At 67.1% G+C, this 56299-nt stretch carries 54 protein-coding genes (2 of these 54 only partly in view); 29 read left to right on the top strand and 25 right to left on the bottom strand.

Translation table 11 applies throughout. The annotated features are described in order from the left end of the window. Nucleotides 1-277: the start of a glycoside hydrolase family 17 protein gene (locus tag ACR9Y6_RS17155; RefSeq protein WP_481282380.1), read on the bottom strand. 1376 nt of this gene lie to the left of the window's left edge; the window shows 277 of its 1653 coding nt (coding positions 1-277); the start codon lies at nt 275-277; its stop codon lies beyond the left edge, outside the window. A gap of 145 nt (nt 278-422) precedes the next feature. On the opposite strand from ACR9Y6_RS17155, the gene ACR9Y6_RS17150 reads away from it, so the two are divergent. The 3 genes from ACR9Y6_RS17150 to ACR9Y6_RS17140 are packed head-to-tail and all read left to right on the top strand — an operon-like array spanning nt 423 to nt 4698. Beyond that, the gene (locus ACR9Y6_RS17150) at nt 423-2525 is read left to right on the top strand and encodes a transglycosylase SLT domain-containing protein (RefSeq protein WP_481282379.1); all 2103 of its coding nucleotides are present in this window, start codon (nt 423-425) and stop codon (nt 2523-2525) included. Continuing rightward, nucleotides 2522-3460, top strand: a complete 939-nt coding sequence (locus tag ACR9Y6_RS17145) for a complex I NDUFA9 subunit family protein (protein WP_481282378.1) — start codon at nt 2522-2524, stop codon at nt 3458-3460. Before ACR9Y6_RS17150 ends, ACR9Y6_RS17145 begins: the two co-directional genes overlap by 4 nt. 8 nt (nt 3461-3468) lie before the next feature. Further along, the gene (locus ACR9Y6_RS17140; protein WP_481282377.1) at nt 3469-4698 is read left to right on the top strand and encodes a multifunctional CCA addition/repair protein; all 1230 of its coding nucleotides are present in this window, start codon (nt 3469-3471) and stop codon (nt 4696-4698) included. Between the two features lie 168 nt (nt 4699-4866). On the opposite strand, the gene ACR9Y6_RS17135 is transcribed toward ACR9Y6_RS17140, so the two are convergent. After that, nucleotides 4867-6060 carry a class I SAM-dependent methyltransferase gene (locus ACR9Y6_RS17135; protein ID WP_481282376.1) on the bottom strand — a complete coding sequence of 398 codons (1194 nt, stop codon included), beginning with the start codon at nt 6058-6060 and terminating at the stop codon, nt 4867-4869. Between the two features lie 76 nt (nt 6061-6136). Further along, nucleotides 6137-8248, bottom strand: coding sequence for a TonB-dependent receptor (locus ACR9Y6_RS17130; RefSeq protein ID WP_481282375.1), 2112 nt, complete (start codon nt 8246-8248; stop codon nt 6137-6139). A 173-nt stretch (nt 8249-8421) separates the two neighbouring features. On the opposite strand from ACR9Y6_RS17130, the gene ACR9Y6_RS17125 reads away from it, so the two are divergent. Then, the gene (locus ACR9Y6_RS17125; protein ID WP_481282374.1) at nt 8422-9081 is read left to right on the top strand and encodes a hypothetical protein; all 660 of its coding nucleotides are present in this window, start codon (nt 8422-8424) and stop codon (nt 9079-9081) included. 64 nt (nt 9082-9145) lie between these two features. Continuing rightward, nucleotides 9146-9883, top strand: a complete 738-nt coding sequence (locus ACR9Y6_RS17120) for a pteridine reductase (protein WP_481282373.1) — start codon at nt 9146-9148, stop codon at nt 9881-9883. Between the two features lie 3 nt (nt 9884-9886). Here the strand turns inward: ACR9Y6_RS17120 and ACR9Y6_RS17115 are convergent, their stop codons facing one another. From ACR9Y6_RS17115 to tsaD, 4 genes are all read right to left on the bottom strand, one after another. Then, nucleotides 9887-10741 carry a DUF6159 family protein gene (locus ACR9Y6_RS17115; protein WP_481282372.1) on the bottom strand — a complete coding sequence of 285 codons (855 nt, stop codon included), beginning with the start codon at nt 10739-10741 and terminating at the stop codon, nt 9887-9889. 379 nt (nt 10742-11120) lie between these two features. Continuing rightward, nucleotides 11121-11630, bottom strand: a complete 510-nt coding sequence (folK, locus tag ACR9Y6_RS17110; protein ID WP_481282371.1) for a 2-amino-4-hydroxy-6-hydroxymethyldihydropteridine diphosphokinase — start codon at nt 11628-11630, stop codon at nt 11121-11123. 24 nt (nt 11631-11654) lie between these two features. Next, complete coding sequence (gene folB, locus ACR9Y6_RS17105) at nt 11655-12014, bottom strand: dihydroneopterin aldolase (protein WP_306849135.1); 360 nt, start codon at nt 12012-12014, stop codon at nt 11655-11657. 60 nt (nt 12015-12074) lie between these two features. Next, on the bottom strand, nt 12075-13118 hold the full coding sequence (tsaD, locus tag ACR9Y6_RS17100; RefSeq protein WP_481282370.1) for a tRNA (adenosine(37)-N6)-threonylcarbamoyltransferase complex transferase subunit TsaD: 1044 nt from the start codon (nt 13116-13118) through the stop codon (nt 12075-12077). A gap of 65 nt (nt 13119-13183) precedes the next feature. On the opposite strand from tsaD, the gene rpsU reads away from it, so the two are divergent. The 5 genes from rpsU (at nt 13184) to ACR9Y6_RS17075 (ending at nt 16929) form a co-directional block, all read left to right on the top strand. Beyond that, nucleotides 13184-13399: a 30S ribosomal protein S21 gene (rpsU, locus tag ACR9Y6_RS17095; RefSeq protein WP_029213735.1), complete on the top strand. Its 216-nt coding sequence runs from the start codon at nt 13184-13186 to the stop codon at nt 13397-13399. A gap of 133 nt (nt 13400-13532) precedes the next feature. Continuing rightward, nucleotides 13533-13976, top strand: a complete 444-nt coding sequence (locus ACR9Y6_RS17090; RefSeq protein WP_481282369.1) for a GatB/YqeY domain-containing protein — start codon at nt 13533-13535, stop codon at nt 13974-13976. 276 nt (nt 13977-14252) lie between these two features. Further along, nucleotides 14253-14426 (top strand): DUF1328 domain-containing protein, encoded by a 174-nt coding sequence (locus tag ACR9Y6_RS17085; protein WP_072322409.1) that lies wholly within the window; start codon nt 14253-14255, stop codon nt 14424-14426. Nucleotides 14427-14477: 51 nt separating this feature from the next. Continuing rightward, entirely contained in the window at nt 14478-16223 is a 1746-nt protein-coding gene (gene dnaG, locus ACR9Y6_RS17080) for a DNA primase (protein ID WP_481282368.1), read from the top strand. A 91-nt stretch (nt 16224-16314) separates the two neighbouring features. Beyond that, nucleotides 16315-16929: a DedA family protein gene (locus tag ACR9Y6_RS17075; protein ID WP_481282367.1), complete on the top strand. Its 615-nt coding sequence runs from the start codon at nt 16315-16317 to the stop codon at nt 16927-16929. Nucleotides 16930-17147: 218 nt separating this feature from the next. On the opposite strand, the gene ACR9Y6_RS17070 is transcribed toward ACR9Y6_RS17075, so the two are convergent. Beyond that, nucleotides 17148-18023: a LysR substrate-binding domain-containing protein gene (locus ACR9Y6_RS17070; protein ID WP_481282366.1), complete on the bottom strand. Its 876-nt coding sequence runs from the start codon at nt 18021-18023 to the stop codon at nt 17148-17150. A gap of 104 nt (nt 18024-18127) precedes the next feature. Between ACR9Y6_RS17070 and ACR9Y6_RS17065 the strand changes: the two genes are divergently transcribed. From ACR9Y6_RS17065 to dgoD, 8 genes are read left to right on the top strand one after another with little or no spacing between them, the layout of a single operon-like run. Beyond that, a complete protein-coding gene (locus ACR9Y6_RS17065; protein WP_481282365.1) occupies nt 18128-19126 on the top strand; it encodes a 2-dehydro-3-deoxygalactonokinase in 999 nt (332 codons plus the stop codon). A 40-nt stretch (nt 19127-19166) separates the two neighbouring features. After that, on the top strand, nt 19167-20159 hold the full coding sequence (locus ACR9Y6_RS17060; RefSeq protein WP_481282364.1) for an arabinose ABC transporter substrate-binding protein: 993 nt from the start codon (nt 19167-19169) through the stop codon (nt 20157-20159). Between the two features lie 2 nt (nt 20160-20161). Then, nucleotides 20162-21688 carry an L-arabinose ABC transporter ATP-binding protein AraG gene (gene araG / locus ACR9Y6_RS17055; RefSeq protein ID WP_481282363.1) on the top strand — a complete coding sequence of 509 codons (1527 nt, stop codon included), beginning with the start codon at nt 20162-20164 and terminating at the stop codon, nt 21686-21688. Between the two features lie 3 nt (nt 21689-21691). After that, the gene (gene araH, locus ACR9Y6_RS17050; protein WP_481282362.1) at nt 21692-22693 is read left to right on the top strand and encodes an L-arabinose ABC transporter permease AraH; all 1002 of its coding nucleotides are present in this window, start codon (nt 21692-21694) and stop codon (nt 22691-22693) included. After that, a complete protein-coding gene (locus tag ACR9Y6_RS17045) occupies nt 22693-23586 on the top strand; it encodes an SMP-30/gluconolactonase/LRE family protein (RefSeq protein ID WP_481282361.1) in 894 nt (297 codons plus the stop codon). The genes araH and ACR9Y6_RS17045 overlap by 1 nt, the downstream gene beginning before the upstream one ends. Next, nucleotides 23583-24392 carry an SDR family oxidoreductase gene (locus ACR9Y6_RS17040; protein WP_481282360.1) on the top strand — a complete coding sequence of 270 codons (810 nt, stop codon included), beginning with the start codon at nt 23583-23585 and terminating at the stop codon, nt 24390-24392. Before ACR9Y6_RS17045 ends, ACR9Y6_RS17040 begins: the two co-directional genes overlap by 4 nt. Next, the gene (locus ACR9Y6_RS17035) at nt 24382-25008 is read left to right on the top strand and encodes a 2-dehydro-3-deoxy-6-phosphogalactonate aldolase (protein ID WP_481282751.1); all 627 of its coding nucleotides are present in this window, start codon (nt 24382-24384) and stop codon (nt 25006-25008) included. The genes ACR9Y6_RS17040 and ACR9Y6_RS17035 overlap by 11 nt, the downstream gene beginning before the upstream one ends. Before the next feature lie 2 nt (nt 25009-25010). Next, nucleotides 25011-26162, top strand: coding sequence for a galactonate dehydratase (gene dgoD / locus ACR9Y6_RS17030; protein WP_481282359.1), 1152 nt, complete (start codon nt 25011-25013; stop codon nt 26160-26162). A gap of 162 nt (nt 26163-26324) precedes the next feature. Here dgoD and ACR9Y6_RS17025 read toward each other — a convergent pair whose 3' ends face one another. Next, a complete protein-coding gene (locus ACR9Y6_RS17025) occupies nt 26325-26873 on the bottom strand; it encodes an rRNA large subunit pseudouridine synthase E (protein WP_481282358.1) in 549 nt (182 codons plus the stop codon). Between the two features lies 1 nt (nt 26874). Beyond that, nucleotides 26875-27723, bottom strand: coding sequence for a class I SAM-dependent methyltransferase (locus ACR9Y6_RS17020; protein ID WP_481282357.1), 849 nt, complete (start codon nt 27721-27723; stop codon nt 26875-26877). A 152-nt stretch (nt 27724-27875) separates the two neighbouring features. On the opposite strand from ACR9Y6_RS17020, the gene ACR9Y6_RS17015 reads away from it, so the two are divergent. Then, complete coding sequence (locus ACR9Y6_RS17015; RefSeq protein ID WP_481282356.1) at nt 27876-29987, top strand: TonB-dependent receptor family protein; 2112 nt, start codon at nt 27876-27878, stop codon at nt 29985-29987. A gap of 36 nt (nt 29988-30023) precedes the next feature. Here ACR9Y6_RS17015 and ACR9Y6_RS17010 read toward each other — a convergent pair whose 3' ends face one another. From ACR9Y6_RS17010 to ACR9Y6_RS16990, 5 genes are read right to left on the bottom strand one after another with little or no spacing between them, the layout of a single operon-like run. Then, the gene (locus ACR9Y6_RS17010) at nt 30024-31199 is read right to left on the bottom strand and encodes an ABC transporter permease (RefSeq protein WP_481282355.1); all 1176 of its coding nucleotides are present in this window, start codon (nt 31197-31199) and stop codon (nt 30024-30026) included. Next, nucleotides 31196-31930 carry an ABC transporter ATP-binding protein gene (locus ACR9Y6_RS17005; RefSeq protein WP_481282354.1) on the bottom strand — a complete coding sequence of 245 codons (735 nt, stop codon included), beginning with the start codon at nt 31928-31930 and terminating at the stop codon, nt 31196-31198. The genes ACR9Y6_RS17010 and ACR9Y6_RS17005 overlap by 4 nt, the downstream gene beginning before the upstream one ends. Further along, the gene (locus ACR9Y6_RS17000) at nt 31927-33486 is read right to left on the bottom strand and encodes an alpha/beta hydrolase (RefSeq protein ID WP_481282353.1); all 1560 of its coding nucleotides are present in this window, start codon (nt 33484-33486) and stop codon (nt 31927-31929) included. Before ACR9Y6_RS17000 ends, ACR9Y6_RS17005 begins: the two co-directional genes overlap by 4 nt. A 4-nt stretch (nt 33487-33490) precedes the next feature. Beyond that, nucleotides 33491-33685, bottom strand: a complete 195-nt coding sequence (locus ACR9Y6_RS16995; RefSeq protein ID WP_426285832.1) for a helix-turn-helix transcriptional regulator — start codon at nt 33683-33685, stop codon at nt 33491-33493. Next, complete coding sequence (locus tag ACR9Y6_RS16990; protein WP_481282352.1) at nt 33682-34083, bottom strand: hypothetical protein; 402 nt, start codon at nt 34081-34083, stop codon at nt 33682-33684. The genes ACR9Y6_RS16995 and ACR9Y6_RS16990 overlap by 4 nt, the downstream gene beginning before the upstream one ends. A gap of 269 nt (nt 34084-34352) precedes the next feature. Here ACR9Y6_RS16990 and ACR9Y6_RS16985 point away from each other — a divergent pair, with 269 nt between their 5' ends. Genes ACR9Y6_RS16985 through ACR9Y6_RS16970 form a run of 4 tightly spaced genes read left to right on the top strand, consistent with a single transcriptional unit; the run spans nt 34353 to nt 38920 of the window. Next, nucleotides 34353-34862 carry a Csu type fimbrial protein gene (locus tag ACR9Y6_RS16985; protein WP_481282351.1) on the top strand — a complete coding sequence of 170 codons (510 nt, stop codon included), beginning with the start codon at nt 34353-34355 and terminating at the stop codon, nt 34860-34862. Between the two features lie 41 nt (nt 34863-34903). Beyond that, nucleotides 34904-35599: a fimbrial biogenesis chaperone gene (locus ACR9Y6_RS16980; RefSeq protein WP_481282350.1), complete on the top strand. Its 696-nt coding sequence runs from the start codon at nt 34904-34906 to the stop codon at nt 35597-35599. Continuing rightward, nucleotides 35553-37907, top strand: coding sequence for a fimbria/pilus outer membrane usher protein (locus ACR9Y6_RS16975; protein WP_481282349.1), 2355 nt, complete (start codon nt 35553-35555; stop codon nt 37905-37907). The genes ACR9Y6_RS16980 and ACR9Y6_RS16975 overlap by 47 nt, the downstream gene beginning before the upstream one ends. Beyond that, complete coding sequence (locus tag ACR9Y6_RS16970) at nt 37904-38920, top strand: Csu type fimbrial protein (RefSeq protein WP_481282348.1); 1017 nt, start codon at nt 37904-37906, stop codon at nt 38918-38920. The genes ACR9Y6_RS16975 and ACR9Y6_RS16970 overlap by 4 nt, the downstream gene beginning before the upstream one ends. A gap of 149 nt (nt 38921-39069) precedes the next feature. Here ACR9Y6_RS16970 and dhaL read toward each other — a convergent pair whose 3' ends face one another. From dhaL to ACR9Y6_RS16935, 7 genes are read right to left on the bottom strand one after another with little or no spacing between them, the layout of a single operon-like run. Then, nucleotides 39070-39726 carry a dihydroxyacetone kinase subunit DhaL gene (gene dhaL, locus ACR9Y6_RS16965; protein WP_481282347.1) on the bottom strand — a complete coding sequence of 219 codons (657 nt, stop codon included), beginning with the start codon at nt 39724-39726 and terminating at the stop codon, nt 39070-39072. Further along, entirely contained in the window at nt 39723-40724 is a 1002-nt protein-coding gene (locus ACR9Y6_RS16960; protein WP_481282346.1) for a dihydroxyacetone kinase subunit DhaK, read from the bottom strand. Before ACR9Y6_RS16960 ends, dhaL begins: the two co-directional genes overlap by 4 nt. Before the next feature lie 42 nt (nt 40725-40766). Continuing rightward, nucleotides 40767-41882, bottom strand: a complete 1116-nt coding sequence (locus ACR9Y6_RS16955; protein WP_481282345.1) for an MDR/zinc-dependent alcohol dehydrogenase-like family protein — start codon at nt 41880-41882, stop codon at nt 40767-40769. Between the two features lie 28 nt (nt 41883-41910). Continuing rightward, nucleotides 41911-42678, bottom strand: coding sequence for an SDR family oxidoreductase (locus ACR9Y6_RS16950; protein ID WP_481282344.1), 768 nt, complete (start codon nt 42676-42678; stop codon nt 41911-41913). A 2-nt stretch (nt 42679-42680) separates the two neighbouring features. Further along, nucleotides 42681-43676 carry a substrate-binding domain-containing protein gene (locus ACR9Y6_RS16945; protein WP_306849081.1) on the bottom strand — a complete coding sequence of 332 codons (996 nt, stop codon included), beginning with the start codon at nt 43674-43676 and terminating at the stop codon, nt 42681-42683. Nucleotides 43677-43707: 31 nt separating this feature from the next. Continuing rightward, nucleotides 43708-44691, bottom strand: a complete 984-nt coding sequence (locus ACR9Y6_RS16940; RefSeq protein WP_481282343.1) for an ABC transporter permease — start codon at nt 44689-44691, stop codon at nt 43708-43710. Further along, nucleotides 44688-46169 carry a sugar ABC transporter ATP-binding protein gene (locus tag ACR9Y6_RS16935; protein WP_481282342.1) on the bottom strand — a complete coding sequence of 494 codons (1482 nt, stop codon included), beginning with the start codon at nt 46167-46169 and terminating at the stop codon, nt 44688-44690. Before ACR9Y6_RS16935 ends, ACR9Y6_RS16940 begins: the two co-directional genes overlap by 4 nt. 242 nt (nt 46170-46411) lie before the next feature. Between ACR9Y6_RS16935 and rpiB the strand changes: the two genes are divergently transcribed. Then, entirely contained in the window at nt 46412-46873 is a 462-nt protein-coding gene (rpiB, locus tag ACR9Y6_RS16930) for a ribose 5-phosphate isomerase B (protein ID WP_306849078.1), read from the top strand. Nucleotides 46874-46957: 84 nt separating this feature from the next. Continuing rightward, a complete protein-coding gene (locus ACR9Y6_RS16925) occupies nt 46958-47926 on the top strand; it encodes a sugar-binding transcriptional regulator (RefSeq protein WP_371022387.1) in 969 nt (322 codons plus the stop codon). Here ACR9Y6_RS16925 and ACR9Y6_RS16920 read toward each other — a convergent pair. Together ACR9Y6_RS16920 and rsgA are read right to left on the bottom strand one after the other, a co-directional pair. Then, a complete protein-coding gene (locus ACR9Y6_RS16920) occupies nt 47923-50133 on the bottom strand; it encodes an autotransporter outer membrane beta-barrel domain-containing protein (protein ID WP_481282341.1) in 2211 nt (736 codons plus the stop codon). The genes ACR9Y6_RS16925 and ACR9Y6_RS16920 overlap by 4 nt on opposite strands. 155 nt (nt 50134-50288) lie before the next feature. Next, nucleotides 50289-51344: a ribosome small subunit-dependent GTPase A gene (gene rsgA, locus ACR9Y6_RS16915; RefSeq protein WP_481282340.1), complete on the bottom strand. Its 1056-nt coding sequence runs from the start codon at nt 51342-51344 to the stop codon at nt 50289-50291. 118 nt (nt 51345-51462) lie between these two features. Here rsgA and ACR9Y6_RS16910 point away from each other — a divergent pair, with 118 nt between their 5' ends. The 4 genes from ACR9Y6_RS16910 to grxD all read left to right on the top strand — a co-directional run bounded on the left by ACR9Y6_RS16910 (nt 51463) and on the right by grxD (nt 55462). After that, nucleotides 51463-52707, top strand: a complete 1245-nt coding sequence (locus ACR9Y6_RS16910) for an aminotransferase class I/II-fold pyridoxal phosphate-dependent enzyme (RefSeq protein ID WP_481282339.1) — start codon at nt 51463-51465, stop codon at nt 52705-52707. 3 nt (nt 52708-52710) lie between these two features. Beyond that, nucleotides 52711-53325: an SGNH/GDSL hydrolase family protein gene (locus ACR9Y6_RS16905; RefSeq protein ID WP_481282338.1), complete on the top strand. Its 615-nt coding sequence runs from the start codon at nt 52711-52713 to the stop codon at nt 53323-53325. A gap of 284 nt (nt 53326-53609) precedes the next feature. Next, nucleotides 53610-54482: a UDP-2,3-diacylglucosamine diphosphatase gene (locus ACR9Y6_RS16900; protein ID WP_481282337.1), complete on the top strand. Its 873-nt coding sequence runs from the start codon at nt 53610-53612 to the stop codon at nt 54480-54482. Nucleotides 54483-54553: 71 nt separating this feature from the next. Continuing rightward, nucleotides 54554-55462 carry a Grx4 family monothiol glutaredoxin gene (gene grxD / locus ACR9Y6_RS16895; RefSeq protein ID WP_481282336.1) on the top strand — a complete coding sequence of 303 codons (909 nt, stop codon included), beginning with the start codon at nt 54554-54556 and terminating at the stop codon, nt 55460-55462. 151 nt (nt 55463-55613) lie between these two features. On the opposite strand, the gene ACR9Y6_RS16890 is transcribed toward grxD, so the two are convergent. After that, nucleotides 55614-56299: the 3' portion of an adenosylcobinamide-GDP ribazoletransferase gene (locus ACR9Y6_RS16890; RefSeq protein WP_481282335.1), read on the bottom strand. 37 nt of this gene lie beyond the right edge of the window; 686 of the gene's 723 nt are visible here — the last part of the coding sequence; its start codon lies off the right edge, out of view; its stop codon occupies nt 55614-55616.

Genomic DNA, 56299 nt, shown 5'->3' with positions numbered 1-56299 from the left:
TCGAGTAGGTGCGGACGCAATCGAAACGCGTGGACAAGGCCTTGAGATCCGCCTCGATCCGCTCCGGAGGGATGAAGGCGCGCGGGTCGAACGGCGTCTCTCCTTCGAGACGGAACGGTGCGTACGACACGCAGGCGATGCGGGCCGTGGGCGAATCCGGCAGATTCACCGGACGCCCGAGCGACCACCAGTAGGCCGCGCCGAACACGGCGGCGAGGACGAGGACGATCCAGGCGAGCGGTCGCGCGAACCGCGCGTAGGAAGTGTGTGGCGGCATGCCGTTCCAGGTCGAAAGCCAAAGTTAGCGGCACAAGCTTAACGGCCCGCAGGCAGGAGGGCGATTCCCGTCGTTCAGGATGTTCATCCGGCCTGCGCGCGTCCTTCCCCTACAATCATGCGGTACGTACCCGTGAAGGAATCCCATGGTCCCCGCCCCGGCATCGCGACGCGCCGCCCGTTCCCTCCGCCTGCTGGCCGGCGTCGTCCTCGCCTTCTGCGGCGCCGCCGCCACGTTCAACGCATCGGCGGAGGGCACGGAAGCCCAGCGCCTCCGTTTCCGCCAGGCCTACGCCGTGGCCCAGCAAGGCGGCGATGCGTGGAAGGCGCAGGCGGCCGGGCTGGAGGGCTACGTGCTCTTCCCCTATCTGGAAGCGGCGGCCCTGGAGCACGATCTGCGCACGCTGGATCGCGCGCGCGTGGATGCCTATCTCGCCCGTTATCCGGGCCTCATCCCCGCCGCCGACCTGCGCCGCGATTTCCTGGGCGAGCTTGCGCGGCGCAAGGACTGGACCACGTTCAGCGCGATGTACCAGCCCGGCCTGGGTGACTCGTTGAGTTGTTTCGCACTGCAGGCGAAGCTCGCGCGCAACGAACCGCTGGTGTTCGACCGCGACCTCGCCGACCTGTGGAAAAAGGCCAGCCTGCCGAACGCTTGCGATCCCGCGATCGCCGCCGCGCACGACCAGGGGCTGCTGACACCCGATCGCCTGTGGACACGCATCCAGACGGCCGCGGAGGCGGGCAAGGGTGGCACGGTGGCCTCGCTGGCGCCGTGGTTGCCGCCCGAGGACGCGATCGCCGCGCAGCGCATCGCCCAGGCGCTGAACGATCCCGCCAGCGCATTGCGTGCCGCTTCCACCTGGCCCGACACACCGCGCCATCGCCAGGCCGTGACGCTGGCCCTGCAGCGCATGGCGCGCAAGCAGTCGACCGTGGCCGATACGGCCTGGTCGACGCTGGCGCCGCGCTTCTCCCTCAGCGAGCAGCAGAAAGGCGCGATCGAGAACGCACTGGCGCTGTTCCACGCCACCGACTTCGACGAGTCCGCGCTCGAACGCCTTGCCGCCTTGCCGCCCGGCGCGCAAACCGACGCGACACGCGAGTGGCGCGTGCGGGTCGCCCTCGCACGGCAGGATTGGGAAGCCGCCCTGGCGGCGCTCGACGCGCTCGGCGAGTCGCAGAAAGACGATGGCGAGTGGCGCTATTTCCGCGCGCTCGTGCTGGAAAAGCTGGGCCGCAAGGGCGACGCCCAACCGGTCTACCGCTCCGTGGCCCAGGAAGCCACCTATTTCGGCTTCCTCGCCGCCGACCGGATCGACACCGCCTATGCGATCTGCCCTTCGAGCATGGCCACCGACGAAGCACGCGAGGCCGCGTTGCTGGCCGATCCGGGCCTGGACCGCGCGTTCGAACTCTACGCCGTGGGACTGCAGAAGCTCGGCCGTCGCGAGTGGACGGCCGCGCTCGCCGGCCGCGATGCGGAAACCCAGCGACTGGCCGCCGACCTGGCGTTCCGCAAGGGCTGGTACGACCGTGCGGTATTCGGCCTCTCGTCCGGCGACGCCTTGCGTCTCTACGAACAGCGCTTCCCGCTGGCGCGCCAGGATGGCGTCGTGGAACAGGCCAGCCAGGCAGGCATCGAGGCGCCCTGGGCCTACGCGATCATCCGCGCGGAAAGCGCATGGATGACCGACGCGCGTTCCGGTGCCGACGCGCGCGGCCTCATGCAACTGCTGCCGGGCACGGCGGCGCTGGTCGCCAAGCGTAACGGCCTGTCGTGGTCCGGTGGCGACAGCCTTTACGAACCCACCACCAATATCGTGCTCGGAACCCGCTACCTCGCGCAGATGGCCGCGCGCTACAACGGCGCGCCCTGGCTCGCCAGCGCGGCGTACAACGCCGGGCCGAACAAGGTCGACCAGTGGGTGGAAGCACGCGGCACGCTCGATCCCGACCTGTTCGTCGCCAGCATTCCGTACAAGGAAACGCGGGAATACGTCGCGCGCGTGATGGCTTTCGCGGTGATCTACGACTGGCGCCTCAACGGCAACGCCTTGCCCATCGGCTCGCGCATGACCCGCCTCGGCAGCACGTACGCGTTGCCTTCGCCTGGCGCGGTGCGCAAGCCGGTGGCCTGTCCCGCGCCTGCCGTGGCGAAAGCCGCGCCACCGACGGCGCCCGCCGTGATGGAGCCCGCTCCGGCCGAGGCGTCGTCGGCACCCGCGCCACAGGAGCCGCAGCGGTGAAAGCGCGGCGCATCGTCATCCTCGGTGGCACCGGCTTCGTCGGAGGCAGCCTCGTTCCGCGGCTCGCCGCCGACGGACACGAGTTGCTGCTGCTCTCGCGCAATCGCGAAGGCCACCGCCATAGCGCCGTGGGCCGTAACGTCAAGGTGAGCAGCGCCGACATCTACGATTCGCCCACCCTGCGCCGGCATATCGCGGGCGCGGATGCCGTGATCCATCTCGTCGGCATCCTCAACGAGAGCGGCAGGAACACCTTCGCGCGTGTCTATCCGGAGCTGACCCGACTCGTGGTCGGCGCCTGCAAGGACACGGGCGTGCATCGCCTGCACCTGATGAGTTCGCTCAAGGCGGGACAGGGTCACTCCGGATACCTTCGCGCGCGCGGCGAAGCGGAAGCGCTGGTGAAGGCTTCGACGCTCGACTGGACCATCTACGAACCGAGCACGATCTTCGGCCCCGGCGACGGTCTCGTCAGCCGCTTCGACCGGCTGCTGCGCATGGCGCCCGTGGTGCCCCTGCCGAGGCCGCGGGCGAAAATGGCGCCCGTCCACGTCGGCGACGTGGCCGAGGCCATCGCGCGCGCCGTCGGCGACCCCTCGTCGGTGTTGCGTACCTACGAGCTGTATGGCCCTGAAACATGGACGCTGATCGACATCGTGCGCGCGATCCGCGATGCCCGTGGCCGCCGCCGCGCGGTGCTGCCGATGCCCGACGCGCTGGGACGGCTCCAGGCCCAGGTGGCCCAATTCGTACCGGGCAAGCCGTTCACGCCGGACAACTTCCGTTCGCTGCTCACCGATTCGGTCGGCCAGGTCGACGGCCTGGCGCAACTGGGCATCGATCCACAGCGTTTCTCCGCGTGGCTGCCACGCCTGCTCGGCCCATCGGTGCGCCAGCATCGGCTGGACGAGGCGCGCAGCCGGCGTCGCCCTTGAAAGGACACATGGACATCTATCTGGTCGGCGGTGCCGTTCGCGACGAATTACTCGGTCGACCCGTGGTCGACCGTGACTGGGTGGTGGTGGGCGCGACACCCGAGGAGATGCTCGCCGCCGGCTACAAGGCCGTGGGCAAGGATTTCCCCGTGTTCCTGCATGGGGAAACCAAGGAGGAGTACGCCCTCGCACGGACGGAACGGAAAACGGGCCGCGGCTACCACGGCTTCGCCTTCCATGCGGATCCGTCGGTGACCGTCGAGCAGGATCTGGAACGCCGCGACCTCACGATCAACGCCATCGCCCGGCACCAGGATGGTTCGCTCGTGGACCCGTTCGGCGGCGTCCGCGACATCCACACGCGCACGCTCCGCCACGTGTCCGATGCCTTCGCGGAAGATCCGGTGCGCCTGTTACGGGTGGCGCGGTTCGCGGCCCGCTATGTTCCCCTTGGCTTCACCGTGGCGGATGAAACCATGGTCTTGATGCGGCGCATGGTGGAGGACGGCGAAGTCGATCACCTGGTACCGGAACGCGTATGGGCCGAGACGCGGAAGGCGCTCGCCGAACCCGCCCCTGCCGCCTTCCTTCGCGTGTTGCGCGACAGTGGCGCGCTGCACGTGCTGTTCCCCGAGGTGGATGCCCTCTATGGCGTGCCGCAGCGGCCGGAATTCCATCCGGAGGTCGACACCGGCATCCATGTGGAAATGGTGCTCGATGCCGCCGCGAAGCTCGCTCCCCGCGATGCGCTGGTCGGCTGGTGCGCGCTCACGCACGACCTGGGCAAGGCGCTCACGCCCGCCGACGTGCTGCCACGCCACATCATGCATGAGCAACGTGGCATCGAGCCGGTGCGTGCGATGTCGTCACGATTGAAGGTGCCGGCGGAGTACGCGTTCATGGCGGAGGTGGTGTGCAAGCATCATCTCAACGCGCACATGGCGCTGGAGCTGAAGCCGGCGACGATCCTGCGCCTGCTGGATACGCTGGGGGCCCTGCGCCGTCCGGAACGCCTGGAGACCTTCCTGCTCGCGTGCATGGCCGACAAGCGCGGCCGGCTGGGAAGCGAAGAAGCCGCGTATCCGCAGGCCGATTTCCTGCGGGCCTGCCGCGAAGCCGCGGCAGCGGTCACATCGCAGCCGTTCGTCGAACGGGGGCTGCAAGGGCCGGCGATCGGTGAGGCGATGAAGAAGGCGCAGGTGCAGGCGATCGCGGGCGTGCCTCGTTCCGCTCCGTAGCTATCGCCGACAAGGTCGGCTCCCACAAAAGCTACCTGCGCCTCAACCGGGTGGGGGCCGACTACACCTCGACCGGGTGGGAGCCGACTACGCCCCGACCGGGTGGGAGCCGACTTGTCCGCGATGGGTTCGCGAACGCCCCCATCGAGGTGATACAACCCCCATCGGCTACAACCGCGCCCCCTGGTCGGCGGCCATCACATCGACCGGCAGCGCCGCCGCGTCGATGCCCTTGGCGAACAGCATGACCTGGAAGCGCTCGCCCATCTGGTCGGGCATGGTCAGCTTCTTCACCTCCTGCGCGAGGCGGTAGCGCGCCGCCTCGTCGGCAAGCGCGAGGTAGTCGTTCTCGAAGAAATCCTGCATTCCGGCCGCGAGCAGGAACCGGGCCTGCGGCATGTACGCCGCGACGCCGAATCCGGCGCTGTTGCCCGCTTCGGCAAGGGCGGTGAAGTCCACCGACGCGGTGAGGTCCTGCAATCCCGGCATGAAGAACGCATCGCCGTGCACGCGATGGCGATAGAAGGCGCGCAAGGTTCCGTCCGTGCGTTCGGATTGGTAGAACTCGCCGCGGGTATACCCGTAGTCGGCGAACAACATCGCGCCGCGACGCAGGCTTCCCGCCACCGCCTGCACCCAATAGGGCAGTTGCGGCAGGATCTCGCTGCGGTATCCGTTTTCGAATTCACGGCCGAGATCGCGCTCCACATGGCGCACGGCGCCGCCCACCAAGGCATCGGCGGGGCGATCGTTGCGCGCGAAGCGGCCCTCGCCATCGAGGACGACGTGTTCTTCGTAGATCTCGCCGTCGCGAGCCGTGAAGCGCGTGGTCGGCAGCGCGTCGATCACCTCGTTGGCGAAGAGCACGCCTTCCCACTCGGCCTCCGGCGGTCCATCGAGCCATGCCACGCGCGCGAACAAGGCGGCGGGAAGCGCGGCGCGAAGACGTTCACGCTGGCGCTCGCGCAGGTCGGCGCTTGGTTCGAGGATCATGTAGCGCCGTGGCGCGCATGCGGCCGCGTCGAGGGCAAGCAGGGCCGCTTCCGCGAAAGCGCCGCTGCCACCGCCGAGTTCGAGGAACCCGGCCTCCGGTCCGAGCGAACCCAGTACCGGCTCGAACGCGCGCACGACGCAACGGGCGAACAGCGTGCCCAGTTCCGGCGCCGTGACGAAGTCGCCCTCGGCGCCGAACTTGGCCTTGCCCGCGCTGTAATAGCCCAATCCCGGTGTGTACAGGCAGCGCTCCATGAAGCGCGAGAAAGGCATGGGGCCGTGCGAGGCGATCTCCTCGCGCAACAGGGCGACGAGGTGATCGGAATGGGCGCGCTCGTCGGCGCCGGGTGCGGGGAGGTTGACGTTCATGCCATGCGTATTCGTAGACGAATGCGCAGGATAACGGAAGCCCCGCCCAGGCGGCGTCAAGCGATGGACCGGGCCCTCAGAAATCCTGCTGCAACGACAGGAACAGGCCGCGGCGCGGACCGAACTGGGGTGCGCCCACGCCGATGCCCGAACCATCGCGGATCTCGTAGGTGCGATCCAGCGCGTTCACCAGGGCAAGCTGTGCATGCGTGGCGCCAGCCGGGGTGAGATGGAAATCCCGCGACACGCTCAGGTTGAGCTGGAAGTACGCCGGCATGGTGTCGCCGTTGGGCACGATGCCGTCGCGGCGCAGGCCGGAGCCGAACAGGTAGTCCGCGCCGATACGCGTCGAATCCGCGAAGGCGTAACTGATGCCACCCGACGAGGTGTACTTCTGGTCGTGGTCGAGATGGATGAAGTGATCCTGGATATAGGCCAGGTCGTCCGGGCTGAAGTTGTACTGGCCGGTGATGATCCGCTTGCCGACCGAGCGGTTGTACGCGAAGTTGAAGTACGCGGTGAGCGCGCCACCGTCGTAGTTGATCGTGAGCTCGTCACCCTTGACCTTGCCCTGGTCGTAGTTGAACGTGGAATAGACCAGCGCGGTGCCGAACTGTCCTTCATCCTGGATGCGCTGCACATGGCGCGAATAGCTGTCGAGGCCCACCGTCCACGCATCGCCCAGCTTCTGCGAGATGCCGATGTCGTAATAGCTGGAACGCTCGGCCAGCGGCGTGTCGTTGCCGTTGTCCGGCAGCGCATTGGTGGTACCGGCGAACTTCGCGATCGAGGTGGGGCTGATCATCTCCGACGCGGGCGGCGTGAAGTAACGCGAGAAGCCCGCGTGGATCGTGGTGCTGTCCGTGGGTTGATACACCACGCCGACGCGCGGGCTCAGCTGGCTTTCCGTGCGGAAGGCGTCGTAACGATCGGCGCGGACGCCGTAGTTCACCGTCCACTTCTCGCCGATGCTCCACTCGTCCTGCAAATAGAGCGCGTAGGTGCGGGCGATGATGCGGCTGGCGTCGACGATGTTCAGCGGCGTGGTGGAGGTCTGGTTGCCGTCCGCGTCGGCCGGGAACACGAGCGCGTCGTTGGTGGCGTTCGCCCTTTCGAACGATCCGTAGATGCCATAGCGCAGGGTGTGGCTGTCGCCCAGCGGCGTGGAGAAGTCCGCTTGCAGCGTGCTCGCGCGGTTCGCCCGGCTCACGTCCGAAGCGACGCCGTTGAACATCAGGTCGCCGATGTCGTCCGGGGTGAAGTCCAGGCTGCTGTAACGCTGTCCCGCCGAGACCTGATACGCCGTGTCGCCCATCTTGCCCTGCAGGCTCAACACACCGAAGCGCGTCTTTTCCTTCTGGCGCTCGTTGAGCTGGGCCGAGTCGAAGTTGGTGACATCGAGATAGCCGAACTGCGGCGTCTGGTCCGGGTTGTTCGGGATCTCGAAACGATTGTTGGTGGCGCCGAACAGGAAGCTGAGGCGCGTGTCGTTGTCGATCAGGTAGGAGATATCGCCGAATGCCTTCACCTGGTTGGTGTGGTCGTGGATCGGCTTGCGGCTGGCGGTCGGGTTCTCGACGCCGACGTCGTTCTCCAGGTAGTTCGCAGTGAGGAACCAGCTCCAGGCGCCGCTGCGGCCGAACAGGGTCGCGTTCGGGTTCAGCGTACCGAACTGGCCACCCGTGATGCCGACGCTGCCGCCCACGCCATCTTCCTTGGGCGAACGCGTGGTGATGTCGACGATGGCCGCGGTGCGCTCGCCGTACTGCGCGGGCAAGGCACCCGTGAGCAGCTTCACGTTCTGGATCATGCGCGCGTCGAGGGTCTGGCCGAAGCCGCCGATGCTTTCCGGGATGAGCACGCCGTCGATGCGGTACTGCAGGTTCGCGTGGTCGCCACGCACGTGCAACTGGCCGTAGGAATCCTGGACCACGCCCGGCGCCTGCAGGATCACCTGGTTCAACGGCGTCGAATCACCCAGCGGCAGGGCCTGGATCGTCTGCCGGTCCATGACGTACTGGCTGCTGCCCGTGTCGGGCGACAGGCTGTTCCGCGCTTCGTCCAGCCGGGCGGTCACGTCCACCTCGCCAAGGTCCGTGGCCTTCGGCGGCGGCCTGTCGTCTGTCGCGAAAACGGGTGCGGCGGACAGGGCGAGGGCGATGCAGAGCGCGAGGCGAGCAGGGGTCATCGTGGATTTTTCCAAGGATCGAAATGTTATAACGTATCTTCTTGCGGACACGCCAAGGGGGAATTGGGCGAGGCGACTGTGCCGGGCGTAGCTTTCCGCCAGCTTTCACGGCGCTTCATGATCGACTCACGCCGTCGCGGCGACCATGCCCGTCCTGACCCCTGGAGAAACCGATGGCGAAACGAGACGCCACATCGACATCGAAGGAAATCGTCGCGACGAGCGGCGGCCGCGCCGACAGCCCTGTCGCCAGGGCCATCCTGGAGTTCGTCAGCCGGATTCCCGATAGCGACATCTCCCCCGCCAGCAAGGGCACGGCGGAGGAAGAAGCGCGCCGCCTGGCCAGCACGGCCGCCAACAAGGCCGCGGTGACGGCCGGGTCGCTGGCCTTGCCGCCAGGTCCATTGGGATGGCTGACCGTGCTGCCGGAGCTAGTCGCGATCTGGCGCATCCAGGGCCAGCTGGTCAGCGATATCGCCGCCGCCTATGGCAAGACCGCCCGGCTCGGGCGGGAACAGATGCTCTGGTGCCTGTTTCGCCATACCGCCGCGCAGGCCTTCCGCGACGTGGCCATCCGCGTCGGCGACCGCCTGGTCTTCCGCACCGCCGCCACGGGGGTATTGCAGCGGCTGGCCGGGCGCATCGGCGTCAGTATCTCCAAGCGCGCCGTCGGCAAGGGCATCTCGCGCTGGCTGCCCATCGTCGGCGCCCTGGGCGTGGGAGCCTACGCTTATTACGACACCGGACAGGTGGCGCGGACGGCGATCGAACTGTTCAGTGGCGAGGTGCACGTCGAGGAAGACGAACAGGCTTCGCCGGAAGCGGACGCGTAGCGATGCCCGGTGACGTGGGCGCCGGTTTGCGGCAAGCTCGCGGGCGCATCTACAGGGAGTCACGATGAACAAGCAGCCGGTCGTCCTCGTCACCGGAGGCGCGCGCCGCGTCGGCGCCGCCATCGTCAGGCGCCTGCACGCCGCGGGCTGCGTCGTGGCGATCCACTACCGGCGTTCGGCCGGCGAGGCCGACGCGCTCGCGGGTGAGCTCAACGCCGCCCGCGCGGGCAGCGCGGCCACGTTCGCCGCCGCGCTGGAAGACGACGACGCCTTGCCGGTCCTCGTCGGCTCCGTGGTCGAGCGCTTCGGCCGCCTCGATGGACTGGTCAACAACGCCTCCGCGTTCTACCCCACCCCGGTCGGCGCGACCACGCCCGCGCATTGGGACGACCTGTTCGCCGCGAACGCACGCGCGCCCTTCTTCCTGGCGCAAGCGGCCACGCCGGCACTGCGCGAGGCAAAGGGAGCGATCGTGAACATCGTCGACATCTACGCCGAGCGCCCGCTCGCCGGGCATGCCGTGTACTCGATGGCGAAAGCCTCGCTGGCGATGCTCACCTTCGCCCTGGCGAAGGATCTCGCACCCGATATCCGTGTCAACGCGGTCGCTCCCGGTGCCATCCTGTGGCCCGAGTCGGGCAAACCGGAAGAAGCCGCCGAGACGCTCATCGCGAAGACGCCGCTCGCCCGCAAGGGCGAGCCGGCGGACGTTGCCGAAGCCGTGCGCTGGCTGTTGCTCGACGCACGCTACACGACCGGGCAGGTCGTGCGCGTGGATGGCGGGCGGGCGCTGACGATCTGAGCGTCAGTTCTTCTGGCGGAACGCCGATTCGAGCAGCGCGCGGTCGAAACCCTGGCCCGGATCGCCTTCCTGGGTATAGCGGTACAACGCCGCGGAGTACACGCCATGCATCGCCGCCTGGAACAGGCTGAGCGCGACCAGGCCGACGATGGCGATCACGCCCACCGCCACCATCAATGCCACCGACTGCGTGCTGGCCGCGGCGAAGAACAGGATGCCGCTGACGAAGATCAGGCAGAAGGTGAGGATGCCGCCGGCCAGGCCGATGCCGGCGTTGCCGATCAGGTTCTCGCCCCAGGTCTGCTTCAACGCGCCGGCGCTGCGCTTCACCGCGTCGACGGGGCCGACATCCTGCGCGGCGAGCACGGGCACGACGAGGAAGGTGGCCACCGTCCAACCGAAGCCGATCAGGCCGACCACGAGACGGCCGATGAAGCCGAGGCGTTCCTGCAACGCGCGAAGGATCATGCCCACCGTCGCGGCGATCAGGGCATAGCCGAGGATGTTCGGCAACTTGCCCATGGCCGTGCGGATGCCGTCGCCGAGGGTCGGATTGCCGCCGTCCAGACGGATCAGCGCGGCCGAAGCCAGCGCCACGTTGAAGAAGATGACCACGGCGTACTGGACGAAATAGAAGAGGAAGCTCACCAGCAGGAACATCGGCGAGACATGCTGGCGCTGGCCTTCGAGGTCCACCTGGTTGTGCGAGACCAGGGCGATGACAGGCCATGCGAAGGTGGCGATCACCACCAGCGAGGCCAGCCCCGCGAGCAGCGGGAAGAGCATCAATTCCTTGTCCTGCCGGAGGATGTTGGCGCTGGCTTTCATCAGCGCCCAACTGCGTGCGAACTTACCCATTTCCTTGTTTCCCCTTGGTCCGATGTGGACGCGTTGTAGCATCTTGCGCGAGCAGTCGCCAGCGTCACCGGCCGAAGATGGAAACCAGCCAACCGAAACTCGGTGGGAGCCGACCTTGTCGGCGATCCCGCGGCAGCGGGCCAGGTCGACGCAAGCACCCATCGCCGACAAAGTCGGCTCCCACAAGAGCGAAACCCGTCCTCCTTGAAGCGGACCCACATGGAAGCGGACCCACATGCCGGACATACCTTGTGGGAGCCGACCTTGTCGGCGATCCCGCGGCAGCGGGCCAGGTTGAGGCAAGCACCCATCGCCGACAGGGTCGGCTCCCACAAGAAAGCCGGCTCCCACCGGAAGGCTCGTGCCTCGGGAACGCTTCTTACTTGGGTGCGGCCACGGCGCGGGTGCAGGCTTCATCCACCACCAGCGGCTCGCTCTCCTGCGGGAAGGCCGCCCACAGGTCCGCCATCGTCCGGCCGTTCACCGGGTGACGCAGCGCCGGCGCGATATCGGCCATGGGCTTCAGCACGAAGGCGTGACGCAACTCACCGCGAGGGATCTCCAGATGCCCTTCCCCGCTCAGCACGAGGTCGTCGTAGAGCACGATGTCCACATCGAGGGTGCGGCTCGCGTAGCGCTCACCGCCACGGACGCGCCCGTGGCGATCTTCCAGCGCGTGCAGCCAGTCGTTGAGGTCGTCGGGACCGAGGTCGCTGTCGAGGGCCACGGCGAGGTTGAGGAAGTCAGGTCCGTCGAAGCCGACCGCCGCGCTGCGGTAAACCGGCGAAACGTCCAGCGCGCCGAAGCGGCGGCGCAGCTCGGCCACCGCAAGACCGAGCCAGTGTTCCGCATCGATGTTCGAGCCCAGGCTGAGGTAGGCGCGCCCCACGTCAGTGCTTGTCCATCGGGTGAATCATTCCGGACGCGTGCCGCGTTCGATGCGAACGCCGACCGCGCGGGCCCCGCGTACCGCGCCGGGCTTGGAAAGCTTCAGGCGCACCCAGGTCACGCCGAACTCCTCGCGCACGATCTCCGCGCAGCGCTCGGCGAGCGTCTCGACCAGGCCGAAGCTCGAAGCCTCCACGTACGCCTGGAGGCGCTTGGAGATCGACTTGTAGTTGAGCGTGTCGGCGATGTCGTCACTGGCGGCCGGCCGGCGGTTGTCAAAGGCCATCTCGAGATCGAACGACAGGGTCTGCCGAATGCGGCGTTCCCAGTCGTAGATGCCGATGACCGCGTCGATGCGCAGGTCTTCGATGAAGACGATATCCATGGAGTCAGGTGCTGCGAAGGGCCTTACAGGGTCCGCGAGGAGGGGCGATTTCGCAAGCACTCAGGCCGCTGGCGGCAATGTCTCCAGGCTCCAGCGCGGATACACCTGGATCGTCTCGTCCTGGTGCTGGCCCACGGCCAGCCGGATCGCCCCGGCCAGGGCGATCATCGCGCCATTGTCGGTGCAGAACGCCAGGCGCGGGAAATACACCCGGAATCCGTCCGCCCCGGCGGCCTGCGCCAGTTGCTCGCGCAGCCGCTTGTTCGCGCCCACGCCGCCCGCGATCACCAGCCGCTTCGCCCCGGTGGCCTCCAGCGCGCGCCGGCACTTGATGGCCAGGGTGTCGACGATCGCCTCCTCGAAACCGCAGGCGATGTCGGCACGGGTCTGATCGGTCTTGTCCGACGCCTGCCAGGCCAGGAGCACCTGGGTCTTCAGGCCGGAAAAGCTGAAGTCCAGACCCGGCCGGTCGACCATCGGGCGCGAGAAACGAAAGCGTCCCGGCGTGCCCTCCTCGGCCAGCTTCGCCAGCGCCGGGCCGCCCGGGTAGGGCAGGCCCATGAGCTTGGCCGTCTTGTCGAAGGCCTCGCCCGCGGCGTCGTCGAGGGTGTCGCCGAGGATCCGGTACTCGCCGATCGCCTTGACCTCCACCAGCATCGAATGACCACCCGAAACCAGCAAGGCGACGAAGGGCGGTGCCGGCGGATCGTCCTCGAGCAGCGGCGCGAGCAGGTGGCCTTCCATGTGGTGCACCCCGATGGCGGGCACACCCAGCGCCCAGGCCATGGCCCGGGCCGCCGAGGCACCGACCAGCAGGGCGCCGACCAGGCCGGGCCCCGCCGTATAGGCCACGCCACCGAGGTCCGCCGGGGTCATGCCGGCCTCCTTCAAGGCCTCCCTGACCAGGGGCAGCAGCTTGCGCACATGGTCCCGGCTGGCCAGTTCAGGCACCACGCCGCCGTATTCGGCATGCAGGGCGATCTGGCTGAAGAGCGCGTGGGAAAGCAGCCCCCGGCCAGGCTTCTCGGGGTCCCAGCGCAGCAGGGCCACGCCGGTCTCGTCGCAGGAGGTTTCCACGCCCAAAACGGGCTTTGAATTTTTCATCTCGATCACGTTATAATCCACGGCTCACCCGGATTCACGGGTCAGTTTAATCAAGTGGAGTTTCCATGCCGAGCGTTAAAGTCCGCGAGAACGAGCCGTTTGAGCTTGCCCTTCGCCGCTTCAAGCGTACGTGCGAGAAGGCTGGCGTGCTGGCCGAAACGCGCAAGCGCGAATTTTACGAAAAGCCGACCCAGGAGCGTAAGCGCAAGCGCGCTGCTGCTGTGAAGCGCCACCTGCGCCGTCTGTCCCGCGACACGACGCGCCGGACCCGCATGTACTGATGTACCAGCCGGTCCTCGTGGCCGGCATGGTAACGCGGTTGGCGCGTTTACGCTGCCCCCGCACTCAGGCGGAAATCCCGAGCCGGCTTTGCCGAAAGGTGAAGCCGGCTTTTCGTCGTCCCGGAGAAAAGACATGAGCCTCAAGGCAAAGATCACCGAAGACATGAAGGCCGCCATGAAGGGCGGTGAAAAGGACCGCCTGGCCGTCATCCGCCTGGTCCAGGCCCAGATCAAGCAGCGCGAGGTCGACGAGCGGATCGAGCTGGACGACAACCAGGTGCTCGCCGTGCTCGAGAAGATGCAGAAGCAGCGCCGCGATTCGATCGAGCAATACGACAAGGCTGGCCGCACCGATCTGGCCGATATCGAGCGCTACGAGATGGGCGTGATCGACGGCTACCTGCCCGCCAAGCTGGGCGAGGCCGAACTGGACGCCATCATCGACGCCGCCATCGCCGAATCCGGAGCCACCACCGCCCGCGACATGGGCAAGGTGGTCGCGCTGATCAAGGAAAAGGCCACCGGCCGCGCGGACATGGCCGCCGTGGCAGGCAAGGTGAAGGCCAGGCTGGCCTGATAGCCTCCGCGGGAACCGACCCGATTGGGAACCGACCCTGGTGGGAGCCGGCTCTGCCGGCGATGGGTGCTCGCCGCAGACTGGCCCGCTGCCGCGGGATCGCCGGCCGAGCCGGCTCCCACAGTGTATTGCGGGCACCCATCGCCGACAGGGTCGGCTCCCACCAAATCGCCGCTTCAACTAACGGTGACCGTTCACGGCTTCGCCACGGTGCTGCCAGCATCCTGCGCGGCGCGGCTGGCGGGCCATCCTCCGGCGCCCTGACGGAGGATTTCCATGCTCAAGTACGCCATCATCTTCGGCCTTATCGCCCTGGTTACCGGCGCCCTCGGCTTCAGCCGGGTCTCGGGCGTCGCCGCCACCATCGCCAAGGTGTGCTTCGCCATCTTCCTGATCCTGTTCGTGATCGCGATCCTGGCCGTCATCGGCGTCTTCAAGCTCGCCTTCTAAAGGTACGCCAGGCTCCATACGGAAGCGGATGCATGGCATCCTAGGGGACTGATGCGTGGCCGTATTCCCGACAATTTCATCGATGAACTGCTGACTCGCGTCGACATCGTCGACGTGATAGAGCGGCGCGTGCCGCTGAAGAAGGCCGGGCGCGAATGGACCGCATGCTGCCCCTTCCACAACGAACGCTCGCCCTCGTTCTACGTGAGCCCGCAGAAGCAGTTCTTCCACTGCTTCGGCTGCGGCGCGCATGGCAGCGCGATCAAGTTCATCATGGATTACGACCGCCTCGAATTCCCCGACGCCATCGAGGAACTCGCCCAGTCCGTGGGCTTGAAGGTGCCCTACGAGGGCGGCCGGGACGATAAGCCGCGGGAAGACCGCAGCGACCTCTACTCCCTGCTCGACGATGCCGCCAGCTTCTACCAGCGCGAACTCGACAACAGCGCCGAGGCCCGTGCCTATATCGACCGGCGCGGCCTCGACGACGAGATCGTCAAGCGCTTCCGCATCGGCTGGGCGCCCGCCGGTTTCGACGGCGTATTGAAGGCGCTGGGCACCTCGGACCGTCGGCGCCAGCTGCTCAACGAAGCCGGCATGGTCGCCAGCAACGAGCGGGGCAATCGCTACGATCGCTTCCGTGAGCGGGTGATGTTCCCGATCCTCGACCGGCGCGGCCGCGTGATCGCCTTCGGCGGACGCGTGCTGTCGTCGGACCAGAGCCCGAAATACCTCAACTCACCCGAGACACCGCTCTTCCACAAGGGTCGCGAGTTGTTCGCCTTGTGGCAGGTGAAGCAAGCCCACCAGCACCTCACCCGGATCATGGTGGTGGAGGGCTACATGGACGTCATCGCGCTGCACCAGGCCGGCCTGCCCATTGCCGTCGCCACGCTCGGTACGGCAACCACGCCGGAGCACGCCGAAGTGCTCTTCCGCGCGGCACCCGACGTTTATTTCTGCTTCGACGGCGACCGCGCCGGTCGCCAGGCGGCATGGCGCGCGCTGGAATCGATCCTGCCGCGCATGCGCGACGGCCGCCAGGCCCATTTCCTGTTCCTGCCCGACGGCGAAGATCCGGACACCCTCGTACGCAAGGAAGGCAAGGAGGGCTTCGAGAAGCGCATGAAGGGATCCATGCCGATGTCGGAGTATTTCTTCGAGGAACTGGCCCGCGATGTCGACGTCACCCGGATCGACGGGCGCGCGCGTCTCGCGGAACGCGCCCGTCCACTGATCGCCAAGCTGCCCGACGGCGCTTTCCGCGACCTGATGGCGCAGGAGCTGGAGCGCCGCACGGGCGCGAAGGCGGTCCTGGACGCTGAGCCCGCACCCCGGCAAACGGCCGTCCCGCGCCCGTCCGGCGGTGGCCAGCGAAGCCTCGTCCGTAGCGCGATCACCATGCTCCTCGCACAGCCTGCGCTGGCCGAGGAGGTGGAGGTCCCCTACCCGTTCCTGCGCTACAACCGGAACGGTATCGACCTGCTGGCCGAACTGATCGATATCGCGCGGAGCCGACCGGGCATCAATTCCGCGGTGCTCGTGGAGAACTTCATGGACCGCCCGGAATACCCTGCGCTGCAGAAGCTCATGCAGCTGGGACTGCTGGTCGATCCGGACGCCCAGCGCTCGGAGTTCCGCGGCGCGCTGATCAACATGCAGAACCAGGCCGTGTCGGATCGCCGCGAGTACCTGATCGCCAAGAGCCGCGAAGAGGGCCTGGACGACACGGAAAAGGCCGAACTTCGCGTCCTCCTCGCCGCCCGCGCCATACCCGCTCCGGCGGACGACGAATGATGCGCCGCATCGTGGGCGTAACGCGATCCGTGGGATCATCCCGGCCTCGTTCCTCCAAGGGACCGGCCCCAGCCGGATTCGCGCGCTACTGATGGACCTGCTCAACGACCTCGTCGATTTCTTCGGAAGGAACGGATACCTCGCCGTCTTCTTCGCCCTGATGCTCTGCGGGGCAGGCATCCCCTTGCCCGAGGACATCACCCTCGTGGCCGGCGGCATCATCACCGGCCTTGGCTACGGCGACGTCCATACGATGGTCGGCGTGGGCATGGCCGGCGTGCTCGTGGGCGATTCCACGATGTTCCTGCTGGGCCGCCACTTCGGCGGGAGGATCATGAGCTGGCGCCTGGTCGCGCGCCTGCTCACGCCCGAGCGCTACGCGAAGGTGCAGGAGAAGTTCGAGCGCTACGGCAACCGCATGATGTTCGTCGCCCGCTTCCTTCCGGGCATGCGCACCGCCGTGTTCATCACCGCCGGGGCCACCCATCGCGTCGGCTTCTTCCGCTTCCTTCTGCTGGACGGTCTCGCCGCGGCCATCAGCGTGCCGCTGTGGGTCTACCTGGGGTATTTCGGCGCACACAACCACGAGTGGCTGGCGATGTGGATCCGTCGCGGGCAAACCGGTGTCTGGCTGGCGATCGCCGCCGCACTGGTCGTGCTGGGCGTGATCTGGTGGCGCCGCAAGAAGGCCACGCGGGACTGCTGAGCACGGGAATCGTGGGACTGCGGGAATCGTGGGAGCCGCTTCAGCGGCGATCCCGCGGCAGCGGGCCAGCCTGAGGCAAGCACCCATCGCCGCTGAAGCGGCTCCCACAGAGGAATGTGGATCGCCGACAGGGTGGGCTCCCAGCAGAACCCGGCCAGACCCGGCCAGCTTGCCGATTTATCGGCTCCCACCCGTGGAGCCGCTCCCACCGGTTCCGGTCAACCGGCTGCCGTGATCTCGGCGAAGAGCCAGTCGCGGAAGACGGTGGTTTCCTCGCGCGGCTCGGCGTCGCGGGATACCGCCAGGTAATAGGTGTGATGCAGCGGCAACGCCAGGTGGAACGGGGCCACGAGGCGGCCCGCGGTCAGGTCGTAGGCCACCAGCAGTTCCTGGGCCAGCGCCACGCCCTGCCCCTCGATCGCCGCCTGGAGCATCATCGTGCCGTCGCTGAAACCCATCTCTCGCGACACCGGTCCCGGTTCGACACCCGCGCGCTCGAACCACTGGTCCCATCCCGTCGCCGCCGCGGCACGACGGCCCGGACGTTCGTGCAGGAGCATCTGCGCGGGCAGGTCCGCCGGTCCGCGCACCTGTTCGGCGAGCGCGGGAGCACAGACCGGCGTGTAGCCACTCACCACGAGGATGGACTGGCCGGCGCCTTCGCTCACGCGATCGTCGATGGCGAGGTCCCAACCCCCTTCGTCGCCACCGTCGGTGACCACTTCCACGGCGATGTCCGGATGCCTGGCGAAGAAGCGGAACAACCTCGGCACCAGCCATTTCGTACCGAAGGTGGGCGGCACGGAGACGCGCAAGGAGGCATGGCGTTGCCCCATCACCTGGTCCGTGGCGTGCTGCAACGCACGAAAAGCGTCACGAATGCGCGGAAAATAATTTTCGCCCGCCGCCGTGAGCGACAGCCGATTGTTGCTTCGCACAAAGAGCGGCGTACCGAGGTACGACTCCAGCAACTTGACTTGCGCACTCACCGCCGCGGCGGTCAGCGAGAGTTCCTCGCCCGCCTTGGTGAAGCTCATATGCTGCGCTGCAAGCTCGAACACGCGCACGGCATTGAGGGGTAATGAGCGCTTCATTGCGGACTCGTTCAAAAAAACTTGGGGAAACCCCGAAGAATTTCTAGTTTGCCTGCCTCGGCAGGCAACGCCAAGAATCCATGGCGCTTTCGATCGGACCCTCGATGAACATCCTCACCGTCGACACCGGAACCACGAACACCCGCGTCACCGTCTGGCACGACGGCGACGTGGTCGGACAGGCCGCCCGGCAGGTAGGCGTGCGCGATACCGCCATCACCGGCAGCACGGCGAAACTCGAGGAAGGCGTGCGCGAAACCATCGCCGAAGCCCTCGCGGCGGCGAACCTCGGCAAGGCCGACATCGGCCGCGCCATCGCCTCGGGCATGATCACCTCCAACATGGGCCTGTGCGAAATACCGCATGTGGTCGCGGCCGCCGGCATCGACGACCTCGCCGCCGCCATGCGCGAGAGCCTCATCGCCAACGTCTGGCACGAGCCGATCTGGTTCGTGCCCGGCGTACGCAACGCGGTGGACCACATCGGCCTGCACAACTGCGAGGCGATGGACATGATGCGCGGCGAGGAAGTGGAGTCCTTCGCCCTGGTCGAGCGGCTGAACCTCGACGAGCCCACGGTCATCGTCCTGCCCGGCTCCCATTCCAAGTTCGTCAGCATCGATGCGAAGCGCCGCATCGACGGCTGCGTCACGACGCTGGCGGGCGAACTGCTGCACGTGATATCGCACGACACCATCCTCGCCGGCTCGCTGAAGGAAGGCTTCGCCAAGCGCATCGATGCCGAAATGCTGCTGGCCGGTGCCGCTTCCGCGAAGAAGATCGGCCTGGGCCGTGCCTGTTTCAGCGTGCGCATCCTCGACCAGTTCGCGGTGTACGACGCCAATGCGCGCGCCAATTTCCTGCTCGGCGCGGTGCTCGGCTCGGACCTGCTCACCCTCAAGAATTCCAGCGCGATCCGGATGAGTCCGGGCACGCGCTTCGTCGTCAGCGGCAAGCCGATCCTGCGCGAAGCGATCGGCCGGCTGGTCGAGGGCGACGATTTCTTCTCCGGCACGGTCACCGTGCTGGGCGACGACGAGCAACGCGACCTCGCGGGATACGGCGCCATCGCCGTCGCCCGTCGTCGCGGGCTGGTCGACTGACACGGCCCATGGCCATCCGAATCACCCGAGGAGGGAACGCATGAAGACGAAGATCGCCCTGGGCCTCCGCGCCCTCGCCCTGGCGCTGGCCGTGACCGCCGCGCCCGCTTTCGCCGCCGACGACCCGGTGAAGATCGGTTTCGTGGTGAAGCAGCCCGAGGAACCCTGGTTCCAGGACGAATGGAAGTACGCCGAACAGGCGGCGAAGGAGAAAGGCTTCACCCTGGTGAAGATCGGCGCGCCGGATGGCGGCCAGGTCCTCACCGCCATCGACAACCTGAAGTCGCAGCATGCGCAGGGTTTCATCATCTGCACGCCCGACGTGAAGCTCGGTCCTTCGATCGTGGCCAAGGCCAGGATCGACAAGCTCAAGCTGATGACGGTGGACGACCGCCTCGTCGATGGCTCCGGCAAGCCGATCGAATCCGTCCCGCACATGGGCATCTCGGCGTCGAAGATCGGCGAGCAGGTCGGCGAGGCGATCGCCGCGGAAATGAAGAAGCGTGGCTGGAAGCCGGAGGAAACCGGCGCCCTGCGCATCTCCTACGACCAGTTGCCGACGGCGAAGGAACGCACCGACGGCGCCATCGCCGCGCTCACCGCGGCCGGCTTCCCGAAGGCCAACGTGGTCAACGCGCCGCAGGCCAAGACCGATACCGAGAACGCCTTCAACGCGGCGAACATCGCCATCACGCAGAACCCGAAGTACAAGCACTGGATCGCCTTCGGCCTCAACGACGAAGCCGTGCTCGGCGCCGTGCGCGCGGCGGAAGGCCGTAACTTCCGCGCCGACAACATGATCGGCGTGGGCATCGGCGGCAGCAAGTCGGCGCTCAACGAATTCGCCAAGGCGCAGCCGACCGGCTTCTTCGGCAGCGTGCTGATCAGCCCGAAGCGCCACGGCTATGAGACGTCGGTGAACATGTACGAATGGATCAAGAACGGCAAGGCGCCGCCGCAGCTCACCCTCACCACCGGCCAGCTGATCACCCGCGCCAACGCCGCGGAGATCCGCAAGGACATGGGGCTTTGACGATGACAGACGCCCCGCGCCTCGAGTTCCGCCACATCGGGAAGACCTTTCCCGGCGTGCGCGCGCTCGACGATGTCGGCTTCGCCGTGCGCGCCGGCAGCGTGCACGGCCTGCTCGGCGAGAACGGCGCGGGCAAGTCGACCATGATGAAGATCCTCGGTGGGGAATACATCCCCGACGAGGGCGAAGTCGCGATCGACGGACACGTGCGGCACTTCCGCAAGGCGGCCGATGCCATCGACGCGGGCGTGGCGGTGATCCACCAGGAACTCCAGTACGTGCCGGAACTGTCGGTCATGGAGAACCTGCTGCTCGGCCGCCTGCCCACGCGCTTCGGCCTGGTCGACCGCCGCCGCGCGCTGGCCTGGACTCGCGAGCGCCTGGACGCACTCGGCGTGGACCTCGATCCCCGCGCGAAGCTGAAACAGCTTTCCATCGGTCAACGGCAGATGGTGGAGATCGTCAAGGCGATCCTGCGCGACGCGAAGATCCTCGCGTTGGACGAGCCCACCAGCTCGTTGTCGCATCGCGAGACCGACGTACTCTTCCGCCTCGTGCGCGACCTGCGCGCGCAGGGCAAGGCGATGATCTACATCTCGCACCGCCTCGACGAGATCTTCGAACTCTGCGATGCGGCGACGATCTTCCGTGACGGCCGCAAGGTCACCGATTTCGACACGCTGGAGGGCGTCACCCGCGACGCGCTCGTGCAGCGCATGGTCGGCCGCGAGATCAGCGACATCTTCGGCTACCAGCCGCGCGAACACGGTGACGTGCGCCTCTCGGTGAAGAACGTGACCGGCCGTGCCGTGCCCCTGCCGGTGAGTTTCGAGGTGCGTGCCGGGGAAATCGTCGGCTTCTTCGGCCTGGTCGGCGCGGGCCGCTCCGAGATCATGCGCGTGGTCTACGGTGCCGACCGGCGTACCGCCGGCGAGGTACGCGTGGACGGGCAGAGCATCAAGGGCTCGCACATCCGCGACGCCATCCGGCACGGCCTCGTGTTCTGCCCCGAGGATCGCAAGGAAGACGGCATCATCGGCGTGCGCTCGGTGTCGGAAAACATCAACATCAGCGCGCGACGCAACCACCTCACCGCCGGCCTTTTCGTGAACGACCGCAACGAGGCCAGGACCGCCGACAGCTACATCGAACGACTGCGCATCCGCACGCCGCACCGCCGGCAGGAAATCCGCCTGCTGTCCGGCGGCAACCAGCAGAAAGCGGTGCTCTCGCGCTGGCTGGCCGAGAAAGACCTGCGCGTGCTGATCGTCGACGAGCCCACCCGCGGCATCGACGTCGGCGCGAAGAACGAGATCTACAACGTGCTCTATGAACTGGCCGCGCGCGGCGTGGCCGTGGTGATGATCTCCAGCGAGCTGCCCGAGGTACTCGGCGTCTCCGACCGTGTCGTCACCATGTGCCGTGGCCGCATCACCGCCCAGTTCGACCGCGCCTCGGCGAACGAGCAGAACGTCCTCGCCGCCGCCCTGCCTGAAAGCGCGGGATCCACCCCGATAAGGAACGCCTGACCCATGACCGAGCCCAACGCCGCCGCCATCGCCGCGACCCGCGAGACGCCCGAGGCCCATCGCCGCGCCCTGCTCTGGCAGGTCGTCGACGATTACAGCCTGATCGGCATCTTCATCGTGCTGTTCGCCGTGCTGAGCATGACCGTGCAGTACTTCTTTTCGTGGGACAACGTGGTCGGCCTGGCCCTTTCCGTGTCGCAGATCGGCATGGTCGCCTGCACGATGATGTTCTGCCTGGCTTCGCGCGATTTCGACCTCTCGGTGGGCTCGACCGTGGCGTTCGCGGGCGTGTTCTGCGCGATCGTTTCCAACGCCACGGGCAGCGTGGTGGTCGGTATCGGCGCCAGCCTGGTCGCGGGCGCCCTGGTCGGCTTCGTCAATGGCGCGGTCATCGCCAAGCTCAAGATCAACGCGCTGATCACCACGCTGGCGACGATGGAGATCGTGCGTGGCCTGGCCTTCATCGCCTCGCACGGCCAGGCCGTGGGCGTCACCAGCGAGGCCTTCTTCACCCTGGGCAGCGCCGAATTCCTCAGCCTGCCGGTGCCGGTATGGGTCACCCTGGCCTGCTTCGTCGTCTTCGGCGTGCTGCTCAACAAGACCATCTACGGCCGCAATACCCTGGCGATCGGCGGCAATCCGGACGCCGCGCGCCTCGCCGGCGTGGCGGTCGATCGCGTGCGCATCGCCATCTTCCTCATCCAGGGCCTGGTCGCCGCTCTGGCCGGGATCATCCTCGCCTCGCGCATGACCAGCGGCCAGCCCAACGCGGGCGAAGGTTTCGAGCTCAACGTCATCTCGGCCTGCGTATTGGGCGGCGTCTCCTTGATGGGCGGCCGTGCGAGCATCAGCGGCGTGCTCGTTGGCGTCCTCATCATGGGCACCGTGCAGAATGCGATGAGCCTCATGAACATCGACGCCTTCTACCAGTACCTGGTCCGCGGTGCGATCCTGCTGATCGCCGTGCTCGTGGACCAGCTCAAGAACCGCAGGCAATCCCGCTGATGACCGACACCTTCAAACCGCTTTCCTCCCACCGCCAGGCCCATGCCGAGGGTGTGATCTGGGACGACATGGCCGGCCTGGTCCGCTGGACCGACATCGCCACTTCACAGCTGTTCTCGTACGACCCGGCCACGGGCGTCGTGAAGGACTGGAAGCTTCCGGCGCGCCTGTGCTGCTTCGCCCTCACCCACCAGCCCGGCGTGCTCCTGCTCGCGCTGGAGAAGCAACTCGCCCGCTACGACACCCGCGACGGCGGCTTGCACGTGCTCGAGGACATCGAGCCCGACCTGCCCGGCACGCGCACCAACGACGGCCGCTGCGACCGTGGCGGCAACTTCATCTTCGGCACCCTCAACGAACGGGGCCCGGAGAAGGTGGCATCGTTCTGGCGCTACACGCACGACGGCAAGCTCGACCGGCTGGCCCTGCCGAAGGCGGCCATCACCAACAGCATCTGCTTCAGCCCGGATGGCGAGACGATGTACTTCACCGACTCGCCCACCGCACAGATCATGGCCTGCGACTACGACGCCGCGACCGGCGAGATCGACCGCATCCGTGTCTTCGCCCAACTGGAAGAGGGTATCGAACCGGACGGCTCGACCATCGACGCCGAGGGCTTCCTCTGGAACGCGCAGTGGGGTGGATCGCGCGTGCTGCGCTACGCCCCCGATGGCCGCGTGGACGCGGTCATCGACCTGCCGGCGCGCCAGCCGAGCTGCGTCACGTTCGCCGGCGCCGCGCTCGATCGCATGGTGATCACCTCGGCGCACAAGGGCCTGAAGGACGCCGTGATCGCCGACGAACCCTCCAACGGCGCGATCTTCATCGGCACGCCGCCGCGCGGACGCGGCCTGCCCGAGGCACGTTACGGTCACGGATCGGGCGCATGACCGGCACGACGAAGGCCGATCCGCGCACCACGCCCTTGCCGCGCCTCGCAGGCAAGGTGGCCATCGTCACCGGCGCCACGCAGGGCATCGGCGCCGCCACGGCGGAGCTGTTCGCCGCCCATGGCGCGAAGATCGTGCTCAACGTGATCCGGGACAACGCGCAGGCGCGTGCCACGCTGGCCGGCCTCGACACCGACGACGCCATGCTGTTCGAAGCCGACGTGACCGATCCCACGGCGGTACGGCGCATGGTCGATGCCGCGACGGAGCGCTTCGGCGCACCCGACGTCCTGGTCAACAACGCCGGCATCAACGTGTTCAACGATCCGCTTTCGCTGAGCGACGACGAATGGACGCGCTGCTTCGAGGTCGACCTCAAGGGCGCCTGGAACTGCGCGAAAGCCGTGCTGCCGGGCATGCTCGGACTCGGTCGCGGCAGCATCGTCAACATCGCCTCGGTGCACGGGCACAAGATCGTCCCGCATTGCTTCCCCTATCCCGTGGCCAAGCATGGATTGATCGGGCTGACCAAGGCGCTGGGCATCGAGTACGCCGCCCACGGCATTCGCGTGAACTCGATTTCCCCGGGTCTCGTGCTGACCGCCATCGCCGAGGCCGGCTTCGCCGCCGCTGCCGATCCCGAGGCGGAACGCCGCCGGCAGACCGAGATCCTGCCTAACAAGCGCATCGGCGAGCCGGCGGAGATTGCCTATACTGCGTTGTTCCTCGCTTCCGACGAAGCGCGCTACATCAACGCCGCCGACATTCGCGTCGACGGCGGCCGTTCCCAGCTCTATCACGAGTGAACCCATGGCCTGGCCGACTGCGCTTCCCCTCATCGCCATCCTTCGCGGCATCACGCCGGACGACATCGTCGGCCACGTCGAGGCCCTGCTCGAAGCGGGATTCGACGCCATCGAGGTGCCCCTCAACTCGCCCGACTGGCAACGCAGCATCCCCATGGCGCTGGAAGTCGCCGGCACCCGGGCACTGGTCGGCGCGGGCACGGTGCTGACGCCGGAAGCGGTCGACGCGGTGGCCGACCTGGGTGGCCACCTGCTGGTGACGCCCAATACCGACCCCGCGGTGATCCGCCGCGGCCGCGAACGCGGGATGTACACCTCCATCGGCTTCAGCACACCGAGCGAGGCCTTCACGGCCATCGCCGCGGGCGCGCAGTCGCTGAAGTTGTTTCCCGCCGCGCAATGGGGCCCGGGCTACGTGAAAGCCATCCGCGCCGTGCTGCCACCGGACCTGCCGTTGCTGGCCGTCGGCGGTGTCACGCCGGAGAACATCGGCCAGTTCCTCGACGCGGGCTGCATCGGTGCGGGATTGGGCGGCGACCTGTATAAAGCGGGGCAACCCGTGTCGCGGACGCGCGAGCGCGCGAACGCCTTCGTCAAAGCCTATCGTTCGGTCTGAGCATGAAGATCACCAAGATCACCACGTATCGCGTCCCGCCCCGCTGGATGTTCCTCAAGATGGAAACCGACGAAGGCGTCGTCGGTTGGGGCGAGCCCGTGGTGGAAGGCCGTGCGCGCACCGTCGAGGCGGCGGTGCACGAACTTTCCGAGTACGTCATCGGCAAGGACCCGGCCCGCATCAACGACCTCTGGCAGGCGATGTACCGCGGCGGTTTCTACCGGGGCGGCGCCGTCTTCATGAGCGCCATCGCCGGCATCGACCAGGCCCTGTGGGACATCAAGGGCAAGGTGTTGAACGCGCCGGTATACGAGCTGCTCGGCGGCCGCGTACGCGATCGCATGAAGACCTATTGCTGGGTGGGCGGCGACCGTCCCGCCGACGTCATCGCGCAGATCCGCGAGCGCATGGCCCACGGCTTCGACACGTTCAAGATGAACGGCTGCGAGGAAATGGGCATCATCGGTTCGAGCAAGGCGGTGGACGCGGCCGTGGCGCGCGTGGCCGAGATCCGCGAGGCCTTCGGCAACACGATCGAGTTCGGCCTGGACTTCCACGGCCGGGTGTCCGCGCCGATGGCCAAGGTCCTGGTGAAGGAGCTGGAACCGTTCCGCCCCCTGTTCATCGAGGAACCGGTACTCGCCGAACAGGCCGAGTACTACCCGCGCATCGCGGCGCACACCTCGATTCCCATCGCCGCGGGCGAACGCATGTACTCGCGTTTCGAATTCAAGAGCGTGCTGGAGCGCGGCGGCATCTCGATCCTGCAACCCGATCTCTCCCACGCCGGCGGCATCACCGAATGCGTGAAGATCGCCGCGATGGCCGAAGCGTACGACGTGGCCCTGGCGCCGCATTGCCCGTTGGGACCGATCGCGCTCGCCTCATGCCTGCACGTGGACTTCGTCAGCTGGAATGCCACGTTGCAGGAACAGAGCATCGGCATCCATTACAACAAGGGCGGCGAAGTCCTCGATTACGTCCTCAACAAGGATGCGCTCGCGCTGGACGATGGTGGCTATGCGTTGCCGTTCAGCGGGCCTGGCCTGGGCATCGAGGTGAACGAGGCACTGCTGATCGAGCGCAGCCGGGAAGTCGCCGACTGGCGGAATCCGCTGTGGCGGCATCCGGATGGGTCCGTGGCGGAGTGGTGATGGGGCGCTGAGAGGGCGCGGTGTCTTGCCCGCTGCCGCGGGATCGCCGCTGAAGCGGCTCCCACAAGAGCATCGCCGACAGGGTCGGCGATGCTCTTGTGGGAATGCCACCACCCATCGGCGACGCTCTTTGTGGGAGCCGCTTCAGCGGCGATCCCTACGTCAGCGAACCACCCGCGAATCGATCACCCGCACCTGCCCGACCCCCAACCCATCCAGCCGGTAATCCCCCACCGCCTCGCGTACCAGCCGCAACGTGGGTAACCCCACCGCCGCCGTCATCCTTCGCACCTGGCGATTGCGTCCTTCCCGCAGCACCACGCGCAGCCACGCATCAGGCACCGTCTTGCGAAAGCGCACCGGAGGATCGCGCGCCCATAGCCAATCCGGCTCGTCGATGGCTTCGACCGCCGCCGGCAACGTCGGCCCATCCTTGAGTACCACGCCACGCCGCAGCCGTTCGAGCGCATCCTCCGTCGGCACGCCTTCCACCTGCACCACATAGGTCTTCGGCTGCTTGTGCTTCGGGTCGGCCAGCCGGTGCTGCAACTTTCCATCGTCCGTGAGCAGCAACAGCCCTTCGCTGTCGTGGTCCAGTCGCCCGGCGGCGTACACGCCCTTCTGCGGCACGAAGTCGGCCAGCGTGCGCCGGCCGGCTTCGTCGGTGAACTGGCAAAGGACCCCGAAGGGCTTGTTCAACGCGACCAGCACCTTACTTGGCGGTGGCGGGCTTCACGAAGCGCAGGGTCATGCGATCGGATTCGCCGATGGCCTGCCACTTGGCCTTGTCCGTCTCGCCCATGTCCAGCGTCGGCGGCAACGTCCACACGCCCTTGGGATGGTTGTGGTCGTCCTTCGGGTTCGCGTTGATCTCGCTCTGCGCGTCGAGCTTGAAGCCCGCGTCGGTCGCCAGCTTGATCACGTAATCGGTGGGCAGGTAACCGGAGTTCACCACTTCGTCGAGTTTCTTCCCCGCATCCGCCCGATGATCTTCCACGCCGAGCACGCCGCCGGGCTTGAGCACGGCGAAGAAGGACTTGAACATGGCCTCGGCGCTGCCGTCGGCAGCCCAGTTATGCACGTTACGGAAGGTCAGCACCATGTCGGCCGAACCCGGTGCGCCGAGCACGGGCGCCTTGTGGTTGAACTCCACGATCTTCGCGTTGCCGTACTGGGCCGGCGCGAAGGAGAACTTCTTCTGCAAGGCCGCCGTGCTCTTCGAGCCCTTCTCGACCGCACCGATGTAATGGCCGTTGTCGTGGAGGAACGGAGCGAGGATCTCGGTGAACCAGCCACCCGAAGGCCAGATCTCGATGACGGTCATGTCCGGACGAATGCCGAAAAAGGTCAGCATCTCGCGCGGGTGACGGTACACATCGCGCGCCTTGTTCTCCGGAGAGCGCCAGCTGCCGGCGATGGCCTTGTCCAGTTCGGCGGCGGTGAGCTGGCCGGCACTGGCCGGCGGCGTCGCCCGGGCCGGCTGGTCCGTATCGACGGCGAGGGTGGTGTGCGCGAACGCGAGACCGAGCAGTCCAACGCAGGCGAAAACGAGCTTCTTCATGGCGACACCGGAAGGTAGGGGACGTGGGCGGGAAGGCTAGCACGTGTGTGGGGGCGCTTCAGCGGCGACCGCCCAGGCAACGCGACCCGGGGCTTGAGCTTATGCATACAATCCCTTCGGCATCCTGTCCGCCCCACCCCAGGGAACCCCACATGCGACCTCCCCACCTGCGCCCGTTGGCGGGCGGCATCCTCATCGCGCTGGCCTCCGGCGTGGCCGCTCAGGACGCGCAGCTCGCGCCCGTCGTGGTCACCGCCACCCGGACGGCACAGTCGCCCTACGACATCCCCGCCGCCATCGACGTGGTCGCGACACCGCCGGATGGTTCGCTCGACGTGAACCTGTCCGAGCGCGTGCAGGCGATCCCGGGCATCGTCGCCCGCGACCGGCAGAACTATGCGCAGGACGCCCAGGTATCGATCCGCGGTTTCGGCGCGCGTTCCACCTTCGGCATCCGCGGTGTACGGCTCTACACCGACGGCATTCCGGCGAGCATGCCGGACGGCCAGGGCCAGGTGTCGCATTTCAACCTCGACTCGGCGGATCGGGTCGAGGTATTGCGTGGCCCTTTCTCCGCCCTCTACGGGAATGCGTCGGGTGGCGTGGTGCAACTTTTCACCGCCGATGGCACCGAGCCACCGGAACTGCGTTTCGGTATCGCCGGCGGCAGCAACGGCACCTTCCGCAGTTCGGTGAACGCGCGTGGCGTGGAGGGGCCGGTCGACTACAACGTCGATTTCACCCACTTCCGCACCAGCGGCTATCGCGACCATAGCGCCGCGCGGCGCGAGTCGGGCAATGCCAAGGTCGGCTGGAAGATCGGCGACGACGCCAGGCTGACCCTCGTGGTAAACACGCTGGATGTTCCCGATGCCCAGGACCCACTGGGACTCACGCGCGCGCAGTACCGGGCCGACCCGCGCCAGGTCGCCGCCGTGGCGAACACGTTCGACACCCGCAAGTCGGTCGACCAGCAGCAGGCGGGGCTGATCTACGACCAGCGCATCGACGAAGCCAATAGCCTGCGTGTCATGGGCTACTACGGCCAGCGCGGCGTTACGCAATACCTGTCGATTCCGGTCGCGACGCAAATCTCCCAACCGGGAAACTCCGGCGGCGTCGTGGATCTCGACAATGAATACGGTGGAGGCGACGTGCGCTGGACCTGGCTCGACAGGTTGGCAGGGCGTCCGTTCGAACTGGCCGTGGGCGTGGCGTACGACAACCAGGAGCAGCATCGCCAGGGTTACAACAACTTCGTCGGTGGCACGCTCGGCGTCCGTGGGGACAAACGCCGCGACGAGATCGACCGTGTCTTCGACTTCGACCAGTATGCCCAGGCGACCTGGCGCGTGGCCGACGACTGGAGCTTGATGGGTGGCGTCCGGCACAGCGAGGTGCGCTTTCGTTCCACCGATCGCTACATCGCAACCGGCAACCCCGACGACAGCGGCACGGTGAAGTACAGCGCGACCACGCCCGTGTTCGGCGTGCTCTGGCGCGCGGCGCCCTGGATGCATGCATACGCGAACTGGGGCCGCGGCTTCGAGACGCCCACGTTTTCGGAACTCGGCTACCGCGCCGATCGCGGCGCCGGGTTGGCCTTCGACCTCAAGCCCTCGCGCTCGCACAACGCGGAGCTGGGCCTGAAGCTGCGCCCGGCCGATGGCATCGAGGCGGGGCTGGCCGTGTTCCGCGCGGACAGCGACGACGAACTGGCGGTGGCGACCAACCTCGGTGGCCGCACCACCTACCAGAACATCGCGCGGTCGCGGCGACAGGGTGTCGAGGCTTCGTTCAGTGCCGGGCTCGCGCGGAACCTTCGGTTCATCGCGTCGTACACGCACTTGCAGGCGACCTTCCGCACGCCCTTCCTTACCTGTGTCTCGGCGGGTTGCCCCGCGCCGGATACACCGGTGCAGGCCGGGACGCGTATTCCGGGGGTCCCGCGTTCGACGGGTTACGCGGCGCTGAAGTACGGCGGCGAACACGGCTGGCAGGCGGGGATGGACATGAATGCCATGGGCGCGACGTCGGTGAACGACCGGGGGACGGAATCGGCGCCGGGGTATGCGCTGTTCGGCGTGTCCGGCGGGTATGTGTTCGACCAGGGGCCGTGGCGTGTGAACACCTTTGCACGAGTGGACAACCTGGCCGATCGGCATGTGATCGGCTCGGTGATCGTCAACGATGGGAACGGGCGGTATTACGAGCCGGCGCCGGGGCGGACGTTCCTGGTGGGGGTGGATGTGCGGTGGCGGTGAGGTTGATGGGCTGTCGCCGCTTCAGCGGCGATGCCCTTAGCCGGAAATCGCCAGGCGCTCCGACCGGTACAGCAGGGCCGTGCCCCACACCGCCACCACGGCCGCGGCGAAACCGCCCGCCAGGCACAGGCCGAGTTGCCACCCGGGCACGCCGTCCCCGCGCAACAATTGCACGATGCCGAGGTTCTGCCCGAGCAACGGCACCGCATACATCCACGGCTCCGCACGCACGGGGATCACCGAAAGCAAGGCGCTCGGCAACACCGGGATGATCATCAGGATCGACAGGTAGGTCTGCGCCTCGCGGTAGCTCTTGGCGAACGCCGACACGAGCGACTGCAACGCGGCCAGCAGCACGATCAAGGGCAGCATCAGCAACACCACCTGCGAACCGAAGCGCAGCCCGAGGTCCAGCGCGATGCCCAGCTTCTCCACCGGGATGAACAAGGGCGCGGTGGCGAACGCCGCCACGCTGAGCAGGAGGCTCACCAGCGAGAAAGTGCAGATCGCCGCGAGCTTTCCCGCCAGGATTTTCCAGCGCGCCACGGGATTCACGAACAACGGTTCCAGCGACTGACGTTCGCGCTCGCCGGCGGTGAGGTCGATGGCCAGGTACATGCCCCCAAGGAAGACCGTGAGCACGAAGAAATACGGCAGGAAGGAAAACATCAACGCCGAGCGCGATTGCGACGTGGCTTGGTCCCTGTCGGCCACCTGCACCGGCCACGCCGTGGTCGGTGACAGGCCGCGCGAGATCAACCGCATCGCACCTTCGCGTTTTCCGTATGACTCGACCACGCTGCGCACGCGCATCACCGGCGTGGACGCGTCGCGCCGCGAGGAATCGTAGATCAACTCCACCTGCACGGCCTGGCCCTTGCTCCAGGCCTGGGCATATTCCGGCGAGATGCGCAGCACGATGTCGGCGCGCTGTTCGCGCACCGCGTTCTCCGGGTCGGGCATGGCCGGGGCCGCATCGATGCCCGCGCCCTTCAACGCGGCGACGAGGTTCGGCGCGACATCCGCGCCGATCACCGGGACGGATATCGGCCGGTCGGACTTGGCCAGTTCGCGGTTGACCATCACGTTCATCAACATGATGAACATCACCGGTCCCAGCAAGGGACCGGTGATCAAGGCGTTGACGAGCGTGCGGCGGTCGCGGAGGTTTTCCCGCACTTCCTTCCAGTAAACAGCGGTGAAGGCGCTCATGCGGCGAGCCCCTCGTCGGTACCGATGATCTTCACGAAGGCATCCTCGAGGCTGGTTTCGCCGGTTTGCGCAAGCAGGGCGGAGGGGGCCTCATCGGCGACGACACGCCCATGGGCGATCACGACGATGCGGTCGCACAAGGCGGCCACCTCCTGCATGATGTGGCTGGAGAAAAGCACGCAGCGCCCCTCGTCTTTCAGTTGCCGCATGAAACGGCGCATCGCACGCGTCGCCATCACGTCGAGGCCGTTGGTCGGTTCGTCGAGCAGTACGTTGCGCGGATCGTGCACCAGGGCGCGGGCGATGGCGGTCTTGACCCGTTGTCCTTGCGAGAAGCCCTCGGTGCGCCGCGTGGCGATGTCACGCATCTCCAGCGCATCGATCAGGGCCTCGCGACGCTGGCGTAGCAATCCGGGCTCCATGCCATGCAGGCGGCCGAAGTAATCGATGTTCTCCGTCGCGGTCAGGCGCTTGTAGAGTCCGCGTGCGTCTGGCAGCACGCCGAGCTGGCGGCGGACGGCAAGCGGATCGACCGCGGCGTCCACGCCGTCGACCAGTACCTGGCCCGCATCCGGCGTCATCAAGGTGTAGAGCATGCGCAGGGTGGTGGTCTTTCCCGCGCCGTTGGGGCCGAGCAGGCCGGTGATCTCGCCATCGCGCGCGGTGAAGCTCACGCCGTTCACGGCGCGCACATCGCCGAACGCCTTGTGCAGGTCCTTGACCTCGATCATGGGGTGGCTCCGTTGAATCCGACGAAGACGGGCAAGGGCTTGAGGCGATCCAGGCACGACGTGTCGAGGCCCTTCGCATCCGCCTTGTCGATGAAGCGGTCGAGCAGGCGGGGCATGCAACCCCGCGCGACCACGTTGTGGCCCTGCCCCTTCAGCACGACGTGGCGACCGTTCGGCAGCCCCTTCACCACCTCGTCGCCATAACGCGGTGGCGTCACGGGATCGAACTCGCCGGACATCAACAGAGTGGGCACGTCGCTCCTCAGCGGCTCGTGGAAATCCGCTGGACGGGCGCCGTGCGGCCAGACCGAACACGCCGCGCGAAACGCCTCGATCATCGTGTCGCCGAGGATGGTGTCCTTGTCCTGCGGTCGCGGTTGCAGAAGGTCGGCATCCTCGGAGCAAATCACGGAGTACTGCATGCCACCGTCCATGGTGTCGCCGAGATCGCCGGTAAGCAGTTTCGCCTGGCCCAGCAGCGGCCCCACATCGCCGCGCGCGGCGGCGTCGATCGACAACGGCAACAAGGCCGCTGTTTCCGGGGAGTAGGCGAACATGCGCACGACGGTGGCCAGCGAGACCTCGCTGAGCACGCGCTGCACGGACGCATAGTTCTGCGGATCGCGGAAACTCACCTTGTGCGGGTTGGCGCGCAGGGCGTCACGCAGCTGGTAGAGGGTCTGGTACGGGTCGCTGAAACGCGCGCGGCAGGCCTCGTCGGCTTCGCAACGGGCGAACTGCGCCTTCAACGCCGCGTCGAGGTTGACCGCGAAGTCCTCGCCCAGCACGAGCGAATTGGGTGCGATCCCATCGAGGATCAACGTGCGCAGGCCGTCCGGGTGCCGCATCGCGTATTGCTGGGCCACGCGTGTGCCGTACGACACGCCCAGCAGGTCGAACTTCGGCGAACCCAGCGCGCGCCGCACGTCTTCCAGATCCGCCACGGCATCCGTGGTCGTATAGAAGCGCACGTCGGCGTCCTTCGAGAGCTGCTCCAGACAGTGGCGGGTTTCCTTGCGCACGGCCTCGGCGTCGAAGCCGTGCGTTTCCTCCGCGCCACCGGGTACGCCCGGCTCGTCTTCGCGGCAGCTCAACGGATGCGATCCGCCGGTACCGCGCTGGTCGAGCAGGAGCAGGTTGCGATGCGCCAGCAGCGGCGCCATCGCCGGGGCGATCGCCGGATAACTCTCGGCGGCGGACTGGCCGGGGCCGCCTGCGATGAAGGCGACCATGTCGGGGGCCGGCACCTGCGCGCTGCTGCGGACGATCGCCAGGCGCAGGTCGATCTTGCGGCCGCCGGGATTCGCACGATCCTCCGGCACCTGGAAAGGCGCGCACCACGCCGCCGTCGACAAGCCCGAATGCGGCTGCGGCAGTTCGCATGGCTTCAGTTCCAGCGAGCCGAGCTTCCACACCCGCGGCGGCGCGGGACGCGTCGCGGCAGGCGCCGTCGTCGTCGCGGCCGGTTCCTCCGTCCGCTGATGCATCCATTGCCGTCCCGAGAGGGCGGCGGCGACGATCGCGATGACGATGGCGATCCGTGGCGCTCGTTTCATACGCTCATTCCCCCGGGGTAAAGATGGATTCGATGGGCAGTTCGAACAGCTTCGCTATCTTGAAGGCGAGCGGCAGGCTGGGATCGTACTTCCCGGTTTCCACCGCGTTCACCGTTTGCCGGGACACGTCCAGCCTCTCGCCGAGATCGGCTTGCGACCATCCGAACGCCGTTCGCAGTTCACGGAGGCGGTTGTTCATCGGGCACGGTAATACAGGCGAACGGCGCACTTGACCACGCCGAAACAACCCAGCAGCACCGGCAATACCCAGATCGCCACCGCGTCGGCGGGTGGCGCGGCGATCACCCGCGCGTTGAGCAACATGCCGTAGGTGAAGAAGCCGAAGGCGCCGATGCCACCGGCGATGGCGATGGATTCGAGATCGATGCGGCGCTCGAATTCGTCCTGGTCGCGGATCACGCGCACCATCGCACGAATGACGAAGGCGATCGGCAACACGGGCAACAGGGTCACCAGGGTTCGCGCGAGGCCACCTTCCAACGACTTCAACCAGCTGACGGAAAGAAAGAGCAGGATCACGTAGGCCAGCATCGCCGGGAAGAATTCACGCAGGTAACGCTTGTGCACGGCACGCATCGCCGCTCCCCTTCGATGGTCGTAGTCGGGCGGCCGCTGTCGCGCGGTCGGAGGCGTGTCAAGCACGCTTTACATCATCATGCGGCGGCCGCTCTTCCATGTCAAGCATCCTTGACAGAGCGGGCCTGCGCCCTTTCGGCATCGATAGGTCGATACGGCAAGGGGGCCGTAAATGCACACCGACGCATCCGCCTTTCCCCGATCCTTGCTTCCGACGGACGTACCCGCGCCAATCGGCCGGGACCGCTCCGCCACCAGGGAGACACGTCATGCATCCTGTCATCCGCCTGTTCGCCCGCACCGCCGTCATCGTCCTCGGCACGGCCAGTTCCGCGGGCTACGCCGCCACCGCCACGACCACCTTCAACGTGCGTGTCACGATCACCGCCGCTTGCGACATCACCACGACGGCACCGACCGATGTCAACTTCGGCAGCCAGCCGTCCACGGCCACCAATGTCGACAACCAGGGCGCGCTCAACGTGAACTGCACGCCCAGCGCGCCCTACACCATCGCACTGGACAACGGCCAGAACGGCACCGATGCGAACTCGCGCAAGATGAGCAACGGCTCGGCCCTGGTGCCGTATCAGCTCTACCGCAACGCCACGCGCACCGCGGCCGACATCTGGGGCAGCACCACCGGCGCGGGCGGCAACGTCTACGCGGGCACGGGGACCGGCAGCGTGCAGAACATCCCCGTCTACGGCCGCGTGCCGAGTACCAACTTCGCCGCCGGCAGCTACACCGACGTCATCACCGCCACGATCACGTACTGACGGTGTGCCGATGGGCGCTCCGCGTAGCGAAGGCTGCCGCGATGGCCATCGCGGCCATCGTGGCGCCGGTGGCGTCGGGCAGTGGATTGCAGGTGACGCCCATCGGCCTTCGCCTCGCGGCGAAGACATCGGCCGAGGCGTTGTGGTTGACCAACACCGGCAACGAAACGATACAGGCCCAGGTCCGCGTATTCCGTTGGACGCAGGTGAACGGCGAGGATGTCCTGGCGCCATCGCGCGACCTCGTGGTGAGTCCACCGATGGTGGCCATCGCCCCGGGGGATCGCCAGCTGGTGCGCGTGATCCGGCAGGTGACACCGCCCGAAGGTGGCGTGGAAACCGCTTATCGCGTCCTGGTCGACGAATTGCCGGTGGGCATGGCCGTCAGGGGCGGACTGACCTTCGTCCTGCGCTATTCCATCCCTGTTTTCCTCGCCCCCGCCGGCGACCCGGCGACGAAAGCGGCGTTGGAAACCACCTGGGAAGAAACGGCGGCGGGTACACGCCTGCGCGTACACAACAGCGGAAACGGCCACGCGCAGATCGCGGACGTGACCTGGCAGGGGCAGGAGGACCGGCGCAACGTGCTCCTGTCCGGCCTGGTCGGATACGCCCTGCCGGACTCGACGATGCGCTGGAACCTTCCGACGGGCGTGCCGAAGGGCGGCGTGTTGCGCGCGAGGATCAACGGTGAGGCGTCCGAATCGACGCTGGTCGTTGACCCTGGGAGCCCTTAGTGTCCTGGCGCTCGACTCCGGCAACAGCCACGCCTTGTCCAACGAACCGGCCGCCGTCCCACCGCCTCCCACGGTGACGCCACGCGTACGAACCACGGGAGAGGACCTCTATCTCGAGGTGGTGCTCAACGGCTCGTCGACGGAGAAGCTCGTGCACTTCATCCACCGCGGGGACACGCTTTGCGCGCTGGCGGGAGACCTGCGCGGGCTGGGTTTCATCCTGCCGCCGGGTGACGGCGAGCATTGCCTGCCGGATATCGAAGGTCTTCGTTATACCTATGACGTACGCCTGCAACGCGTGGACATCCAGGTACCGAACGAACGCCTGCACCTGCCCACGCACATCCTCAACCGACAGGAACGCTCCGCGCTGCGCGCCACCAGCGGCACCGGGGTCCTGCTCAACTACGACATCTATGCCGCGCATGGTGGCGGCGAGGGCAACATCAGTGGGCTCGCGGAATTACGTGGTTTCAGTGAAGGCCTGGGGGTACTCAGCAACACCTCGCTGATCCGTCGCTACCAATCCCATGGTGCGGGGTGGCGGGGCGACTCCGTGCGCCTGGATACCCAGTGGCGCCTGTCGTTCCCCGATCGCGCACAGGCCCTGACCATCGGCGACACCTTCACCGGCTACCTTGCCTGGACACGGGCCACGCGCATCGGCGGGATCGCCTACGGCACGGATTTCGCCACCCAGCCCTATCGCGTGACGACGCCCCTGCCCCAGTTCTTCGGCGAGGCCACGGCGCCATCGTCGGTGGAGCTCTATATCGACGGCATCCGCCAGTACAGCGGCAAGGTGCCGGCCGGCCCTTTCCAGCTCACCGCCGTGCCCGGCATCGACCAGGCCGGCCAGGCGCAAGTGGTGCTCACGGATGCGCTGGGCCGAAGCAGCACGGTCACTTTTCCCTTCTATGCCGCGAGACAACTGCTGCGCGAAGGGCTGGACGACTGGTCGGTGGAACTGGGCAAGGTGCGCCGGGCGTACGGCATCGATTCCTTTTCGTATGGCGATGCCCCCGTCGGTAGTGCGACGTGGCGGCACGGTGTCAGCGACACGTTCACCGTCGAGTCGCACGCCGAAGCGGGCGATGGACGGGGTACCGCGGGCGCCGGCGGCGTGTGGAACCCGATGGGCGCGCATGTCCTGAATGCGTCGCTGTCCCTGTCCCGGGGCGGTGGCAGGCAGTATGGATTCGGCTACGCATGGAACGGACGCTATATGAATGCCTCGATCGACACGCTGCGTGGCGACGCCCGTTACCGGGATGTGGCCGCAGGCTATGGCTCGCCCCCGCCACGCGTCAGCGATCGCGCGCTCATCGGCTTCAACGTGCGCGAATCCAGCTTCGGCGCCAACCTCGTCCGGCTCCGCTACAGCGGACAGCCCATCTCGCGATACGCCGGCCTTTTCGCGCTGCGCAACGTCGGCCGCGGCGTATCGCTGAGCGCCAGCTACAACCGCAACCTCGACGATTCCTCGGATCGCAGTTTTTTCATCGGCGTGACCGTCGCGTTGGATCTCCGTGCCACCTTGAGCGCGTCCATGCAGCGCGACCGCGAACGGACCTTCGGCGTGGTCGACGCCAGCCGCGCCATCGACGGAGACGGCGGCTTCGGATGGCACGTGCAAGGACGTTCGGGCGCGGATGCCGGTGGTCTCGGCGAAGTGGGCTGGCTCGGCAACCGTGGCCAGCTCACGGTCGGCGCAAGTGACGTGGGGCCATCCTCGTACAGCTATGCCGACGCCAACGGGGCGATCGTGTTGATGGGCGGCCACGTGTTCGCCGCTCGTCGCATCGACGACGCCTTCGCCCTGGTCACGACCGAAGGCGTGGCGGACGTGCCGGTGTTGCTCGAGAATCGCCGTACTGGCGTGACCGACAACCGTGGATTGCTGCTGGTCTCGCGGTTGAATGCCTATCAGGACAATCGCCTCGCCATCGATCCCCTCGATCTGCCCGCCGACGATCGTGTACAGCGCGTCGAAGCGACGATCGCACCCGCGGACCGTTCCGGGGTGATGGTGCGTTTCCCCGTGAAGCGCGTGCGCGCCGCGCTGGCCACGCTCGTCGATGAATCCGGCGCGCCCCTGCCTCTGGGCTCCACGGTCGCGACGGGCGATGGCGGAACCGCCGTGGTCGGTTATGACGGCATGGTCTATCTCGACGACCTCGAAAGCAGCACCATCCTCGACGTGGATATACAAGGTGGCGGCCATTGCAAGGCGGCGCTCGACTATCCCCCGCGTGCACGCGACCTTCCCGATCTCGGTCCACTGGTATGCCGGGGCCGTATACCGTGAAATGGCTGGCACTCATCGTCATCGCGTTTGCCGCACTGCTGGCGGGACCGCGGGCGGAAGCCACGACCACCTGCACGATCACCGGCATCACCACGCTCGCCTTCGGTCCCGTGGACCCGACGTCCGGCACCGTCGATGGCACGGCGACGATCGGCTACAGCTGCACGTACAGCGGCGGCCTGCTCGGAGGTCTATACGGCGTCTACGTCACCGGATGCATCGGGCTCGCGCCGGACGACCTCGGCAACGTCTCGCCACGTACCGCCATCAACGGCAACAGCGATCGCATGCAGTACCAGCTCTACAAGGATTCGCCGCGCAGCAACGTGTGGGGTCCCATCGGAAATGCGACGTACACGCCACTGACCTTCCAGTTGACCTTCACCATCCTGTCGAACCCGCAGACACGCACCGGCTCGGTCACCGTCTACGGACGGGTGCCCGCCGGCCAGTCGACGCTGTCGAGCGGCACGTACACCGGGACCCTTGCCGGGGGAGTGAACGCGAACGGCCTCGCGTATCGCTACAACGAAGTGCTGCTCAGCCTCGGAACCTATCCGGCGAGCTGCCAGAGTGGTGGCGGTGGCGGCGCGAGCGGAGCCGGGCCGTCATCGACGGTGACGGCATCGGTATCGAACCTGTGCACACTCGCCACGGCGAGCGATCTCAATTTCGGCAGTGTATCGGGCCTGCTGCAGGCGAACACCGACCAGACCTCCTTGCTGCGCATGACGTGCACGAACCGCGCGGCGTACCAGGTGGGGCTGGACGATGGACAGAACGCGTCCGGAACGACGAGGCGAATGACGTCCGGAGGCGGCTTCGTGAACTACGAGCTCTACCGTGACACCCAGCGCACGCTGCGCTGGGGAGAATCATTGAACATCGATACGGCGACGGGGACCGGGTCGGGTGCGGAACAGACACTGACGGTGTATGGCCGCCTGCCGGTGCAACCGGCCGTTGGCGCTGGCGTGTACAGCGATGTGGTGAAGGTGACGGTGACTTATTGAGGGGCTGGAATTTATTGGGGCGCTGTGCCTGCTGGGGGGCTGGAACTTATTGGGGCGCTGGTGTGGGAGCCGCTTCAGCGGCGATGGGTGCTTGCCTCAGGCAGGCTGGCCCGCTGCCGCGGGATCCCCGCTGAAGCGGCTCCCACAAGTCACGGCGCGAGGCGACGCGTGATCGAATCCGCCATCGACTCGAGAATCAGGAAACATGAAGTGGCACCAGCGTCCACGGTGCCGATGGAGCGTTCACCCAGTCGCGCCGCGCGACCGATCCTGGCCTGCATGTCCCTGGTGGAATCCTTGCCCTTCTCCGCCGCCGCCGACATCGCGGCCAGGGCCTCGATAAAGCCGCCACCTTGCGCCAGCGCCTCGCGATAGGCGGCCTCGGCCGGCACCAGCGTGTCCATCAAGGTCTTGTCGCCGACCTTCGCGCCGCCCAATTCCTGGACCGACGCGACGCCCGCGGCCAGCGCCTGCCCGAACAGCGCCGCGTCGAGTGTGTCGTGTCCCGTAAAGGCGAGCTGGAACTCGAGGAAGAAGCTGCCGTATAGCGGCCCCATCGATCCACCGATGTCGTCCATCAAGGCCATCGTCAGGGCTTCGAACGCCTCGCCCCCGCCGCGCACGCCTTCGGCATCCATGCGTTCGGCGCACAAGGCGAACCCCTTGGCCATGTTGATGCCGTGATCGCCGTCGCCCGTGGCGGCATCGATCTCGGAGAGGTAGTCGCGATTGGCACGGATCGTCGCGACGAGGCCATCGACGATGAAACGCCCGTCGGAAAGCGGAAGCGAAACGACGGTCGTCATGCCAGCACCTTCAGGCCGATGCTCGAACAGGGATGGGCGAGGCAAGTCTTCAGTTCGTCGTCGAGCCGGGTCAGTGTCAGCGTGATGCCGTTCATTTCGAGCGAGGTGAACAGGTTGCCGACGAAGCGGAAGGCGACGACGGCGCCGGCGGCTTCGAGTTGCTCGGCGACATCGGCATAGAAGATGTACTGCTCCATCAAGGGCGTGGCGCCGAGCCCCGAGACGAGGACCGACACTTCGTCGCCCTTGGCCAGGGGGAAGTCGGGAAGGATGATGTCCAGCATCATCTTCGCCATGTCCCTGGACGACACCGTCTTCGTTACCTGCACGCCGTGCTCGCCGTGATGGCCGATGCCGACCTCCATCTCGCCATCGGCGATGTGGAAGTTGGCCTTGCCCGCGGCGGGGATGGTGCAGGCGGAAAGCCCGATGCCCACCGAGCGGGTGGCATCGATCGCCTTTTGCGCGGTGGCGATCACTTCGTCGAGGCTGCCACCCAAGGCGGCGCGGGCGCCACCGCATTTCCACATGACGATCTCGCCGGCCACGCCACGGCGCTTTTCGCGTTCGGTCTTCGGCGCGGAGGCGACATCGTCGTTGGCCACCACGGTCTTCACCGTGATGCCCTGGGCGGCGGCCATCTTCACCGCCATCTTCACGTTCATGTTGTCGCCGGCGTAGTTGCCGTAGAGGCAGGCCACGCCCGCGCCGCGGTCCGCGGCCTTGAAGGCATCGAGGAAGCTCTTCGCCGTGGGCGACGAAAAGATCTCGCCGATGGCGACGGCGTCCAGCAAGCCCGGACCGACATAGCCGAGGAAGGCGGGTTCGTGTCCGGAACCGCCGCCCGTGACCAGGCCGACGGAGCCTTCGGGTTTCTTCGTGGCGACACCGATCACGCGCGGGTTCGCGCTATCCAGCGCCATCTCGGGATGGGCGGCGACGATGCCGCGTACCATGTCTTCGACGACCTTCTCGGGGTCGTTGATCACTCGGTTCATTACGTGTGGTTCCTGAAAACTTGGAGTGTGCGCCGGAGGGGCTCAGGGTTCGAGTACGACTTTCAAGGAATGTTCACCGCGCTCCATCACCGCGAAGGCTTCGGCGAACCTCGCCAGCGGGAACTTGTGGGTGACGATATCGCGCACGTCGATCTTGCGCTGCCCGATGAAGTCGATGGCGCGCGGATACATGTACGGTCCCAGGTGCGACCCGAGCACGTCCAGTTCCTTGCGGTCACCGATGATCGACCAGTCGACCGTGGCCTCGTCGTTGAACACGCTGAACTCGACGAAGCGGCCGAGCTTGCGCAGCATCGCCATGCCTTGGTTCACGGCCCTGTGGTGGCCGGTCGCCTCGATGTAGATGTCGCAACCGTAACCGCCCGTGATCGCCTTGATCTTCGCCACCACGTCTTCCTGGCCCGGATTCCATACCTCGTCCGCGCCCATGCGCAGCGCCAACGCCGCGCGCTCGGGCTTCATGTCGAGCACGATGAGCTTCTTCGGGTTGCGCAGGCGTACCGCGCCGATGATGCCGAGGCCGAGCGTGCCGGCGCCGGCCACGACGACGATGTCGTCGAAACCCACGTCCGCACGGTCCGCCGCGTGCAGCGAGCATGCCAGCGGCTCGATGAGGATCGCCTCGTCCGGCGGGATCTCATCGGGCACCTTGTGCACGATGCCTTCCCTGGTGAAGATCATGTACTCGGCCATGGCGCCCTGCACGTTGTTCTGGAAGCCGTAGAGATCGTGCTTCTGGCACATCCAGTACTGGCCGTGGTTGCAGAAGCGGCAGCCCCAGCAGGGCACGATCTGTTCGGAGATCACGCGGTCGCCGACGGCGACGCCACGCTTCCCGGCCCCTGGCCCCAGCGCGACGACACGGCAGACGAACTCGTGGCCGGGAATCATCGGCGGCTTCACGTAGCGCGGCTGCTCGTCGTCACCCCAGAACGATGGCGCGCCGCGATAGGTCTTGATGTCGCCCATGCAGATGCCGACCAGTTCCACCTTGGTCAGTATCTCGTCCGGGCCCGGGGTGGGCACGGGCACTTCCTCGAGGCGATAATCCTCGGGTGCGTAGCAGACCACGGCCTGCATGGTCTTGGGGATGGATGGGATGGCGCGCGCTTCGCTCGGTTCGATGACGGTGGACATGGGTCGCCTGCGTGTTCTGCGGAAGGGATTACTGGACGGTATAGCCGCCGTCGATCACCACGTTCTCGCCGGTGATCATCGCGGCCGCGTCGGAGAGTAGGTAGAGCACCATCGCGGCGATCTCGGCGGGCTGGGCGAAACGCCCCATGGGAATCTGCTTCTTCGCCCGCTCGCCGACTTCCCCGGCCCAGGCCTTCTTGCCCAGCTCGGTCTCGACCACGGTGGGCGATACGGCGTTGACGGTGATACCCGAGGCGGCCCATTCGATCGCCAGCACCTTGGTCATGCCGACGATGGCCGCCTTGCTGGCGCAATAGGCCACGTGGCGATCGAGCGCGACCACGGCCGCCTGCGAGGCGAGGTTCACGATACGGCCGCGGCCGGCAGCCATCATCGGCTTCGCGACGGCCTGGGCCACGAAGAACGAGGCCTTCAGGTTCACGTCCATGGTCGTGTCCCAGCCGGCTTCGGTCACGTCCACGGCCTTGTCGAGGATCGCCACGCCCGCGCTGTTGACGAGGTGATCGATGCGCCCGAAACGCTTCATCACGGCGTCGACGGCGGCGTGCACCTGGGTGAGGTCGCGTACGTCGAGCGTGACGCCGATGTGCTTGCCCGCTTCGCCCGGGAGCGTGGCGGCGATATCCGCCACGTCCGGCCGCAGGTCGAGCAACGCCACCGAGGCGCCGCGCGAGGCGAGCAGTTCGGCGCAGGCGAAACCGATGCCCGCGCCACCGCCGGTGACGACGGCCACCTGGCCGCCGAGGTCGAATGCGTCGTTCCAGAATGAGCTCATGATCAGCCGCCCGTCACCTGCTTGTACAACGCATCCGCGTTCTGCGGAGTGACCGGCACCCAGGGCAGGATATAGCTGGCGGCCTTGCCGTCGGCCCATTTCACCTGGTTGCCGTAGCGCTGCCAGATCACCGAACGCGGCTTGTAGCTGTCGCCGATGAGCTTGGCCAGCGTCACGTCGAGCGCGCCTTGCGATTGCGCCTGGGCATCCTGCAGGAAGGTGGTGATCTCACCGGCCTGGGCCGCCTTGATCGCGTCGGGCATGCCGTCGATCGAGGTGATCGGCACGTCCTTGGGCGAGACGCCATGCGATTTCAGGGCCTGCAGCGCGCCAAGGGCCATGTCGTCGTTCTGCGAGACGATGCCGGCGATCTGCTTGGGATGCGCGTTCAACCAGTCCTCCGTGAGGCTCAGTGCCTGGGCGCGGTCCCAGTTGGCCGTCTTCTTCTCGATGATCTTGATGCCCGGGTTCTTCGCCAGTACTTCCAGCTCGCCCTTCTCGCGATCGATCTGCGCCGACTGCCCGATCGGGCCCTGGATGATGACGACGTTGCCCTTGCCGCCGATCTGTTTCGCGAGCGCCGCCGCCTGGAGCCGGCCGCCCTCCACGTCGTCGTTGCCGACGTAGACGACCTTGTCCGAGGCGACCTTGGTGTTGGAGGCGACCACCGGGATGTCCTCGGCCATGGCGTGGCGTACCGCGCCCACGCTGGCCTTGGTGTCGATCGGCACGAAGATGATCGCGTCGTAATGCTGCGTGATCATCGTCTCGATCTGGTTGTTCTGCGTGTTGGCGTCGTAGTTGCCGTCGAAGACGGTGATCTGGACCGTGCCGTCCTTCACCGCGGGATGTTCCTTGATCGACTTCACCCAGGCCTGCATGAACTGGCCCTTCAAGCCGTAGACGGCGGCACCGATCTTGTAGGTCTTCGCTTCGACGGCGCCCGCCATGAGGGTGCTCGCGGCCAGCATGCAGACGAGGAGCTTGCGCAATTTCATGTGTTTCTCTCCGTGGAATGGGAGCGCCGGTTCAGCGCTGTTTCTTGCGGGATACGTCGAGGAGCACGGCCAGGACGATGATCAGTCCCTTGGCGACCTGCTGGTAGTACGAGGACACACCGAGGAGGTTGAGGCCGTTGTTGATGACACCGATGAGCAGCGCGCCGAACAGCGTGCCGACCAGGCTGCCGGTGCCGCCGGACAGGCTGGTCCCGCCGATCACCACCGCGGCGATCGCGTCGAGCTCGTAGGAAAGGCCCGCCTGCGGCAGCGCCGAGGTGGTGCGCGCGGAAAGGACCATGCCGGCGAGTCCGGCAAGCAGGCCCGAGACCACATAGACGGAGAAGATCACCTTGCGCACGCCGATGCCCGAAGTGCGCGCGCTCTTCTCGTTGCCGCCGACCGCGTATACATAGCGGCCGTAGGTCGTGTATTTCAGGACCATCCAGAACAGCAGCGCCACGGCGGCGAAGATCACGATAGGCATGCTCAGCGGGCCGAGCTTGCCATCGCCGAGCGAGAGATAGCCGTCCGGCAGGTCGGCGACGGGGCTGCCGTCGTTGACGATATAGGTGAGGCCACGGGCGACGCTCAGCATGCCCAGCGTCGCCACGAACGGGGGCACCGAGAGGCGCGCGACGACGAAGCCGTTCACCGCGCCCAGCACGGCGCCCGCGAGCAGGCCGGCGCTGAGGGCGGCGAGCACGCCGTGGCCCTGCGCGGCGACGAGCCCGCTGCAGATCCCCGCGAAGGCGAGGATCGAGCCCACGGAGAGGTCGATGCCCTTGGTCAGGATGACGTAGGTCATGCCGATCGCGAGGATGCCGTTGATCGAGGTCTGCCTGAGGATATCCATCAGGTTCCGCGCGGTCAGGAAGTACTCGCTGGAGAACGCGAGCACCACGCAGAGCACGACGAAGATGATCGGCATCGCGAAGCGGTCGATGAAGGTACGCATCCGCTGCCGCGGCGCGACGGGTGCCGTTGCCGGCGTAGTGAGGGTCTGTGCGTTCATGAGGCGAGATGCAGCAGGGTTTCCTGGGAGAGGTTGTCGTCGTCGCGCGTGGCGACGATCCGGCCGCCCTTGAAGACGGCGATGCGATCGGAGAGGTAGAGCAGCTCCGGCGCCTCGGACGAGACGACGATCACGGCGCCACCGGCGCGCACGAACTGATCGAGCAGCTTGTAGATCTCCTGCTTGGCGCCCTCGTCGATGCCGCGCGTGGGTTCGTCGCAAAGCAGCAGCGTCGGCCCGGTGGACAGGCACTTGGCCAACACCACCTTTTGCTGGTTGCCGCCGCTCATCGAACCGACCGGCAATTCCTGCGAGGCCGTCTTGACGTTGAGCTTGCCGATCATCTCGTCGGCAAGCGCCCGCTCCTTGCGGCCATTGATGACCGACAGGCTCGACAGGCTTGGATACGCCGCCATCGCGATGTTCTCGCGCACGCTGCCGGACAGGACCAGGCCGGTGTCCTTGCGATCTTCCGTCACCAGCGAGATGCCGGCGCGGATCGTCGCGGCCGGATCGCCCTTGGGCAGTGGCTTGCCGTCCAGCAGCACGCTGCCGCCGTCCGGCGTGGTCAGGCCATAGACGCAATTGAGGAATTCGCTGCGGCCCGAGCCCATCAGGCCATAGATGCCGAGGATTTCGCCGTGGCGCACCTGCAGGCTCACGTCGCTGAACTCGTTCTTGCGCGAAAGACCATCCACGTTGAGGCACACCTTGTCGCTGGCGGGGCGTTTCTCCTTGTCCACGGCCACGAGTTCCCGGCCGACGATGCCGCGGACGAGGTGGGCACGGTCGATATCCGCCAGCTTTCCGCTTTCGACGAAGGCGCCATCGCGGAAGATCGTGTAGTCCTCGGCGATTTCCGCGAGTTCGGACAGTCGATGCGACACGTACACGATGCCCGCGCCATTGGCCGTGACGCTGCGGATCGCCGCGAACAGCGTTTCGGTCTCGCGCTCGCCGATCGCGGAGGTCGGCTCGTCCATGATGATCACCTGGCAGTCGTAGCTGAATGCCTTGGCGATCTCGACGAGCTGGACCTGGGCGAGGCTCAGCTCGCTCATCACTCGGCCGGCATCGATGGCGAAGCCGAGCCGGTCGAGCAAGGCCTGGGCCTGCTTCCGCAGCTTGCGGTAATCGACGAAGAAGCCGCCCAGGGTGGGTTCGCGGCCGAGGTAGAGGTTTTCCGCCACCGTCATGCCCATCACCGGGGAGAGCTCCTGGGTGATGATCGCCATGCCGTGGGCCAGCGCGTCGCCCGGGCTGGCGAACGACACCTCGACGCCGTTGCGGCGGATGCTGCCGCCATCGCGCCGTAGCAAGCCCATGAGGACATTCAGGAAGGTCGACTTTCCCGCGCCGTTGCCCCCGCAGAGGGCGTGGACGCTACCCGCGCGAAGGGTGAGCCGGCCGTCGCGCAGGGCGGTCACGCCATTGAAGCTCTTGGAAACCTCGCGTGCTTCGAGCAGGACGTCGTTCACCGAACACCTCTAGAACTTTTGCTCAACAGTGAGCAGTTGATCTAAGCGGAGCCGATAGTAGTCACGTCGTTTTTCGGGTGTCAACAGGGGCGGCGACACAGCTAACTCTTTGCTGCGACGCAACATTCGAGTCAGGGCCTCGTTTATGCTTGACAGGACAGGAGCCCGCCCCTATAAATCGCCAGCATGATCTTTTGCTCAACGACGCGCATATGATCGCGCGATTTTCGGAGAAAGACCCCATGAAAGTGGCGATCGGCTGCGACGAAGCCGCGTACGCGCTCAAGGAATCGGTGAAGCGGCATATCGCCGAGAAGCACCCCCATGTCGAATTGACCGACTTCGGCACGCATGGCCCGGAGGAGAAGGCGTTGTATCCCGATGTGGCCATCGCCGTGGCCGAACGCATCGCCGCGGGCGACTTTCCGCGCGCCATCCTGCTCTGCGGCACCGGTATCGGCATGGCCATTTCGGCGAACAAGGTGCCGGGCGTGCGCGCCGCCCAGTGCCACGACACGTATTCCGCCGAGCGGGCCAGGCGCAGCAACGACGCGCAGATCGTGACCCTGGGCGGCCGCGTCATCGGCAACGAACTGGCCAACAGCATCGTCGACGCATGGCTGGGCGCCGAGTTCGACGGCGGCCGTTCCACGCCGAAGGTCGAGAAAATCCTCGCCTACGAGAAGACGCTCGGCCATCTTTGACGAACCTCCCGGACGGCAGGGCGCATCGCCCGGGCCGCCAGGCCGCTAAGATGCTCCGTGCGGTTCCCACGCCCGAAGGACGCGATGACCAACGAAGAACTGACCCAGCTCGCCAAGCTCTACTACGTGGACGGGCTGACCCAGGAAGACCTCGCGAAGAAGTTCTCGCTGTCGCGGGCGAAGGTCGGCCGTCTGTTGAAGCGCGCCCAGGACGAGGGCATCGTCGAGATCCGCGTGCGCCATCACCCCCAGGCCACCCAGGCGCTGGAGGACGAGCTCACCTCCCGGTTCGGCATCGACCGCGCCATCATCTCGGTGGACCACAAGGACCAGGACAAGCAACGCGAACTCCTGGCCGGACTGGTGGCAAGCTACCTCGACCGCATCCTCACCGACGGCAGCATCGTGGCGGTGGGCATGGGCCGCAACGTCAGTTCCATCTCGCACCATGCCGTGTCGTCCACCCAGCGGCAGTGCTCCTTCGTCTGCGCCATCGGCGGGTCGTACCGCGGCGGCGAGGCGATGAACGCCGATCACATCAGCCGCCGCCTCGCGCTGCGTTTCGGCGGCGACAGCGAAACCCTGTACGCGCCGGCGCTGGTCAGCGATCCGGCCATGTGCAAGGCCCTGCTCGAGAACGAGACCGTCCGTCAATCACTGAGCAAGGCGCAGCGCGCGCATATCGCCCTGGTCGGCGTCGGCGACATCCTCGAGGACAGCAACATGGTGCGCATGGGCTGGTTCACCCAGGCCGAGATCGCCGAGGCGAAGCGCTCCGGCGCGGTGGGCGACATCATGGGCTACGACTTCATCGACATCCATGGCCGGCCCGCCACCACCCTGATGCAGGACCGCGTGGTGGGTCTTTCCCTGCCCGACCTGGAGCGCATCCCCAACGTGATCGCGATCGCCAGCGAGCACACCAAGGCCACGGCCATCCTCGGTGCGTTGCGCACGGGCGTGATCGATACGCTGGCCACGACGGAAGCCATCGCGCAAACCGTATTGAGCCTGGAGCAGGCCACGCGTGGCATGGACGTGGCCCGCGCCTAGAACGTGAGGGCCAGCCCGGCGCGCGCGGTGATCCCGGCCTCGCCGCCTTGCCCGATGCGGACGCGCCGGACCGCGTCGACATGGGCGGTCATGCGCGACCACAGTTGAAAGGTCGCACCAATCGACCATTCGGCCGCACGTGTCGCGCGCTCCATGGGAAACCGTTCTCCGGACAGGTCGGTCGATCCACCCGAAGGACGGATGAGCGCATGCCGAAGCTCCAGGTAAGGCATCCACGCATATAGCACGCCGCCTTTGGGCGCGAGCATCAGCGATGCCCTCGCCCCACTCCGCAGCATCACGCGCCGGGGCATGCCGCCAAGCACGTCGAGCCCGTCGCCATCGACGGCACGGCTGAAGCGGAGTCGCTGCCAGAACAGGGATGAGCCAGGTTCGATGACGAACCGATCCGTGACTTGCCAGCGGTATCGCGCGGAAAGCGCCTTGTCGTGGCCGTTGGCCCGCAGCCGCCCGAGCACCTCGCCGCGCGTGGGTGTACGCACGCCGATCCGGTAGTGCGTCATGGCGTAGCTGGCCGCTACCTGCCAGCCGCCTTCCGACACCCACTGCGCATGCAATGCCGCGCCGCGGGCACCGACGCGGGCTTCACTCCGACCGTCGACAACGCGGGGCGACACGACACTGCCACCCAGCGAAGCCGCCGCGCCCACACGCCAGGTCGTGTCGCCATCGGCATGGACGAGAAAGTCGCCGGCGACCTGCACCCCGCGATCGCGGCGCCGGTAATCCACGCCATAGGAGGTGAATGGCAAGGTACTGCGATAGGCCACGTCGCCGCCGAACGCGCGAACGCGCAACGCCGGGTCGCGAGCGACATCCCGTTCCCGCGGATGGAGCGCATCGAGCGCCACCACGCCGTACCCGAACAACGCATGATTCAACACCAGGTAAGCGGGCGCTTGCGGGGCGAGTGCGGGACGGATGGCGGGTACGGTCGAGCGGCTTCGTCCCTCGCGCCCCTGCGCCGGGCCTTCGACCTTCGTGCTTTGCAGGCGGAAATCCCAGAATCCGCCGCCCTCGCCCTCGACCAGCCGCTGCCGGGCATCGCTCCGTCCCGGCTCGTAGGCCTGCAATGCGTAACTCCACGGTCCGACCACGACGTGGTCTCCCGCCAGTCGAAAGGACCCGGCGCTCGCCGTGCCGCCGACCTGCACGAGACTGATGCCGTCGGCGGGACCGTTGCTACCGTCCCACCCCGCGGTCGCCGCGCCCGTGCCGCCAGCACGGGTCACATGCACCACGGTGCTACCGGATGCGTCGCCGCTGATGAGCAGGCGGTCGGTAGCCTGCCGGCGCAACGACCCGCCGGCATCGAGCCGGGTACCGAGTACGACGCCAGTGGCGCCGGCATCAGCCGTCCATGTGACGACCCGGAGCGTCGTGAAGCCCGGCCGGTTCCTGTCGAGCGCGACCGTACCACCGCGGGACAACCGCAGAGCGTCGATGGCGCTGTCCCCGCCTACGACCCAGGTGCTGTCTTCGAGGGAAAGGCTTGAAAGCCGTCCCGCCTTGCCTCGCCATTCGCTGCGCAGCATTCGCAGGTCGAGCGCGCCCGAGCCCTCGCGCGCGATGTCGCCATCGATACGGCCAGCGACGGATGTGATGCCGAGACCTACCTCGCCACTGGCGATACGACCACGGATCGTCGAATCCTCCGCCAGCACCTGTGCCGTGCCGCCACCGGGGAACTGCGTGGCGATCGCGTGGCCATGTCCTCCATCGATCGACGACCCCTGGAGCCGTGCCGTGCCGCCGGCGAGCGCCAGTGCGATGGACCTGTCTCCCGCGCCGCTGGCTACCTCGATGCCGGAACGGTCCAGATCGATCGTGGCGTGACGTTGCGCCTGGACCCCGATCGTGCGGCGCCCGTTCAATCGGACGAGGCTGTCGGCCAGCGATACCTCGGCGCCATCGATGGCGAGGATGCCGAACGCATGGCCCGTGGTGACGGTCGCTCCGTCGTGGATGATGGTCAGGGCTTCCGCGTCGAAGGTGGCGCGCGAGGCCACGCCGATCCCGACGGTCTTGTCCCCGGAGACATGGGTGATGTCGCCGGGGTCCAGCTGCCCGGCTTCACCACGGTCGACGATGATGCCGGTCTTCCATTCCGTGGACTGCGCAGGCGAGGCGAATGCGCCGGCGAGGACCATGGCGAGCGCGCCGCGCCCGCACGATATCGTGGCCATGGTGACCTCCTTGCATGCCGATAGGGACAAGCAAGTTAGTTACCGGGGTGCGTGGTGTATGTCGGTTGCGGGCGTGATGTGTGTAGGGTCGGTGCGAGAGCATCGCCGACAGGGTCGGCTCCCACCGGGTGGTGGATTGGTGCCGACAGGTCGGTTCAATCCTCGCCGCGGGACCAGTCGCCGCGACGGGGCTTGCCGGCGGACTTGGGGCTGGCCTTGCGCTTCAGGCGGGCTTCCAGCGTGGCGGCCTGCTCCTCCCGTTCATCATGCAGCTTGAGGTAGTTGCGCCAGCGCGATGGCGACAATTCACCCGAGGCGAGTGCCGCCTGGATCGCACAGCCCGGCTCGTTGCCGTGACTGCAATCGGCGAAACGGCATTGCGCGGCGAGCGTTTCGATGTCGGCGAACAGGTCGAGGTTTTCCTCGCCGGTGAGCTTGAGTTCGCGCATGCCGGGGGTGTCGATCAGGCAACCGCCCGTCGGCAGGCTCAGCAGGGCGCGATGCGTGGTGGTATGCCGCCCACGGCTGTCGTTCGTACGCACCGCCCCCGTCGCCATGCGTTCCTCGCCGAGCAGCGTATTGGTGAGCGTCGACTTGCCCGCGCCCGACGACCCGACCAGGACCGCGCTCGTGCCGGGACCGAGATAAGCCGCCAACAGGTCCACCGTGGCGGGATCCTTGGCGTTGATCGCATGCACCGCGGCATCGGCGGGCAGGCGAGTCCCCAGCGCGGCGATCGCCGCGGCCACGTCCACGCCCGTGTCGGCCTTGCTCAGCAGTACCACGGGACGGGCGCCGGAACCTTCCACCAGGGTCAGGTAGCGCTCGATGCGCGAGGGATTGAAGTCGCCATCCAACCCGGTCAGCACCAGCACGTAGTCGATGTTGGTGGCGATGATCTGTCGTTCGTAGCGTTCGCCGGCGGCGGCGCGGGTGAGCACGGAGCGCCGCGGCAGCACCGCTTCGATCACGGGATGGCTCGCGTGGTCGAGGAAGACGAAGTCGCCGACCGCCGGCCGCAGCGACGGATCGAGTCCCCGCTTGAGGAAGGGGCCGGCGGGCTGGGCGTTGAACGCCGCCGAGCCGTCGTGCACCTCGTAGCCCGCGCGATGCTGTGCCACCACGCGCGCGAGGCGGCGTGGGTCGTCGGGCAAGGCGGGGTCGCGCCAGCCGATGTGGCGCAGGCGCGCCAGGTCCGAGGAATCGGTCATGAGCGCGATTATGCCCGCTCTCGGCCCGTTTTCCGCCTCGCGACGCCGTAAAGACGCTGTTAGGATCGGGACACGACCGCCGGGAAGGGCCCGGACGGTATGCAACGGAAGTCCCGACGTGTCCTCGATCAAGCCCAGCGCGCACCTGGCGGAAGTGCGCTATGAAATCCGCGGCGCCCTCACCCGGCGTGCGCGCGAGATGGAAGCGGCGGGCCAGCCGATCATCAAACTCAACATCGGCAACCCCGGCCGCTACGGGTTCACGACCCCGCCGCACCTGCGCGAAGCCATCGGCGCGCATCTGGTGGACAGCGAGGCCTACGGCCACGAACAAGGCCTGGAAGAAGCCCGCGAGGCGATCGTCGCCCAGCAACGGAGCCGCGGCGCGACCGGCGTCGATGTCGAGCACGTCTTCATCGGCAACGGCGTGAGCGAGCTGATCGACATCTCGTTGCGCGCCCTCCTCCAGCCCGGCGACGAGGTCCTCCTGCCCAGCCCGGACTATCCGCTGTGGAGCGCCGCCACGATCCTCAACGACGGCAGCCCCCGTTATTACCGCTGCCTTGCCGAAAACGGCCACCTGCCCGATCCCGACGAGATCGACGCGCTGGTCGGCCCGCGCACGCGCGCGCTGGTGCTGATCAACCCCAACAACCCCACCGGCGCGGTCTACCCGAAGGCGCTGCTGGAGCGCATCGTCGAGGTGGCCCGGAGGCACGGCCTGCTCCTGCTGTGCGACGAAATCTACGATGAGATCCTCTACGACGGCACGCCGTTCCAGCCCCTCGCGGCGGTCGCCAGCGACCATCCCTGCGTGAGCTTCGGCGGCCTGTCCAAGGTCCATCGCGCCTGCGGCTATCGTGTCGGCTGGATGAGCCTCTCGGGCGACCAGCGGCGCACCGCCGAGTATCGCGACGCCTTGCAGCTGCTCGCCGCGCTGCGCCTGTGCGCGAACGTGACGGCACAGTGGGCCGTGCGCCCCGCCCTGCTGGACAAGCCGACGATCGGCGCACTGACCGCGCCCGACGGCCGCCTCCACGAAGCCCGCCGCATCGTGCTCGAAAGCGTCGCCGCCAGTCCGTTCCTCCAGACGGTGGCACCGGGCGGTGCGATCTACGCCTTCCCCCAGGTGCGCGCCGATGCGATCGCGCATTTCGACGACACCGCCTTCGCCCTGCGCCTGCTCGAGGACGAGAACGTGCTCGTCGTGCCGGGCACCAGTTTCAACCTGTCCGCGAGCCGCCACCTGCGCCTCACCTTGCTGCCGCCACCGGAACAACTCGCCGAGGTGTTCGTCCGCATGGACCGCGTGCTCGCGCGCATGGCCGACGAGGCGATACCCGCCGCCAGCGCGGTCGCCTGATCGATGGCGGACCCCGCGTTTCTCGCCCTGGGCGATTCGTACACGATCGGCGAAGGCGTTCCCGACGAAGGACGCTGGCCGGTGCAACTCGTCGCGCGGCTGCGTGAACGCGGCATCGCCGTGGGGGCTCCGCGCATCGTCGCCACCACGGGATGGACGACGGACGAACTCTCCGCGGCGATGGACGCGGCGGGACTGCAGCCAGGCTATGCGCTCGTCACCCTGCTGATCGGGGTGAACAACCAGTATCGCGGGCGACCCGCCACGGAATACCGGGAGCAATTCCTCGCCTTGCTCCGACGGGCGGCGGAGTTGTCCGGCGATATCCGCCGGGTCGTCGTCGTGTCGATTCCCGACTGGGGCGTGACCGCCTTCGCGGAAGGGCGCGACCGCGCGGCGATCGGCCGCGAGATCGATACGTTCAACGCCATCGCACGCGATGAAACGTCGCGCATGCATGCGCGGTGGGTGGACGTGACGGCGGCATCGCGCGAAGCGGGCGCGAAACCCGGCATGCTGGTGGACGACGGGCTGCATCCGTCGGCTGCGCAGTATGCGGAGTGGGTGAAGCGGATCCTTCCCGAGGCGCAGGCGGCGTTGCGTGAACTTCACCACTGATCGCCGATGAATCGGCTCCCACAGGAGCATCGCCGACAGGGTCGGCTCCCACCAGAGCATTGACTGTCCAGGGTCCGGCAGGGTGGGAGCCGATTCATCGGCGATGCTCCTGTCCTGTGAGAGCCGATCCCCGTCGCGATGCTCCTGTCTTGTGGGAGCCGATTCATCGGCGATCCGGCGCGAAGCGCCGGCCAGGCCGCAACACCCCTGCAACACCTTCGCCACGCATCCGTTACCTCCGGGCCCGAGACTGAGCACCCGGGACAACCCCGGGAACCGATGCCATGGCGAAGCTCACCTGCCGCAGCGCCTTCATCTCCGACGTGCACCTCGGCACCCCCGACTGCAAGGCGGCCTATCTGCTCGACTTCCTCCGCCACCTGGAGTGCGAGCGGCTCTACCTCGTCGGCGACATCGTCGACCTGGAAGCGCTGGCGAAGCGCCATTGGTGGCATCCGGACCATGGCGCCGTGATCGCCGAACTCGTCGCGATCGCCGCGCGTGGCGTCGAAGTGATCTACATCCCCGGCAACCACGACTTCCAGATGCGCGGCCTGGCCGGATCGAGCATCGCCGGCATCCGCGTGGAACTGGATGCCATCCACGAAGGCGCCGATGGCCGCCGCTACCGCGTCAGCCATGGCGACGAATTCGATCCCGAGCACGTCGGCCGCCGCTGGATCGCCTGGCTGGGCGACACCCTGCACCGCTTCATCTGCTGGGCCAATCGCCGCGTGCACGCGGTGCGCCTGCGCCTGGAGCTGCCCTACCTGCCCCTGTCGATCATCCTGAAGTCGCACGTCGGCGCGGCACTCGATTACATCCGCGGCTACGAGCAGCGCGTGGCCCGCGACGCCCGCGAACGTGGTCTCGACGGCCATATCTGCGGACACATCCATTTCGGCCACGTCCGCCCGATCGACGGCATCCTCTACCTGAACGACGGCGACTGGGTAGAACACTGCACCGCCCTGGTCGAGGACGCCACCGGCGCCATGGAGTTGATCCACTGGACGGAGAGGGTCACCCCGCTGGGCCGGGCCAGCCGCGAGACCGTGCTGCCCTCGCCCGAGGCGGTGCTCGGATTCGCCCCCTTGGTCGATTGCAGGACCGATCTCTCCACCCTCCGAGGCACCGGTGTGTCGATAGCGGGTTGAAACGGACCGGATAGGGCCCATGTGCGGTGGATGCCGGTAAAATGGCTCCCTTCCCTTTCCGCGGTGACCCCATGGCCCTCGATACCCCCACCCGCGAGCGCATCGAAACCCTTCTCGGCCAGCACGACGTCGTGCTGTTCATGAAGGGCTCGCGCCAGCAGCCGATGTGCGGTTTCTCCGCGGCGGCGATCAACACCCTCAACGACGTGATTCCCGCCTACCACACGGTCGACGTGCTGCAGGATCCGGAGATCCGCGAAGGCATCAAGGAATACGGCCAGTGGCCCACCATTCCCCAGCTCTACGTGAAGGGCGAACTGGTTGGCGGCTCGGACATCATCCGCCAGCTCTACACCAGCGGCGAGCTCTACACGATGTTCGGCGTCGACGCGCCGGACCGCACGCCGCCGGAAATCACCATCACCGAGAAGGCCGCCGAGGCGATCCGCGGTGGCATGGCCAACGCCCAGGGCATGGCCCTGCACCTGGAGATCGGCCCTGACCACAGCGCCGGCTTCCAGCTGGCGCCGGCCGGCGACCACGACATCGTCGTCGTCGCCAACGGCATCGAAGTGCATTTCGATCCGGGCAGCGCCGCGCGCGCGAAGGGCATCGTGATCGACTGGGTGTCGACGGTGCAGGGCGAAGGCCTGAGCCTGAAGTTCCCCGGCGCGGTCGAGATCGGCTCGATGAGCGTGCAGGAACTCAAGGGCAAGCTCGACGCGGGCGATGTGGTCCTCATCGACGTCCGCCCGGCCCAGAGCCGCGCGATGGTCGCCCCGATCGACGGCGCACGCATCCTGGAAGACGAGGGCTACGAAGGCCTCGGCCAGTTGCCGAAGGACACGCCGATCGCCTTCATCTGCAACGTCGGCATGTCCAGCCGCGCCGCCGCCGAGCGTTTCGCCGCCCACGGCTTCACCCGCATCTTCAACGTCGAAGGCGGGATGGAAGCGTGGATGCGTGAAGTAGGCGGCTGAGCGCGGGGGGTTCCGTTAGGGACCCGTCATGTCGTTGGGTGGGAGCCGACCTTGTCGGCGATGGGTGCCTGCCTTGACCTGGCCCGCTGCCGCGGGATCGCCGACAAGGTCGGCTCCCACCAAATTGTGGCTACCTGGAAAGTATCGACGCTCAGCCGTGGATCGCCACGAGTGCGACCAGCGTCGTCGCTTCGACCATTTCCACCAGCGCGCCGGCCGTATCGCCGGTGAAACCGCCGAGGCGGTGGACGCAGGCGCGCCGCCATAGCCAGCCGACGATGGTGGCGGCACCGAGTGCCAGCAATCCGGCGTATCCGAAACACGCCGCCCAACCCACGGCAGTCAGCAGCGCCACGCGGCAACCGACGGCCGGTGCGCCGCGCAATGGTTCGCCAAGGCCCTGCCAGCGCACATAGCGTGTCGTGAGGAACCACGCGACGATCGCCGTGCGCCCGAGCAACGGTGGCAACACAAGCCACCATGTGCCACCCAGCGTCGCCAGCGCCGAGAACTTCAACAGCAACACGAGCACCAGCGAGATCACGCCGGCCGGACCGCTGCGCGGGTCCTTCATGATCGCCAGCGTACGCTCGCGATCGCCCATGCCGCCGATCCACGCGTCGGCGCTGTCGGCGAGGCCGTCCAGGTGCAAGGCGCCGGTCAACCCCACCCAGACGACGAGGACGATCGCCGCGGCCGGTAGCACGGGGAATGCATGCAGCAGGTGCGCGGTAGCCACCAACAAGCTGCCGATCGCCAGTCCCACCAGTGGATACCATTTCAGCGACGCCGCCTGCGCAACGGTACCGAAGTTCACCCGTGGCACGGGCAGGCGCG

The sequence above is a fragment of the Luteibacter sp. TLI7-4A genome (assembly GCF_056754745.1).
This window is presented reverse-complemented; position numbering and strand designations above follow the sequence as displayed.

Bases quoted from the DNA above. Each gene is read 5' to 3' on its own strand.
- ACR9Y6_RS16940 (WP_481282343.1), bottom strand. From the start codon at position 44,691: ATGAACGCACAGACCCTCACTACGCCGGCAACGGCACCCGTCGCGCCG.
- ACR9Y6_RS17135 (WP_481282376.1), bottom strand. From the start codon at position 6,060: ATGAACGTCAACCTCCCCGCACCCGGCGCCGACGAGCGCGCCCATTCC.
- ACR9Y6_RS17020 (WP_481282357.1), bottom strand. From the start codon at position 27,723: ATGAAGAAGCTCGTTTTCGCCTGCGTTGGACTGCTCGGTCTCGCGTTC.
- ACR9Y6_RS17140 (WP_481282377.1), top strand. From the start codon at position 3,469: ATGGACATCTATCTGGTCGGCGGTGCCGTTCGCGACGAATTACTCGGT.
- dnaG (WP_481282368.1), top strand. From the start codon at position 14,478: ATGCGTGGCCGTATTCCCGACAATTTCATCGATGAACTGCTGACTCGC.
- ACR9Y6_RS17130 (WP_481282375.1), bottom strand. From the start codon at position 8,248: ATGACCCCTGCTCGCCTCGCGCTCTGCATCGCCCTCGCCCTGTCCGCC.
- rsgA (WP_481282340.1), bottom strand. From the start codon at position 51,344: ATGACCGATTCCTCGGACCTGGCGCGCCTGCGCCACATCGGCTGGCGC.
- rpiB (WP_306849078.1), top strand. From the start codon at position 46,412: ATGAAAGTGGCGATCGGCTGCGACGAAGCCGCGTACGCGCTCAAGGAA.
- ACR9Y6_RS16995 (WP_426285832.1), bottom strand. From the start codon at position 33,685: ATGAACAACCGCCTCCGTGAACTGCGAACGGCGTTCGGATGGTCGCAA.
- dhaL (WP_481282347.1), bottom strand. From the start codon at position 39,726: ATGACGACCGTCGTTTCGCTTCCGCTTTCCGACGGGCGTTTCATCGTC.
- ACR9Y6_RS16905 (WP_481282338.1), top strand. From the start codon at position 52,711: ATGGCGGACCCCGCGTTTCTCGCCCTGGGCGATTCGTACACGATCGGC.
- ACR9Y6_RS16990 (WP_481282352.1), bottom strand. From the start codon at position 34,083: ATGCGTGCCGTGCACAAGCGTTACCTGCGTGAATTCTTCCCGGCGATG.
- dgoD (WP_481282359.1), top strand. From the start codon at position 25,011: ATGAAGATCACCAAGATCACCACGTATCGCGTCCCGCCCCGCTGGATG.
- ACR9Y6_RS17125 (WP_481282374.1), top strand. From the start codon at position 8,422: ATGGCGAAACGAGACGCCACATCGACATCGAAGGAAATCGTCGCGACG.
- ACR9Y6_RS16960 (WP_481282346.1), bottom strand. From the start codon at position 40,724: ATGAACCGAGTGATCAACGACCCCGAGAAGGTCGTCGAAGACATGGTA.
- ACR9Y6_RS17090 (WP_481282369.1), top strand. From the start codon at position 13,533: ATGAGCCTCAAGGCAAAGATCACCGAAGACATGAAGGCCGCCATGAAG.
- ACR9Y6_RS17085 (WP_072322409.1), top strand. From the start codon at position 14,253: ATGCTCAAGTACGCCATCATCTTCGGCCTTATCGCCCTGGTTACCGGC.
- ACR9Y6_RS16980 (WP_481282350.1), top strand. From the start codon at position 34,904: ATGGCCATCGCGGCCATCGTGGCGCCGGTGGCGTCGGGCAGTGGATTG.
- ACR9Y6_RS17045 (WP_481282361.1), top strand. From the start codon at position 22,693: ATGACCGACACCTTCAAACCGCTTTCCTCCCACCGCCAGGCCCATGCC.
- ACR9Y6_RS17065 (WP_481282365.1), top strand. From the start codon at position 18,128: ATGAACATCCTCACCGTCGACACCGGAACCACGAACACCCGCGTCACC.
- rpsU (WP_029213735.1), top strand. From the start codon at position 13,184: ATGCCGAGCGTTAAAGTCCGCGAGAACGAGCCGTTTGAGCTTGCCCTT.
- araH (WP_481282362.1), top strand. From the start codon at position 21,692: ATGACCGAGCCCAACGCCGCCGCCATCGCCGCGACCCGCGAGACGCCC.
- ACR9Y6_RS16955 (WP_481282345.1), bottom strand. From the start codon at position 41,882: ATGTCCACCGTCATCGAACCGAGCGAAGCGCGCGCCATCCCATCCATC.
- araG (WP_481282363.1), top strand. From the start codon at position 20,162: ATGACAGACGCCCCGCGCCTCGAGTTCCGCCACATCGGGAAGACCTTT.
- ACR9Y6_RS16945 (WP_306849081.1), bottom strand. From the start codon at position 43,676: ATGAAATTGCGCAAGCTCCTCGTCTGCATGCTGGCCGCGAGCACCCTC.
- ACR9Y6_RS16900 (WP_481282337.1), top strand. From the start codon at position 53,610: ATGGCGAAGCTCACCTGCCGCAGCGCCTTCATCTCCGACGTGCACCTC.
- ACR9Y6_RS16950 (WP_481282344.1), bottom strand. From the start codon at position 42,678: ATGAGCTCATTCTGGAACGACGCATTCGACCTCGGCGGCCAGGTGGCC.
- ACR9Y6_RS17075 (WP_481282367.1), top strand. From the start codon at position 16,315: ATGGACCTGCTCAACGACCTCGTCGATTTCTTCGGAAGGAACGGATAC.
- tsaD (WP_481282370.1), bottom strand. From the start codon at position 13,118: ATGAAAAATTCAAAGCCCGTTTTGGGCGTGGAAACCTCCTGCGACGAG.
- ACR9Y6_RS16920 (WP_481282341.1), bottom strand. From the start codon at position 50,133: ATGGCCACGATATCGTGCGGGCGCGGCGCGCTCGCCATGGTCCTCGCC.
- ACR9Y6_RS17015 (WP_481282356.1), top strand. From the start codon at position 27,876: ATGCGACCTCCCCACCTGCGCCCGTTGGCGGGCGGCATCCTCATCGCG.
- ACR9Y6_RS17150 (WP_481282379.1), top strand. From the start codon at position 423: ATGGTCCCCGCCCCGGCATCGCGACGCGCCGCCCGTTCCCTCCGCCTG.
- folB (WP_306849135.1), bottom strand. From the start codon at position 12,014: ATGGATATCGTCTTCATCGAAGACCTGCGCATCGACGCGGTCATCGGC.
- ACR9Y6_RS16925 (WP_371022387.1), top strand. From the start codon at position 46,958: ATGACCAACGAAGAACTGACCCAGCTCGCCAAGCTCTACTACGTGGAC.
- ACR9Y6_RS17120 (WP_481282373.1), top strand. From the start codon at position 9,146: ATGAACAAGCAGCCGGTCGTCCTCGTCACCGGAGGCGCGCGCCGCGTC.
- ACR9Y6_RS17005 (WP_481282354.1), bottom strand. From the start codon at position 31,930: ATGATCGAGGTCAAGGACCTGCACAAGGCGTTCGGCGATGTGCGCGCC.
- ACR9Y6_RS17010 (WP_481282355.1), bottom strand. From the start codon at position 31,199: ATGAGCGCCTTCACCGCTGTTTACTGGAAGGAAGTGCGGGAAAACCTC.
- grxD (WP_481282336.1), top strand. From the start codon at position 54,554: ATGGCCCTCGATACCCCCACCCGCGAGCGCATCGAAACCCTTCTCGGC.
- ACR9Y6_RS17070 (WP_481282366.1), bottom strand. From the start codon at position 18,023: ATGAAGCGCTCATTACCCCTCAATGCCGTGCGCGTGTTCGAGCTTGCA.
- ACR9Y6_RS17060 (WP_481282364.1), top strand. From the start codon at position 19,167: ATGAAGACGAAGATCGCCCTGGGCCTCCGCGCCCTCGCCCTGGCGCTG.
- ACR9Y6_RS17040 (WP_481282360.1), top strand. From the start codon at position 23,583: ATGACCGGCACGACGAAGGCCGATCCGCGCACCACGCCCTTGCCGCGC.
- ACR9Y6_RS16985 (WP_481282351.1), top strand. From the start codon at position 34,353: ATGCATCCTGTCATCCGCCTGTTCGCCCGCACCGCCGTCATCGTCCTC.
- ACR9Y6_RS17115 (WP_481282372.1), bottom strand. From the start codon at position 10,741: ATGGGTAAGTTCGCACGCAGTTGGGCGCTGATGAAAGCCAGCGCCAAC.
- ACR9Y6_RS17000 (WP_481282353.1), bottom strand. From the start codon at position 33,486: ATGAAACGAGCGCCACGGATCGCCATCGTCATCGCGATCGTCGCCGCC.